Annotated in this window: 60 protein-coding genes (2 of these 60 cut by a window edge); 30 read left to right on the top strand and 30 right to left on the bottom strand. The window is 61.3% G+C overall.

What is annotated here, in order from left to right:
* The 13 genes from SULPSESMR1_RS04885 to SULPSESMR1_RS04825 form a co-directional block, all read left to right on the top strand.
* On the top strand, positions 1 to 818 hold the 3' portion of the coding sequence (locus SULPSESMR1_RS04885) for an ABC transporter substrate-binding protein (RefSeq protein WP_240311259.1). Its footprint begins 55 nt before the window's first position; only the last 818 of its 873 coding nucleotides appear in the window; the start codon falls outside the window, past its left edge; it ends in the stop codon at positions 816 to 818.
* Positions 815 to 1,795, top strand: coding sequence for a FecCD family ABC transporter permease (locus tag SULPSESMR1_RS04880; RefSeq protein ID WP_089419808.1), 981 nt, complete (start codon positions 815 to 817; stop codon positions 1,793 to 1,795). Before SULPSESMR1_RS04885 ends, SULPSESMR1_RS04880 begins: the two co-directional genes overlap by 4 nt.
* Positions 1,792 to 2,538 (top strand): ABC transporter ATP-binding protein, encoded by a 747-nt coding sequence (locus SULPSESMR1_RS04875; RefSeq protein WP_089419807.1) that lies wholly within the window; start codon positions 1,792 to 1,794, stop codon positions 2,536 to 2,538. The genes SULPSESMR1_RS04880 and SULPSESMR1_RS04875 overlap by 4 nt, the downstream gene beginning before the upstream one ends.
* Positions 2,535 to 3,194 (top strand): adenosylcobinamide amidohydrolase, encoded by a 660-nt coding sequence (locus SULPSESMR1_RS04870; protein WP_089419806.1) that lies wholly within the window; start codon positions 2,535 to 2,537, stop codon positions 3,192 to 3,194. Before SULPSESMR1_RS04875 ends, SULPSESMR1_RS04870 begins: the two co-directional genes overlap by 4 nt.
* On the top strand, positions 3,194 to 3,976 hold the full coding sequence (locus SULPSESMR1_RS04865; protein ID WP_089419805.1) for a cobalamin-binding protein: 783 nt from the start codon (positions 3,194 to 3,196) through the stop codon (positions 3,974 to 3,976). Before SULPSESMR1_RS04870 ends, SULPSESMR1_RS04865 begins: the two co-directional genes overlap by 1 nt.
* Positions 3,973 to 4,608, top strand: a complete 636-nt coding sequence (locus SULPSESMR1_RS04860; RefSeq protein WP_089419804.1) for a MotA/TolQ/ExbB proton channel family protein — start codon at positions 3,973 to 3,975, stop codon at positions 4,606 to 4,608. Before SULPSESMR1_RS04865 ends, SULPSESMR1_RS04860 begins: the two co-directional genes overlap by 4 nt.
* Positions 4,608 to 4,979, top strand: a complete 372-nt coding sequence (locus SULPSESMR1_RS04855) for an ExbD/TolR family protein (RefSeq protein ID WP_089419803.1) — start codon at positions 4,608 to 4,610, stop codon at positions 4,977 to 4,979. The genes SULPSESMR1_RS04860 and SULPSESMR1_RS04855 overlap by 1 nt, the downstream gene beginning before the upstream one ends.
* Before the next feature lie 5 nt (positions 4,980 to 4,984).
* A complete protein-coding gene (locus SULPSESMR1_RS04850) occupies positions 4,985 to 5,362 on the top strand; it encodes an ExbD/TolR family protein (RefSeq protein ID WP_089419802.1) in 378 nt (125 codons plus the stop codon).
* Positions 5,362 to 6,351 (top strand): cell envelope integrity protein TolA, encoded by a 990-nt coding sequence (locus SULPSESMR1_RS04845; protein WP_089419801.1) that lies wholly within the window; start codon positions 5,362 to 5,364, stop codon positions 6,349 to 6,351. Before SULPSESMR1_RS04850 ends, SULPSESMR1_RS04845 begins: the two co-directional genes overlap by 1 nt.
* Before the next feature lie 36 nt (positions 6,352 to 6,387).
* On the top strand, positions 6,388 to 6,630 hold the full coding sequence (locus SULPSESMR1_RS04840; RefSeq protein WP_240311260.1) for a hypothetical protein: 243 nt from the start codon (positions 6,388 to 6,390) through the stop codon (positions 6,628 to 6,630).
* Positions 6,631 to 6,756: 126 nt separating this feature from the next.
* Positions 6,757 to 7,185: a YeeE/YedE family protein gene (locus SULPSESMR1_RS04835; RefSeq protein ID WP_089419800.1), complete on the top strand. Its 429-nt coding sequence runs from the start codon at positions 6,757 to 6,759 to the stop codon at positions 7,183 to 7,185.
* Position 7,186: 1 nt separating this feature from the next.
* The gene (locus tag SULPSESMR1_RS04830) at positions 7,187 to 7,618 is read left to right on the top strand and encodes a DUF6691 family protein (RefSeq protein WP_089419799.1); all 432 of its coding nucleotides are present in this window, start codon (positions 7,187 to 7,189) and stop codon (positions 7,616 to 7,618) included.
* Positions 7,619 to 7,627: 9 nt separating this feature from the next.
* Positions 7,628 to 8,053, top strand: a complete 426-nt coding sequence (locus SULPSESMR1_RS04825; RefSeq protein ID WP_089419798.1) for a TIGR01244 family sulfur transferase — start codon at positions 7,628 to 7,630, stop codon at positions 8,051 to 8,053.
* A gap of 75 nt (positions 8,054 to 8,128) precedes the next feature.
* Here the strand turns inward: SULPSESMR1_RS04825 and SULPSESMR1_RS04820 are convergent, their stop codons facing one another.
* The 5 genes from SULPSESMR1_RS04820 to SULPSESMR1_RS04800 all read right to left on the bottom strand — a co-directional run bounded on the left by SULPSESMR1_RS04820 (position 8,129) and on the right by SULPSESMR1_RS04800 (position 14,141).
* The gene (locus SULPSESMR1_RS04820) at positions 8,129 to 9,277 is read right to left on the bottom strand and encodes a FliM/FliN family flagellar motor switch protein (protein WP_089419797.1); all 1,149 of its coding nucleotides are present in this window, start codon (positions 9,275 to 9,277) and stop codon (positions 8,129 to 8,131) included.
* A gap of 100 nt (positions 9,278 to 9,377) precedes the next feature.
* Entirely contained in the window at positions 9,378 to 12,068 is a 2,691-nt protein-coding gene (locus tag SULPSESMR1_RS04815; protein WP_089419796.1) for a sensor histidine kinase, read from the bottom strand.
* A complete protein-coding gene (locus tag SULPSESMR1_RS04810; protein ID WP_089419795.1) occupies positions 12,068 to 12,358 on the bottom strand; it encodes a hypothetical protein in 291 nt (96 codons plus the stop codon). Before SULPSESMR1_RS04810 ends, SULPSESMR1_RS04815 begins: the two co-directional genes overlap by 1 nt.
* Before the next feature lie 4 nt (positions 12,359 to 12,362).
* Positions 12,363 to 12,731, bottom strand: coding sequence for a response regulator transcription factor (locus tag SULPSESMR1_RS04805; protein WP_089419794.1), 369 nt, complete (start codon positions 12,729 to 12,731; stop codon positions 12,363 to 12,365).
* 117 nt (positions 12,732 to 12,848) lie between these two features.
* Entirely contained in the window at positions 12,849 to 14,141 is a 1,293-nt protein-coding gene (locus tag SULPSESMR1_RS04800; RefSeq protein WP_089419793.1) for a helix-turn-helix domain-containing protein, read from the bottom strand.
* 246 nt (positions 14,142 to 14,387) lie between these two features.
* Between SULPSESMR1_RS04800 and SULPSESMR1_RS04795 the strand changes: the two genes are divergently transcribed.
* The 6 genes from SULPSESMR1_RS04795 (at position 14,388) to SULPSESMR1_RS04770 (ending at position 20,002) form a co-directional block, all read left to right on the top strand.
* Complete coding sequence (locus SULPSESMR1_RS04795) at positions 14,388 to 15,752, top strand: substrate-binding protein (protein ID WP_089419792.1); 1,365 nt, start codon at positions 14,388 to 14,390, stop codon at positions 15,750 to 15,752.
* Between the two features lie 93 nt (positions 15,753 to 15,845).
* On the top strand, positions 15,846 to 16,877 hold the full coding sequence (locus SULPSESMR1_RS04790) for a branched-chain amino acid ABC transporter permease (RefSeq protein ID WP_089419791.1): 1,032 nt from the start codon (positions 15,846 to 15,848) through the stop codon (positions 16,875 to 16,877).
* 3 nt (positions 16,878 to 16,880) lie between these two features.
* Positions 16,881 to 18,122 (top strand): branched-chain amino acid ABC transporter permease, encoded by a 1,242-nt coding sequence (locus SULPSESMR1_RS04785; RefSeq protein ID WP_089419790.1) that lies wholly within the window; start codon positions 16,881 to 16,883, stop codon positions 18,120 to 18,122.
* Between the two features lie 12 nt (positions 18,123 to 18,134).
* Complete coding sequence (locus tag SULPSESMR1_RS04780) at positions 18,135 to 18,896, top strand: ABC transporter ATP-binding protein (RefSeq protein ID WP_089419789.1); 762 nt, start codon at positions 18,135 to 18,137, stop codon at positions 18,894 to 18,896.
* An 11-nt stretch (positions 18,897 to 18,907) separates the two neighbouring features.
* Positions 18,908 to 19,663, top strand: a complete 756-nt coding sequence (locus tag SULPSESMR1_RS04775; RefSeq protein WP_089419788.1) for an ABC transporter ATP-binding protein — start codon at positions 18,908 to 18,910, stop codon at positions 19,661 to 19,663.
* Positions 19,664 to 19,819: 156 nt separating this feature from the next.
* A complete protein-coding gene (locus SULPSESMR1_RS04770) occupies positions 19,820 to 20,002 on the top strand; it encodes a hypothetical protein (protein WP_089419787.1) in 183 nt (60 codons plus the stop codon).
* A 24-nt stretch (positions 20,003 to 20,026) separates the two neighbouring features.
* Here SULPSESMR1_RS04770 and SULPSESMR1_RS04765 read toward each other — a convergent pair whose 3' ends face one another.
* A complete protein-coding gene (locus SULPSESMR1_RS04765) occupies positions 20,027 to 21,490 on the bottom strand; it encodes a class I adenylate-forming enzyme family protein (protein WP_089419786.1) in 1,464 nt (487 codons plus the stop codon).
* 157 nt (positions 21,491 to 21,647) lie between these two features.
* On the opposite strand from SULPSESMR1_RS04765, the gene accB reads away from it, so the two are divergent.
* From accB to aat, 3 genes are read left to right on the top strand one after another with little or no spacing between them, the layout of a single operon-like run.
* On the top strand, positions 21,648 to 22,142 hold the full coding sequence (gene accB, locus SULPSESMR1_RS04760; protein ID WP_089419785.1) for an acetyl-CoA carboxylase biotin carboxyl carrier protein: 495 nt from the start codon (positions 21,648 to 21,650) through the stop codon (positions 22,140 to 22,142).
* Positions 22,143 to 22,152: 10 nt separating this feature from the next.
* On the top strand, positions 22,153 to 23,505 hold the full coding sequence (gene accC, locus SULPSESMR1_RS04755; RefSeq protein WP_089419784.1) for an acetyl-CoA carboxylase biotin carboxylase subunit: 1,353 nt from the start codon (positions 22,153 to 22,155) through the stop codon (positions 23,503 to 23,505).
* Positions 23,505 to 24,137 (top strand): leucyl/phenylalanyl-tRNA--protein transferase, encoded by a 633-nt coding sequence (gene aat / locus SULPSESMR1_RS04750; RefSeq protein ID WP_089419783.1) that lies wholly within the window; start codon positions 23,505 to 23,507, stop codon positions 24,135 to 24,137. The genes accC and aat overlap by 1 nt, the downstream gene beginning before the upstream one ends.
* On the opposite strand, the gene SULPSESMR1_RS04745 is transcribed toward aat, so the two are convergent.
* From SULPSESMR1_RS04745 to SULPSESMR1_RS04720, 6 genes are all read right to left on the bottom strand, one after another.
* Complete coding sequence (locus tag SULPSESMR1_RS04745; RefSeq protein WP_240311261.1) at positions 24,101 to 24,460, bottom strand: DUF2155 domain-containing protein; 360 nt, start codon at positions 24,458 to 24,460, stop codon at positions 24,101 to 24,103. The two genes, aat and SULPSESMR1_RS04745, sit on opposite strands and share 37 nt — an antisense overlap.
* A complete protein-coding gene (gene mlaD, locus SULPSESMR1_RS04740) occupies positions 24,457 to 24,915 on the bottom strand; it encodes an outer membrane lipid asymmetry maintenance protein MlaD (RefSeq protein WP_089419782.1) in 459 nt (152 codons plus the stop codon). The genes SULPSESMR1_RS04745 and mlaD overlap by 4 nt, the downstream gene beginning before the upstream one ends.
* Positions 24,916 to 25,299, bottom strand: a complete 384-nt coding sequence (locus SULPSESMR1_RS04735) for an NADH:ubiquinone oxidoreductase subunit NDUFA12 (RefSeq protein ID WP_089422151.1) — start codon at positions 25,297 to 25,299, stop codon at positions 24,916 to 24,918.
* An 88-nt stretch (positions 25,300 to 25,387) separates the two neighbouring features.
* On the bottom strand, positions 25,388 to 25,750 hold the full coding sequence (locus SULPSESMR1_RS04730) for a RidA family protein (RefSeq protein ID WP_089419781.1): 363 nt from the start codon (positions 25,748 to 25,750) through the stop codon (positions 25,388 to 25,390).
* Positions 25,751 to 25,825: 75 nt separating this feature from the next.
* Complete coding sequence (gene clpX, locus SULPSESMR1_RS04725) at positions 25,826 to 27,091, bottom strand: ATP-dependent Clp protease ATP-binding subunit ClpX (RefSeq protein WP_089419780.1); 1,266 nt, start codon at positions 27,089 to 27,091, stop codon at positions 25,826 to 25,828.
* Positions 27,092 to 27,245: 154 nt separating this feature from the next.
* Positions 27,246 to 27,887 carry an ATP-dependent Clp protease proteolytic subunit gene (locus SULPSESMR1_RS04720; RefSeq protein ID WP_089419779.1) on the bottom strand — a complete coding sequence of 214 codons (642 nt, stop codon included), beginning with the start codon at positions 27,885 to 27,887 and terminating at the stop codon, positions 27,246 to 27,248.
* Between the two features lie 257 nt (positions 27,888 to 28,144).
* On the opposite strand from SULPSESMR1_RS04720, the gene SULPSESMR1_RS04715 reads away from it, so the two are divergent.
* Entirely contained in the window at positions 28,145 to 30,169 is a 2,025-nt protein-coding gene (locus SULPSESMR1_RS04715; RefSeq protein ID WP_089419778.1) for a PhoX family protein, read from the top strand.
* Between the two features lie 141 nt (positions 30,170 to 30,310).
* On the opposite strand, the gene SULPSESMR1_RS04710 is transcribed toward SULPSESMR1_RS04715, so the two are convergent.
* Entirely contained in the window at positions 30,311 to 31,315 is a 1,005-nt protein-coding gene (locus SULPSESMR1_RS04710) for a zinc ABC transporter substrate-binding protein (RefSeq protein WP_089419777.1), read from the bottom strand.
* Positions 31,316 to 31,399: 84 nt separating this feature from the next.
* Between SULPSESMR1_RS04710 and SULPSESMR1_RS04705 the strand changes: the two genes are divergently transcribed.
* Genes SULPSESMR1_RS04705 through SULPSESMR1_RS04695 form a run of 3 tightly spaced genes read left to right on the top strand, consistent with a single transcriptional unit; the run spans position 31,400 to position 33,418 of the window.
* On the top strand, positions 31,400 to 31,879 hold the full coding sequence (locus SULPSESMR1_RS04705) for a transcriptional repressor (RefSeq protein WP_089419776.1): 480 nt from the start codon (positions 31,400 to 31,402) through the stop codon (positions 31,877 to 31,879).
* A complete protein-coding gene (locus SULPSESMR1_RS04700; RefSeq protein WP_089419775.1) occupies positions 31,876 to 32,631 on the top strand; it encodes an ATP-binding cassette domain-containing protein in 756 nt (251 codons plus the stop codon). Before SULPSESMR1_RS04705 ends, SULPSESMR1_RS04700 begins: the two co-directional genes overlap by 4 nt.
* Positions 32,621 to 33,418 carry a metal ABC transporter permease gene (locus SULPSESMR1_RS04695; RefSeq protein ID WP_089419774.1) on the top strand — a complete coding sequence of 266 codons (798 nt, stop codon included), beginning with the start codon at positions 32,621 to 32,623 and terminating at the stop codon, positions 33,416 to 33,418. The genes SULPSESMR1_RS04700 and SULPSESMR1_RS04695 overlap by 11 nt, the downstream gene beginning before the upstream one ends.
* Here SULPSESMR1_RS04695 and SULPSESMR1_RS04690 read toward each other — a convergent pair.
* The 14 genes from SULPSESMR1_RS04690 to SULPSESMR1_RS04625 all read right to left on the bottom strand — a co-directional run bounded on the left by SULPSESMR1_RS04690 (position 33,399) and on the right by SULPSESMR1_RS04625 (position 47,531).
* Positions 33,399 to 33,794, bottom strand: a complete 396-nt coding sequence (locus tag SULPSESMR1_RS04690) for a RidA family protein (protein WP_089419773.1) — start codon at positions 33,792 to 33,794, stop codon at positions 33,399 to 33,401. The genes SULPSESMR1_RS04695 and SULPSESMR1_RS04690 overlap by 20 nt on opposite strands.
* A gap of 24 nt (positions 33,795 to 33,818) precedes the next feature.
* Positions 33,819 to 34,508 (bottom strand): ABC transporter ATP-binding protein, encoded by a 690-nt coding sequence (locus SULPSESMR1_RS04685; protein WP_089419772.1) that lies wholly within the window; start codon positions 34,506 to 34,508, stop codon positions 33,819 to 33,821.
* Positions 34,505 to 35,260 (bottom strand): ABC transporter ATP-binding protein, encoded by a 756-nt coding sequence (locus tag SULPSESMR1_RS04680; protein ID WP_089419771.1) that lies wholly within the window; start codon positions 35,258 to 35,260, stop codon positions 34,505 to 34,507. The genes SULPSESMR1_RS04685 and SULPSESMR1_RS04680 overlap by 4 nt, the downstream gene beginning before the upstream one ends.
* A complete protein-coding gene (locus SULPSESMR1_RS04675) occupies positions 35,253 to 36,236 on the bottom strand; it encodes a branched-chain amino acid ABC transporter permease (RefSeq protein WP_089419770.1) in 984 nt (327 codons plus the stop codon). The genes SULPSESMR1_RS04680 and SULPSESMR1_RS04675 overlap by 8 nt, the downstream gene beginning before the upstream one ends.
* Position 36,237: 1 nt before the next feature.
* Positions 36,238 to 37,155 carry a branched-chain amino acid ABC transporter permease gene (locus tag SULPSESMR1_RS04670; RefSeq protein ID WP_089422150.1) on the bottom strand — a complete coding sequence of 306 codons (918 nt, stop codon included), beginning with the start codon at positions 37,153 to 37,155 and terminating at the stop codon, positions 36,238 to 36,240.
* Positions 37,156 to 37,252: 97 nt separating this feature from the next.
* On the bottom strand, positions 37,253 to 38,395 hold the full coding sequence (locus SULPSESMR1_RS04665; RefSeq protein ID WP_089419769.1) for an ABC transporter substrate-binding protein: 1,143 nt from the start codon (positions 38,393 to 38,395) through the stop codon (positions 37,253 to 37,255).
* Positions 38,396 to 38,466: 71 nt separating this feature from the next.
* Positions 38,467 to 39,651 carry a kynureninase gene (gene kynU, locus SULPSESMR1_RS04660; RefSeq protein ID WP_089419768.1) on the bottom strand — a complete coding sequence of 395 codons (1,185 nt, stop codon included), beginning with the start codon at positions 39,649 to 39,651 and terminating at the stop codon, positions 38,467 to 38,469.
* The gene (locus SULPSESMR1_RS04655) at positions 39,651 to 40,466 is read right to left on the bottom strand and encodes a tryptophan 2,3-dioxygenase (RefSeq protein ID WP_089419767.1); all 816 of its coding nucleotides are present in this window, start codon (positions 40,464 to 40,466) and stop codon (positions 39,651 to 39,653) included. The genes kynU and SULPSESMR1_RS04655 overlap by 1 nt, the downstream gene beginning before the upstream one ends.
* The gene (locus SULPSESMR1_RS04650) at positions 40,463 to 42,082 is read right to left on the bottom strand and encodes an AMP-binding protein (RefSeq protein ID WP_089419766.1); all 1,620 of its coding nucleotides are present in this window, start codon (positions 42,080 to 42,082) and stop codon (positions 40,463 to 40,465) included. Before SULPSESMR1_RS04650 ends, SULPSESMR1_RS04655 begins: the two co-directional genes overlap by 4 nt.
* Positions 42,082 to 43,227 carry an acyl-CoA dehydrogenase family protein gene (locus SULPSESMR1_RS04645; protein WP_089419765.1) on the bottom strand — a complete coding sequence of 382 codons (1,146 nt, stop codon included), beginning with the start codon at positions 43,225 to 43,227 and terminating at the stop codon, positions 42,082 to 42,084. Before SULPSESMR1_RS04645 ends, SULPSESMR1_RS04650 begins: the two co-directional genes overlap by 1 nt.
* 54 nt (positions 43,228 to 43,281) lie before the next feature.
* Complete coding sequence (locus SULPSESMR1_RS04640) at positions 43,282 to 44,082, bottom strand: enoyl-CoA hydratase family protein (RefSeq protein WP_089419764.1); 801 nt, start codon at positions 44,080 to 44,082, stop codon at positions 43,282 to 43,284.
* Entirely contained in the window at positions 44,072 to 44,530 is a 459-nt protein-coding gene (locus tag SULPSESMR1_RS04635) for a MarR family winged helix-turn-helix transcriptional regulator (protein WP_089419763.1), read from the bottom strand. Before SULPSESMR1_RS04635 ends, SULPSESMR1_RS04640 begins: the two co-directional genes overlap by 11 nt.
* Positions 44,527 to 45,246 carry an SDR family NAD(P)-dependent oxidoreductase gene (locus SULPSESMR1_RS04630; protein ID WP_089419762.1) on the bottom strand — a complete coding sequence of 240 codons (720 nt, stop codon included), beginning with the start codon at positions 45,244 to 45,246 and terminating at the stop codon, positions 44,527 to 44,529. Before SULPSESMR1_RS04630 ends, SULPSESMR1_RS04635 begins: the two co-directional genes overlap by 4 nt.
* Positions 45,243 to 47,531, bottom strand: coding sequence for a bifunctional salicylyl-CoA 5-hydroxylase/oxidoreductase (locus SULPSESMR1_RS04625; RefSeq protein ID WP_089419761.1), 2,289 nt, complete (start codon positions 47,529 to 47,531; stop codon positions 45,243 to 45,245). Before SULPSESMR1_RS04625 ends, SULPSESMR1_RS04630 begins: the two co-directional genes overlap by 4 nt.
* 269 nt (positions 47,532 to 47,800) lie before the next feature.
* On the opposite strand from SULPSESMR1_RS04625, the gene rsgA reads away from it, so the two are divergent.
* A complete protein-coding gene (gene rsgA, locus SULPSESMR1_RS04620) occupies positions 47,801 to 48,877 on the top strand; it encodes a ribosome small subunit-dependent GTPase A (RefSeq protein ID WP_089419760.1) in 1,077 nt (358 codons plus the stop codon).
* A 54-nt stretch (positions 48,878 to 48,931) separates the two neighbouring features.
* Here rsgA and SULPSESMR1_RS04615 read toward each other — a convergent pair whose 3' ends face one another.
* From SULPSESMR1_RS04615 to SULPSESMR1_RS04605, 3 genes are read right to left on the bottom strand one after another with little or no spacing between them, the layout of a single operon-like run.
* Positions 48,932 to 49,375 carry an acyl-CoA thioesterase gene (locus SULPSESMR1_RS04615; RefSeq protein ID WP_089419759.1) on the bottom strand — a complete coding sequence of 148 codons (444 nt, stop codon included), beginning with the start codon at positions 49,373 to 49,375 and terminating at the stop codon, positions 48,932 to 48,934.
* Entirely contained in the window at positions 49,369 to 50,520 is a 1,152-nt protein-coding gene (locus SULPSESMR1_RS04610; protein WP_089419758.1) for an iron-containing alcohol dehydrogenase, read from the bottom strand. Before SULPSESMR1_RS04610 ends, SULPSESMR1_RS04615 begins: the two co-directional genes overlap by 7 nt.
* Before the next feature lie 4 nt (positions 50,521 to 50,524).
* Positions 50,525 to 51,364, bottom strand: coding sequence for a crotonase/enoyl-CoA hydratase family protein (locus SULPSESMR1_RS04605; protein WP_089419757.1), 840 nt, complete (start codon positions 51,362 to 51,364; stop codon positions 50,525 to 50,527).
* Positions 51,365 to 51,616: 252 nt separating this feature from the next.
* Between SULPSESMR1_RS04605 and SULPSESMR1_RS04600 the strand changes: the two genes are divergently transcribed.
* The 3 genes from SULPSESMR1_RS04600 to SULPSESMR1_RS04590 form a co-directional block, all read left to right on the top strand.
* Positions 51,617 to 52,645 carry a LacI family DNA-binding transcriptional regulator gene (locus tag SULPSESMR1_RS04600; RefSeq protein ID WP_089419756.1) on the top strand — a complete coding sequence of 343 codons (1,029 nt, stop codon included), beginning with the start codon at positions 51,617 to 51,619 and terminating at the stop codon, positions 52,643 to 52,645.
* 112 nt (positions 52,646 to 52,757) lie between these two features.
* Positions 52,758 to 54,077, top strand: a complete 1,320-nt coding sequence (locus SULPSESMR1_RS04595; RefSeq protein WP_089419755.1) for an ABC transporter substrate-binding protein — start codon at positions 52,758 to 52,760, stop codon at positions 54,075 to 54,077.
* A 111-nt stretch (positions 54,078 to 54,188) separates the two neighbouring features.
* A protein-coding gene (locus tag SULPSESMR1_RS04590; protein WP_089419754.1) for a carbohydrate ABC transporter permease crosses the window boundary here: on the top strand, positions 54,189 to 54,198 show its 5' end (the start). It continues 857 nt past the right edge of the window; the window shows 10 of its 867 coding nt (coding positions 1-10); the start codon lies at positions 54,189 to 54,191; the stop codon falls past the right edge of the window.

Here is a 54,198-nt window from a genome sequence, read left to right as displayed (position 1 = left end):
TAACATCGGTTGCGGCGCTGCTGTTCAGCGCCGCAACCGCCTTGGCCGGCACCCCGCAACGGGTGGTGTCGATCAACCTGTGCACCGATCAACTGGCGCTGTTGCTGGCATCCCCCGGACAATTGGTGTCGGTCACGCGGCTGTCGCACGAGGATACAGATTCGGTGATGGGCGAACAGGCCCGCGCCCTGCCCGCCAACGGGTCAGGCGCCGAAGAAGTCTATCTGCTCAAACCCGATCTGGTGCTGGCGGGCACCTTTACCTCGATGGCCACGATTTCCATGCTGCGCAATCTGGGCATCGAAGTGGTGCAATTCGCCCCTGCCCGTGCGCTGTCCGATGTGCCCGAGCGTCTGGCGCAAATGGGCGAGGCCCTGGGCCGCGAAGCCGAGGCCCGCGCGATGATCAACCATTTCAATGCCGAGTTAGCGGCCCTGTCCGTGGCCCCTGCGCACCGCCCACGCGCGGCGCTGACCTATGTGAACAATTACTCCTCGGGCCGCCATTCGCTGGCCGGTGACGTGCTCTATGCCGCCGGTTTCGACAATGTCGCCGAAGAGGCAGGCCTTGGGTCGGTCGGGGTGCTGCCGCTGGAGCAACTGGTGTTGCTGGCCCCCGATGTCATTATTCAGGGCCGCAACTATCCCGGTGCCGCGCGCGCCGAAGACAATCTTGATCACCCCGCCCTGTCATCGCTGAAAGGCACCTATATGGCGGGCGAGTTGACCGACCGCGACTGGGTCTGCGGCACGCCGACCGTGCTGAACGCTGTGCGCACTATGGTGGACCTGCGCAAACAGGTCGAGGCCCGCCAATGAAGCTGACTGCCATCCTGACAACCCTGTGTACGGTGCTGTTCGTGGTCTCGCTGGTCACCGGCACCACGCCGGTGTCGGTCTGGCATTCCTTAGCCAGCCTGTTCGCCACCGACGGCAGCCCGATGAGCGTGGTGATGCAGCAAATCCGCCTGCCCCGCGCCCTGCTGGCGGTGATGATCGGCGCGTCGCTGGGCGTGTCGGGGGCCGCGATGCAGGGTTATCTGCGCAACCCGCTGGCCGAGCCGGGACTGATCGGCGTGTCGGCGGCGGCTGGACTTGGTGCGGTGCTGGCATTGCAAACCGGACTGGCGGCTGCCTTTGCGCTGGCCCTGCCGCTGTCTGCGCTGCTGGCAGCACTGATCGCGGTGGCGATGATCCTGACGCTGGCGGGGCCGCGCGGGGCGGCGCTGACGCTGATCCTTGCTGGTATCGCTATTTCGGCGCTGGCTTCGGCCTTTACCTCGCTGGTGTTGAACCTGTCGCCCAACCCCTTTGCCGCCGCCGAAATCGTGTTCTGGATGCTGGGTTCGCTGGCCGACCGGTCCTTTTCCCACGTATGGCTGGCCCTGCCGTTCATGGTGTTGGGCTGGGTGCTGCTGGGATCGCTTGGGCGCGGGCTAGATGCGCTGACGCTGGGCGAAGATGCCGCCGCCGCGATGGGCGTGCGCCTGTCGCGCTTGCGGCTGGCGCTGGTCATTGGCACTGCGGCTTGCGTCGGGGCAGGCACGGCTGTGGCAGGGTCCATCGGCTTTGTCGGCCTAGTGGTCCCGCATGTGTTGCGCCCCTTCGTGGGCGGACAACCGTCGCGGCTGCTGTGGGCCTCGGCGCTGGGTGGAGCGGCGATGGTGCTGGCGGCAGACATCGCTGTGCGTGTGGCCCTGCCCGACCGCGACCTGAAGCTGGGCGTGCTGATGGCACTGGTCGGCGCGCCGCTGTTCCTGCACCTGATCTATAAAACGCGGGGGACATTGCAATGACGCTGCTGAACCTGCAAAACCTGTCGGTCAAGCGCGGCGCCTGTCCGGTGATCGACACCGTGTCGCTGACCCTGCAGCCGGGCGAATGTGTGGGCCTGCTGGGCCCCAACGGCGCTGGTAAAACCACCCTGATGCGCGCGGCCCTTGGCCTGCTGCCACACCAGGGCACGTCGTCGCTGGCGCAAATGACCAGCATGGAGCGGGCCCGCGCCTGTGCATGGCTGCCGCAAGCCCGCGAAATCGCATGGCCCGTGAGCGTGGAAAAGCTGGTGCTTCTGGGCCGCCTGCCCCATTCCGGCACCAAGACCGAGAACGCCGCCGCCGTTGCGGACGCGCTGGTGCAGATGGGGCTGGAAAACTATGCGCAGCGCACCGCGACGCAACTGTCGGGTGGCGAACAGGCCCGCGTGCTGATCGCCCGCGCACTGGCACAGGATACGCCGCTGATGATGGCGGACGAACCCATTGCAGGCCTTGATCCGGCGGCACAGATTGCCACCATGCGGGTGTTTTCCGCGCTGGCGGCATCGGGGCGCACGGTGCTGACCTCGTTGCACGATCTTGGCCTTGCTGCGCGCCATTGCACCCGCGTGATCCTGTTGCACAATGGCGGCATCGTCGCGGATGGCCCACCCGTCGAGGTGATGACCCCCGCGAACCTCGCGCAGGTCTTCGGCATTCTTGCACACTACGAGATGACCGACCGCGGCCCCGTGTTCCAGACATTGGACACGCTGGAATGACCGCGCCGCTGATTCTCGAGCGTCCTTGGCTGCGCTTTGATCTGGGTGGCCCGCATCAGGTGCTCAGCTGGGCGCTGAACCGTCCCGGCTTTGTCACCGCCGATGCAATCTCGTGGCGCGAGGTGCGCAACGCCGATCTGACACCGGAACTGGATGTGCCGGACTGGCTGACCGACCAGCTGGCCGCGCGCGGCACCCCGCAAGACGTCTGCTTTCTGACCTCGCGCGACATCCGCGCCGTGACCGAACACACCACGACCGCAGGCACCGCCACTGCGCGTGCCGTGGCCACTGTGGGCCTGTCGAACGCCGAACATATCGGCACGCGGGCGGACCGTTCGGGCAAGGATTGGGGCACCATCAACGTCGCAGTGCAGACCGGTCTGGCGCTGGCACAGCCCGCATTGATCGAGATGATGGCAATCGCGGCCCAAGCCCGTACAGTGGCGGTTATGCAGGTCAACCACCAGCTGCCCACGGGGCGCGCCACCGGCACCGGAACCGACTGCATCGCGGTTGCGGCTCCGCGGGGCGATGTCGCCTTTGCAGGCATGCACACCGATCTGGGCGAGGCGGTGGGCCGCGCCGTCTACACCGCCGTGCTGGAGGGCGCTCAAACTTGGATGCAGACCGTGCGCAGAGCGGAGGTGCTGTGATGGCCTTTCCCTACGAACGCATCGTTTGCCTGACCGAAGAAACGGTCGAGACGCTTTATCTGCTGGGCCAATCGGACCGTATTGTTGGCGTCACCGGCTATGCCGTGCGGCCCGAACAGGTGCGCCGCGAAAAGCCGCGCGTGGGGGCGTTTACATCCGCAGATGTGCCCAAGATACTGGAATTGCAGCCCGATCTGGTGCTGACGTTTTCTGACCTGCAAGCCGACATTGCCGCCGATCTGATCCGCGCAGGCATCACGGTACACGGGTTCAACCAGCGTTCGGTCGCGGGCATTCTTGAGATGATTCGCACGCTTGGCGCGCTGACGGGCTGCGCGGCGCAGGCCGATGCACTGGCCGACAGCTATGCCGCCCGTATCGAGACCATCCGCAATACCCCGCGTCCGTCCCGACCGCGCGTCTACTTCGAAGAATGGGACGATCCGCCCATTTCCGGCATCCGCTGGGCATCCGAGCTGATCGAGATTGCGGGCGGTGTGGATGTGTTTGCCCGTCTGCAAGCCGAACAGGGCGCGCGGGCGCGTATTCTGGACCCACAACAGGTGATTGACGCCGCGCCTGATGTTATCATCGCCTCGTGGTGCGGCAAAAAGGTGCGCTCTGAGCGGATCGCAGCCCGCCCCGGCTGGGACAGCGTCCCCGCCGTGGCCCAAGGCCGCATTATCGAAATCAAATCGCCGCTGATCCTGCAACCTGGCCCAGCGGCACTGACCGACGGGCTTGATGCTATTCTGACCGCCCTGTGGGGAGATACACCATGATATTGCCGCCCTCATTGATCGCCTTTCTGGAACGCGGCGGCCCCGTGCTGTGGCTGATTGCGGCGCTGTCGGTGCTGACGATGGCGCTGATTTTGTGGAAACTGTGGCAACTGGCGCGGTTGGGTGCGTGGTCGGGTGCGGCCACAACTGCGGCATTGGAGAACTGGGCACAGGGCGATGTGGATGCGGCGCGCGCCAAGTTGCAAGGCAGGCGATCCATCCGCGCCCGTATGGCGCTGGCCGCGATGACCGCACGTCACGATCCGGCATTGACCGAGGCGCAAGCCCGCGAGGAAACCACAGCCCATGCCCGCATTGACCTGACCCGAACCCGAAGCGGTCTGCGGGCGCTGGAACTGATTGCCACCACCGCGCCGCTGCTGGGGCTGCTGGGCACCGTTGTGGGCATGATCGACGCGTTTCAGGCGCTGCAAGAGGCAGGCAGCCGCGCCGATCCCGCAGCCCTTGCCGGTGGCATCTGGGAGGCGCTGCTGACCACCGCCGCAGGGATGGCCGTAGCGATCCCCGCAGGGGTGGCACTGACATGGTTCGAAAGCATCGCCGCACGGCTTCAGGGTGACATGGAAACCGCCGCCACCCGCGTCTTTACCCGAGGACCAAAGGCACCCTGATGTTCAGCTTTGGCTCCATACGGCCCGCCCGCAGGCCAAGCCTCACGCCGATGATCGACGTGGTGTTTCTGCTGCTGGTGTTCTTTATGCTGGCCGCGCGGTTCGGCACCGACTTTGCCCTGCCGTTGCAGACGGCGGGCAGCGGTGCGGCCTATGCAGGTCCGCCGCGTCTGGTGGACATTGATGCAGGCGGCGTGGCGCTGAACGGCGTGGCAGTCAGCGATCTGGCAGCCGCCCTTGCCCCGTTGATGTCCGGCCCCGACGATGCTGTTTTGCTGCGCGCACGGGGCGCGGCCACGGTGCAGGATCTGGTGCGCATATTGGACGATCTGCGTGCTGCGGGCCTGACACGGCTGATCGTGGTGGAATGAACGCTATGGATTTCTCGCCCGCAACGCCCCCCAGACACACCGCCGAAAACATCGTGCCGATGATCAACGTGGTTTTCCTGCTGCTGATCTTTTTCCTGATGAGCGCCCAGATCGCCCCGCCCGATCCCATCGAGGTGACCGTGCCCGACAGTACCGCAGACGCGGCGCCAATGGACCCGAACGCACTTTATGTCGGGGCGGATGGCACGCTGGCCTATAGCGGCGTGACCGGCGATGCGGCACTGGCAGCGCTGTCCGGTCATGATGGCGTTTTGTCCCTGCGCGCCGATGCCACCCTGCCTGCCGCCAAGCTGACCGCACTGTTGCCACGTCTGGCGGCGGCAGGCGTTGCGGGTGTCGAACTGATTACGGGGGCAAACTGATGCGCCTGATCGAAGCCGCCGTGTTCCTGTCTGTGGCCGCCAGCGCGCATGTGGGCCTTTGGGCTGTTGTGCCTGCGCCCCATGGCGCGTCATCCGCAGGGGATCAAGGCACTGAAGCGGCAACGGTGGCACCGGCATCGGCCGCGATGGCGGCACTGGCGCAGGCGTGGGAAACACCGCCCGAGACTGTCACCGACATTGCCATGCCCCGAGTGGAAACTCCTGTCGAAACCGCCCCGCCCCGCCCGACGGCAGAGGCACCGACCATGACCGCGGCCCTGCCGAACGCCCCGCAGTTCGACATGACTGCGCCCGTCTTGCCCGCAAAACCGGACCCGACGCCACCCGTCCGGCCCCAAACCGAAGTGGCGCAACCAACGCAGCCCGAAGTCGCAGACCAAGACGCACCACACCGGCAAACAGACACGCGCCCCGCGCCAGCAGCGCCGCAGCAACTGGCTGCTGTCACCCCGCCGCCCACCCTGCCGCAGATGGACCAGACCACACCTGACAGCACATCGAAACGCCCCGTGCTGCGCCCGCGTGAACTGGCCCCGGCTGCCAAAGCAAAGCCTGCGCCAAAACCAAAGCCCAAAACCACTGCCTCGGTGCCGCAGGCCAAATCCACCGCCAAAGGCACCGCACACGCATCCGCCACCGCAGGCACCGGCGGCGCTGCGCAGACGCAAAGCGTGTCAGCCGCCCGCGCCAACGCATTGCAGGCCCAATGGGGCGCCGCGATCCAGTCCAAAGTGCGCCGCAACGCCACGTCTCCGCACGGCGCAGGCGCGGGGCGCACCAAACTGGCCCTGTCCATCGCCCCGTCTGGCGTGTTGCAATCGGTGCGCGTGGTGGCATCTTCGGGCAATGCCACACTTGATCAGGCCGCATTGTCAGCCGTCAAACGCGCCCGCCGCTTTGCCCGCGCGCCAAAGGGGCTGACCAAACCGGCCTACACCTTTACCATCGCGCTGGATTTCAACGGCTGACTTGCCCTGCGCGCGGCAATGCAGTAGCGCAGGCGCATGATAGAACAGACCTCATTCCCGATTTTCGACCTGCTCATCTGGGCCGGTGCGGCAATCTCGCTTGTCGGCCTTTTGGGGCTGGTGTGGTGCATCATCCGCGTGACGCGCGCCAAGCGGGCGAAACTGGACGACGAGGCGATGCGCGCCGTGTTGAAAAGCGTAGTGCCGATGAACCTTGGTGCGTTGTTCGTTTCGGCCTTTGGGCTGATGCTGGTGATGCTGGGTATTTTCCTCGGCTGACACCCAACGCTTGAACAACACACCGCGTTGTTCATATGCTTTCCCAATGGCTGACTGCCTTGCTTGCTGCGGGTCTGACGACACTGCTGCTGCATGTCTTCATGGGTTGAATGCAAAGGAACCACTATGGAAGTCTCTTGGCTTTGGGGCCTGTTCGGCGGGCTGATCATCGGCACGGCCGCGTCTATCCTGTTGTTGGGCAACGGGCGGATCATGGGCGCCTCGGGTATTCTGGGCGGATTGCTGGATGGCACCGCAGGACGTGGCTGGATCGAAGCCGTCGTCTTTGTCGCGGCCCTGATCGCAACGCCTGCACTGCTGCACTATCTGGGCACCGGCACCGTCAGGACCAATGCCACCGCATCGCCTGTGCTGCTGATCGCGGGCGGTCTGGCCGTGGGTCTGGGCACGCGACTGGCCAATGGCTGCACGTCGGGGCACGGGGTCTGCGGTATCTCGCGGCTGAGTGTGCGGGGCATCGTTGCCACGCTGTTCTATATCGGTGCGGGTGTGGCCACAGTGGCCTGTCTGCGCCTACTGGCCGGAGGGTTGTGACATGCGGTTGCTGATCGCGATCATCGCGGGTGGTCTGTTTGGAATTGGCCTGCATCTGTCGGGCATGACCGACACCAACCGTGTTCAGGGGTTTCTGGACATCTTCGGCGCGTGGGATCCGACGCTGGCCTTTGTCATGGGCGGCGCCATTTTCCCGATGGCCATCGCTTGGCGGCTGACGATCGGGCGCACACCGGTGGCGGGCAGCCAGTTTCCACCGCGCCCCAATCCCGCGATCACCCGCAGGCTGGTCATCGGATCGGTGCTGTTCGGTATCGGCTGGGGACTGGTCGGCCTGTGTCCGGGCCCCGCGATGGCATCGCTTGGCTATGGCGGTGTGCCGGGCGTAGTGTTTTTTGTGGCGATGCTTGTCGGCATGGCCAGTGCACCGCGCGTCAGCCTAATGCTGGACACGCGCGCGGCGTCGGCCTAAACCGACGCTATGGATATTCGTCAAATCACCCCCGACTACTTCGTGTCGCCCCAGATTGATCCGGCAGACCTGCCCGCAATCGCCGAGGCCGGTTTCACCTGCGTGATCTGCAACCGGCCCGACGGGGAAATCCCACCCAGCCATCACGCCGACGTGATGGCCCAAGCGGCCAAAGAGTCGGGGCTGGAGTTCAAGATTCTGCCGCTGACGCACCAGACCATGACGCCCGACAACGTCGCCGCGCAAATGGGTTTTGTCGCCGATGCACCGGGCAAGGTTCTGGCCTATTGCGCGTCCGGCACCCGCTGCACAGTGATCTGGGCGCTGGGTCAGGCCGGAACACAAAGCGTGGATGACATCCTCGAGACGGCCCGCAAGGGTGGCTATGATCTGGAAGGGCTGCGGCCCACCTTGTCGGCGATGGCTGGAGCCTGAAACCGTCCGGATTTTCTGTTACTGTGAAGGGCGTGGCACAGCGCCTGTCCTGATACAGGCACTTTTTTTTGCGCGCTAGGCCGATTTCAAATCCGGCAGGGCCGCCAGATCGGGCAACTTATCAAGGTCCGGCAAGCTGTTCAGATCGGGCAAGTCGTCCAGTTCCGGCAATTGCAGGTCATCAAAATCGGGAAGTGCCGCCATCGGCAGTTCAGGCGGTATGGAGGCGGGCGAATCCGGATCTCCGGACAGCCCCATGTCAATCGGCGCCACTTGGGGCATCTCGACATCAGGTTGGTCCGACTCTCGGCGCTGCGGTTGTTTGGCATGGGACGGTTCGCGGTCGATCTTGAGCGCACGCTGCCCGTCGACCTGCCCCAAAGTCCCCGTACCCAGACATTTTCCGGATTGTGCAATGATGCGGGTTTTCGGGAACGTGCCCGGCGGCAGCAACAGCGTATCGCCGGCCGAAAGCCGCGTCAGATCGGACAGGTTCATACGCACATGGCACAGTTGCACCATCAATTCCGCCTCAAGATGCATCACGACATCGGTCAGATTGCGTGGCCCGCTGTCGGCAGCACCGGTATGTTCGGCCTCGTCCAGACCGTCACCATCTGGATCGGGCACCGGCACCGACGGAACAAACAGCACCAGATCGCCCTGCCGCGCGCCCTTGGCCATATCCAGTGTCAGACGGATCACGCGGTAATCCCGCTCTTCCAGCGCCATCGCGACAAGGCGGGGCTCGTCCGCGCGCGCACCAAAGGTAAAGCCGCGCAACAGCAGCTTGTCACCCTCATCCTCGACCGCTTGGGCGGCTTTGGCGAACAGCGCGTCCAGCATCGGCGCGCACATGGCGGCGTCGGTGTCGGTCATCGGGCGGGCACTGCCCGGTTCGGGCGTTACACGACCCATAGTCTGTTGCTGGATCAGCCCGCCCACCAGTCCCGCATCAATCATCGCAGCGCCGACGCGCCCTTGCGGCCCGTCCAGCAGAACCAAAAGCGCATCGTCGGCCATCATCTCGACGCAGTCCTCTTGGCTGCGTTCTTCGACCACCAGACCAATCGCCTGCATCGCCATGTCAAAGACATCCAGCGCCACCTTGGCCACGGACAGACGCATCGCCTTGGCGACGGTGACAGACCGCGCCTGATGTTGCTGCTGCCCCGCCACCGTCTTGCGGTGCAACACGGATAAATTTGGATCACTTGCGCTCATGGCACCCCTGCCCTGCGGATGGATTGCATTGGTCCTAGCGCATTAATGGTTACCAACCGCTTTAGACGCGCGGGTTTCACCCCAAGCGTCGGGCGCGCGCCTATTGCGCTGCCAGCGCCGCGTTGCGCGGCATCTGCACCACAAAAAGGTTGCCAGAGGCTTGTGGCACATGGGAAATATCGCCACCCAGACGCGCCATGATCTCGCGGCAGATGGCCAGCCCCAGCCCCGCGCCGGACCCGTCTCCTTCGGCCACGCGGGCGAATTTTTCAAAGATCAGCGTGCGGGCTGAATCGGGAATGGGCGTGCCGTTATCGCGGAATTCAACCGCCAGCGCGTCTGCATCGGCCCGCACCGAAATCTCGAGCAGCGGCGCGTCGGCGCGGCAATATTTCTGGGCGTTGGTGATCAGGTTGATGAACACCTGCCCCAAGCGGTCCAAATCTGTGGTCAGCGACGTGTCTGCCGCAGCCGGATGGCGGAAAATCCGCAACTGCCCGTCGCCGCTGGCTTGCGCCGTGATCACCGCATGGTCCAGCACTGCATCCAGCCGCCCCGTCGCGGTGTTCAGGCTAACCTGACCATTTTCCAGCACGCTGAGGTCCAGCAGATCATCCAGCAGACGGGTCAGACGGATCGCCTCGACGTGAATGATCGAGGCGTATTTGGTCTTTTCCGCCACACTCAGCCCGTCGGCATCGCGCAAAATTTCCGAAAACGCACGGATCGAAGTCATTGGTGTACGCAATTCGTGGCTGATCTGACCCAGAAAGGCATCTTTTTGCACAGAAAGTTGCGTCAGCTTTTCATTGGCTTCGCGCAGCTGGCCGGCGGTGCGGCTCAACTCGTTTGATTTGGCTTCAAGCTGGCTGGAATACTCCAGCATCTGGGCCGATTCGTCGGCCACCGCCAACAGATCCTCGACCGAAACCGAAGCCGCACCAACCATCTGGCTGACCATCGCATGGGCCGTCGCAGTGCCAACCGAAGCGGAAAGTTCACGTTCGAGACGTTCCAGAAACGCAGGGTTCGGTTCAGGCAGGTGGCCGGTCATCCCCTGCGCAAGCGCGGCGGCGCGAAACAGCGCCTGCGCCTCGGTTGCACCCAGAATACGCTGCGCCATGATCATCAGGTCTTCCGAGGCGGCCACGGACGCGTGCCAGCCGCGCGCCTGCCCCGAATGGTCGAACACGTTGACAAATTGCGCACCCTGCAGCCGCTCCAGCGGCTTCGGGAAGCTCACCAACGAGGCGACAACAAAGCAGCCTGTGTTCAACAGCAGCGACCAGAACACCGCATGAACGGTCGGGTCCATGCCTTCGATCCCGAAGAACGCATAGGGCCGCAGCCAACCGATGCCCCAGGGTCCGACCTCGAAGAACGACGCAGGCAGCACCGCGTCCTGACCAAAGCTGGGCAGCAGCGAGGCATAGACCCAGATGGCAAACCCCAGACACAACCCAGACAGCGCGCCCACCCGCGTGGCCCCGCGCCAGAAGATGCCGCCCAGCATCGCGGGCAGGAACTGCGCCACGCCAGCAAAGGAGATCAACCCGATGGCCGCCAGCGCGCCACTGCCGCCCGACAGCACATAATAGAGATAGCCCAGCGCAATGATCAGCAGGATCGATAACCGCCGCGCCAGCAAGATCACGCTGCGCACATCACCCGACATGCTGGCCCCGCCCGGTTTCAGACTGAGATAGATCGGCATGACCACATGGTTCGACACCATCGTCGACAGCGCCAGTGTCGCCACGATCACCATCGACGTGGCCGAGGAAAACCCGCCGAGGAAGGACAACACCGCAAGACCGGTCTGGCCTTGGGCCAGCGGCACGCTGACCACGAACAGGTCGGGGTTTGATCCCGCAGGCAACAGGTTCAACCCGACCACGGCAATGGGCACCACAAACAGGCTCATCAGCATCAGGTAGACGGGAAAGGCCCAGCTTGCGATCTGCACATGGCGTTCGTCGTCGTTTTCGACCACCAGCACCTGAAACATGCGCGGCAGGCACAGGAACGCCGCCGCCGACAGCACGGTCAGCGCGGCCCAGCGGCTGCGGTCCAGTTCCCATGTGCCAAGCGCGCTGGCGTCGATGCGGGCCATCATCGGGCCAATACCACCCGCGACGCCCCACACCACAAAGATTCCCACGGCCATCAACGCCACCAGTTTTACCACCGCCTCGACGGCGATGGCGATGACCACACCATCGTGGCGTTCATTGGCGTTCAGATTGCGGGTGCCGAACAGGACGGTGAAAACGGCCAGACCTGCGGCCACCCAGAACCCTGCAGACAGCGTGTTCAGCCCCGAATTTCCGTTCACATCCGGCGGCCCGGAAAAGGTCGACAAGGCCAGCGTGACCGATTGCAATTGAAGCGCAATATAGGGCGTTACCCCGACCACCGCCATGATCGTCACCACGATCGCCAGTGTGTTCGACTTGCCATATCTGGCCGAGATCAGATCAGCCACCGAAGTGACCCGCTGGCTGCGTCCGATGCGCACCAGTTTGCGCAGCACCCACCACCAGCCGATCATCACCAGAGACGGGCCAAGATAGATGGTGACGTATTCCATCCCCGAACGTGCCGCATAGCCGACCGCGCCGTAGAACGTCCATGCCGTGCAATAGATCGACAGCGACAGCGTATAGACCAGCGGCGTGCGCAACCAGCCGCTGCGCCCGCGCACGGCGGCACGTTCGGCAGCAAAGGCCACGGCGAACAGAAATGCCACATAGACCAGACAGACGCCGACCAGCAGGTTAAGCGACGCCATCAAGGATCACCCGCCGGATCTGATGCCGTGTCTGTCGCGTCGTCCGCGCCATGCTGCACCCCGCTCCACAAAACAAAGCTGAGACCGATCAGCACGCACCACACGCCAAACACATAGCAGATCGCCGCCGACATGCTGACATGCCCCGTCTCGTCCCCCGAAGGCCACAGAACCGGCACCATCCACAGCACCATGCCCAAGACCGGCAACAACCGCTGCGCGTCCTGCATCCGGCGGCGGCGATAGCTGCGCCGTTCCAGAAATACCGGAGAGGACGGGCCGCGCGCCACGGGGCTAGACCCGCACCAGATCGCGCACCGCGTTCAGCACTTCGGTGTTGGAAAACGGTTTGGTCATGAACCGGTTGACCCCCGCCCGCTCGGCCTCTTCGCGGTCGCGCGACTGGCCGCGTGCGGTCAGCATCAGCACCGGAAGCCCCGCGAAATCAGGCAGGGCGCGCAATTCGGTCAAAATCTCGATCCCACTTTTGCCCGGCAGCATGTAATCCAGCACCACCAGATCGGGCCGCGCGTCGCGGATTGCCGACACAGCAGTGGCCCCATCCGAATGGGTGCCCACCTTCCATCCTTCGCGTTTCAGCAAAAAACTCATGGCCTCGATGATATTCACTTCGTCTTCGACCAGCAGCACATGCTTGTCCATTGGTGTCCATTCCTCCCCGAACGGTCCCCGCCGCAACTTTGTACGACGTCCCCGCGCGGCATTTCTGCGCGCGGATCTCCTCTTGATCGCAGACTATTAAGCGAAAAGCTGTGCCTGTCAAAAGCCTGCGCTCAGAATCGACGGCTCGCGGCGGCCAGCACAGGGCGTGCGCGGGCAGACACGGCAGGTTGATCCGACGGGGCGGCCGCTGGTTTGCCCCTGATCGGGGGCGCTGACCGGCAGGATCAGCATGGTCGCATGGACCAGTGGCGGGGCGTTGTATTGTGCAGGCCCCATCGGCTCGGCCACGGCAAAACAGTCGAACGTCGCCACGTTGCGGCCCAGTTGCTGGACACGCTCGCGCAGCACCTGACCGGGATGCGTCAACACCTGAAACAGTGGCCAAAGCGGACAACACGCCCCGAAACGCGGAATCGAGAAGCGCTCGACGGGGCGACGAAACACCAGACTGCCCGCGCGGTCGCAAACCACCAGCCCGCGCGGCGTGCCGGGTTGGGCCGCCAGACGGCGCAGGACGCGGGCGACCGATACGCCGAACTCTTGGGCCAGAGCCACAGGGTCGATCCCTGTGCGCCCCACTGCAGCGGCCAGCGCATCACGGCTGACAGCGCGGGCGTCGGCCTCGATCTGGATCAGAACCTGCCGCGCCAGATGCTGCGCCGCAACCGAAACCAGCTGCGGTGCCTGCGCCAGAACCTCCGCAACGGATTGGGTGCCTGCCTCCAGCCCGTCAAAGCCGTAATCATGCGCATCCAGAAACGCATCCACCTCTTCCTGAGGTGAAGCATGGGCCGTTTCTTCGGGGTTGGCATCCAGATAGGTAACCAATGCCTTGGCACTGTCGGCCAGACGGCGGCTGTCCTGATCAATGTTGGTGTGAAACCGTGCCTGCCAGTCAGGCGAGATGCTGCTGTCATCGGCCAGAATGGACGCCGTGGACCGGATGGCAGCGGCAGTGGAGAGAACTTCGTGCATCGAAGTGGCCAGTTGCGGATCGTGGGTCAGACGGTCGCTGAGTGTTTCGACCGTGCGTTCCAGCGACAACACGCGGCGATGGGCGCCTGCCAGCACCTCGGCCCAGCCGGGAAAGCGGCCTGCAAATTCCTCGACCCGTTCTACCTCGGCCACGCCCAGACCCACATCATTGGCCGCCTCGCGCAGCGACGCAATCAATGCGGCCTCGGCCCCTTCGGTCAGCGCCGAGGGTTCGACTCCCAGCACATGGGCGATGTTCAACAGCAATTTCCCGCCGATTCTGCGCCGGTTGTGTTCGATCAGATTGAGATAGCTGGCCGAGATTCCGATCTGTCGCGCCAGATCTGCCTGCTTAAGCCCCGCAATCACCCGACGTTCACGGATACGGCTGCCGGTTAACGAGTCCTTGATCATTTTCAGCCCCTATCGCTTTGTTGCGCCTTATCAATGGCTTTCTGCGGCGCGACATAAGAAACTTTACAATTACAGCCTGCGTTCTGTTCATTTGTTTACAAAATAGTTGTGAATTTCAAGGGGGTTATTGCGCAATTTTCCAAAAGCAGGCGATAACATATTTGCACTATGCACCAACAGGCGTGGTGCATGCGTTTGTGCGGACGGAGGAGTCGGCAGACGCTTTTCAACAACTGGGAGGATTTCATGTCCAATTCGAACTTCACACGCCGTGGCGTGCTCAAAACCGGCACCATTGCCGGTGCGGGCCTTGCGCTGCCGACGTATCTGAGTGCGGCCAGCCACGCGGGCTTTACCAATGCACCGACCGGCGACACGGTCACGCTGGGCTTTAACGTACCCCAATCCGGCCCCTACGCCGATGAAGGCGCCGACGAGTTGCGCGCCTTTGAACTGGCGGTCGAACACCTGAACGGCCAGGGCGACGGCGGTATGCTGAGCACCTTCTCGTCCAAAGTTCTGGACGGCACAGGTATCTTGGGCAAAAAAGTCGCATTCGTCACCGGCGACACGCAAACCAAATCGGACGCGGCGCGCGCATCGGCCAAGTCGATGATCGAAAAAGACGGCGCCGTCATGATTTCGGGCGGGTCTTCCTCGGGCGTGGCTGTGGCTGTGCAAGGTCTGTGTCAAGAAGCTGGCGTGATCTTCATGGCGGGTCTGACCCACTCGAACGACACCACCGGCAAAGACAAAAAAGCCAACGGTTTCCGCCACTTTTTTAACGCGTATATGTCCGCCGCCGCCCTCGCACCCGTGCTTGAGCAACTGTATGGTTCGGACCGCCGCGCATACCACCTGACCGCCGACTATACATGGGGCTGGACGCAAGAAGAATCGATCGCAGCCGCGACCGAAGCTTTGGGTTGGGAAACCGTCGAGAAGGTCCGCACGCCGCTGGCCTCGACCGACTTCTCGTCTTATATTGCGCCGGTTCTGAACTCGGGTGCCGATGTTCTGGTTCTGAACCACTACGGCGGGAACATGGTCAACTCGCTGACCAACGCCGTGCAGTTCGGCCTGCGTGAAAAGCAAGCCAATGGCAAGAACTTTGAAATCGTTGTGCCGCTCTACTCCGAACTGATGGCAAAAGGTGCGGGCAAAAACATTGCCGGCATCGTTGGTTCGCAAAACTGGGACTGGAAACTCGAAAACGAAAAAGGCGACCGCTATACGGGCACCAACGCTTTCGTCAAATCCTTTGGTGAAAAATACGGCTTCCCGCCCAGCCAGGCCGCTCAGACCTGCTATGCGCAAACGCTGCTGTATGCCGACGCAGTCACACGTGCCGGTTCGTTCAACCCTTGTGCCGTCGTCGAAGCCCTTGAAGGCTTTGAATTCGACGGTCTGGGCAACGGCCCGACCCTGTACCGTGCCGGCGATCACCAGTGCTTTAAGGACGTCGTTGTTGTGCGCGGCAAAGAGAATCCCGAGAACGAATACGATCTCGTGGAAATCGTCGAAGTCACGCCGACCGAACAGGTCACCTACCCCGACGATCACCCGATGTTCTCGGGCGGTGCACTGGGTTCGTGCAACCCCGGCGCCTAAAGCCGTTCTACGTGCGGGGCGGGCAACTGCCTGCCCCGCATCCCCCTGCCGCCTGCACACGCAGCTTTCCTGAAAATTAAAACGAGTGGGACGATGGATCAGATAATCCTTCAATTTCTCAACGGTTTGGACAAAGGCTCCGCTTATGCGTTGATCGCCCTTGGCCTGACCCTGATCTTTGGTACGCTGGGTGTGGTCAACTTTGCCCACGGTGCCCTGTTCATGATCGGCGCCTTTTGTGCTGTCACTGTGCAGCGCATCCTGACCCTGTCGACCGTCGTCGAGGATCCGACGAAAACCGATTTTCTGGGCAATCCCGCAAAAATCAGCACGCCCTATGTCGAAAGCTGGTTCGGCCCCGAAATGGGGGCTGCCCTGATCGACTGGTCGGTGCCGCTGGCGATCCTGTTTGCCATTCCGATCATGATTGCCATCGGTTTCATCATGGAACGCGGCCTGATCAAACATTTTTACAAACGCCCCCACGCCGACCAGATCCTTGTAACGTTCGGCCTGGCAATCGTGTTGCAAGAGGTCATCAAGGCGTTCTACGGTGCCAACCCGATCCCTACCGGCGCGCCCGAAGTGTTCCGCGGATCATTCGATTTCGGCGTGCTGATCGGTTTTGATCCCAATGCGATCATCTATCCCTACTGGCGCATGGTTTACTTTGCCTTTGCCGCCGTGATCATCGGGGCGGTTTTTGCATTCCTGCAATTCACTACCTTCGGCATGGTGGTGCGCGCAGGCATGGCCGACCGTGAAACCGTGGGCCTGCTGGGCATCAACATCGACCGCCGCTTTACCATCATGTTCGGCATCGCCGCCGCTGTGGCAGGGCTGGCAGGTGTGATGTATGCGCCCATCAACTCGCCCAACTATCACATGGGCATGGATTTTCTGGTGCTCAGCTTTGTTGTGGTCGTCGTCGGCGGCATGGGCTCTTTGCCCGGTGCGGTGCTGGCAGGCTTTTTGCTGGGGATTCTCGAAGCCTTTGCCTCCATGAACGAGATCAAGGCGATCTTCCCCGGTATCGACCAGATCATCATCTATGTGGTGGCTATCATTATCATTCTGACCCGTCCCCGTGGCCTGATGGGCCGCAAAGGCGTGATGGAGGAATAAGACATGCTCGGACTGACCAAAAAAGACTTTAACCTGTTCATGGTGGTTCTGGTGATGGTGGCGCTGGCCCCCTTCATTCTGAACCCCTTCCCCCAAGGGTCCAGCCTCGCGCAGATGTTCAACGCAGGCTATCCCGACCTGATGCAACGGTTCGTGATCTTCGGTATTCTGGTGATCGGTTTCAATATCCTGTTCGGCCTGACCGGCTATCTCAGCTTTGGTCACGCGGCCTTCTTGGGTGTCGGATCATACTCGGCCGTCTGGATGTTCAAACTGCTGGGCATGAACGTGATCCCCGGCATCCTGCTGTCGATGGTTGTGGCTGGCATCTTTGCGCTGGCCATCGGCTATGTCAGCCTGCGACGCTCGGGCATCTATTTCTCGATCCTGACGCTGGCTTTTGCGCAGATGTCATACAACCTTGCCTATTCGGTGCTGGGCAACCCGGCGTCGAACTTCAATCTGACCAACGGTGAAACCGGCCTGCAACTGCTGCTGACCGATCCGCGCGTGCTGGGGCAATCGACAACTGTCGACGGATCGCTGCCGGTGACCAACTTCTTTGGCATCGCTATGCGCGACAGCTTCGAGCTGCGTCTTGGTGACTGGCTGTTTACCTTTAATGCGGGTTACTACCTGTGCGGTATCATCATGCTGATCTCGTTCTATATCTCGATCCGCATCTTCCGCTCGCCCTTTGGCATGATGCTGCGGGCGGTGAAATCCAACCAGCAACGGATGAACTATACCGGCCTGAACACCAAGCCGTACACATTGGCCGCCTTTGTCATCTCGGGCATCTATGCCGGACTGGCGGGCGGATTGCTGTCCTCGATGGACCCGCTTGCGGGCGCCGAGCGGATGCACTGGACCGCCTCGGGCGAGATCGTGATCATGGCCATTCTGGGCGGTGTCGGCACCCTGATCGGGCCGATCCTTGGCGCAGGCTTTAACGAGTATTTCAAAAACATCCTGAGCAAGATCAACGACGGCGTGCTGCATCAATGGCTGGGTTTTCTGCCTGACGGTGTGGAAGATTTTCTTGTCACTATCATCCACCCCTTCGTTGGCAAGGGCTGGCATCTGACGCTGGGCCTGCTGTTCATGATCGTCATCATCTTCCTGCCCGGTGGTCTGGTCGAAGGCGGCAAACGTCTGGGCCGCATGATCTTTGGCCGCCCCAAACGCAACACAGCCGAAGCCGAGGCGGACGCCGCCAAACGGCGCAACCCCGCAGCCGAATAGGAGAGAGAGACGATGGGTATTCTCGAAGTTAAGAATGTCGGCAAGCGCTTTGGCGGGTTGCAGGCGCTGGGGGACGTAAATCTGAGCATTGCGGAAAACAGTGTGCACGCGATCATCGGGCCCAACGGAGCTGGGAAGTCGACGCTGCTAAACTGTCTGGTCGGCAAACTGATCCCCGACACCGGATCGGTGCTGTTCGACGGCCAGTCGGTATTGGGGCGCAAACCCTATGAAATCAACCAGATGGGCATCAGCCGCGTGTTCCAGACACCGGAAATATTTGGCGATCTGACGGTGATGGAAAACATGATGATCCCCTGCTTTGCCAAGCGGGACGGATCATTTGGGCTGAACGCGCTGACCAACATGTTGGACGACCGCGACATCGTGGAACGGGCCGAACATATGCTGGAAGAGATGAATATGTCAGACAAACGACATATGCATTCCGCATCGCTGTCGCGCGGTGACAAACGGCGGCTGGAGATCGGCATGTGCCTGTCGCAAGAACCCCGTCTGCTGCTGTTGGACGAACCCACCGCTGGCATGGCGCGGGCCGACACCAACAACACCATCGACCTGCTTAAGCAGATCAAGGATGAGCGCGACATTACAATCGCGATCATCGAGCACGACATGCATGTGGTGTTTTCGCTGGCCGAACGGATCACGGTTCTGGCACAGGGCACACCGCTGGTCGAAGACACACCCGACAAAATCAAGGGTCATCCCAAGGTGCGCGAAGCCTACCTTGGCGAAACCCAAGCAGCATAAGGACGGGCAGAATGAACACCAAACCCGACTTCTCGAAGAACGCCAACCACGCGGCGACCGCCCCCGCCTTTCTTTCGGTCTGGGACATGCACGCGTATTACGGCGAAAGCTATATCGTTCAAGGCGTCAGCTTTAACGTCCACGAGGGCGAAATTCTGGCCCTTCTGGGCCGCAACGGGGCGGGCAAGACATCCACCCTGCGGTCAATCGCGCGCATCGGGGACCCCGAGCTGCGCAAGGGCGAAATCTGGCTGGATCACAAGCCACTGCACAATATGTCCAGCCATGAAGCATCACAAGCCGGTCTTGGTCTGGTCCCCGAAGACCGGCGGATCATTCCTGGCCTGACGGTCGAGGAAAACCTGAAGTTGGCCCAGATCGCGCCCCCTGTAGGCTGGTCGATCCAGCGGCTTTATGACCTGTTCCCGCGTCTGGGCGAGCGGCGTATGCAAGAGGGCGTGACCCTGTCGGGCGGTGAACAACAGATGCTGGCGATAGCCCGCGCGCTGGCCCGCGACATCAAAGTGCTGTTGCTGGACGAACCCTATGAGGGGCTGGCCCCCGTCATCGTCGACGAGATCGAAAAGACACTGCGCATTATCAAGGATCAGGGCATCACCACAGTGATCGTCGAACAGAACGCTGTGCGCGCGCTCGAACTGGCGGATCGCGCAGTGATTCTTGACACTGGGGGCATCGTTTTTGACGGCACCGCCGCCGAAGTTCTCGAAAACAAGGAACTGCGCGAAGAGTATCTGGCGATCTAACCTTGCCTTATACAACTATAAACTGAAACCGGCCAAGTTGGCCGGTTTTGGGTGAACACTATCAGAACAACGCACGCCTGATCCAAGCCGACATGACCTTGGGTGGCAGCAGCGGTCTATAGACAACTATGGCACCCCATCGGTGGGGAAGTGCGCATGGGCGATGACAACGATTTTTACAGCGCTGTGCAGGATGGCACGAACGCCAGCAACTTCAATAACCCAACCGTCTTTGCCTCGAAGGTGCACGGCCACGACGTGTTGAACGGCCACGGTGGCGACGGTGCGTTGACCGGTGACAACTTTGTGGCGCCGGACGATGCGTTGATCACGGCCTAAGCCATTGGAATTGCGGGCTGTGTGTCAGAGCAGCGCCCGCAATTCCGTCTTCAACACCTTGCCGTAGTTGTTCTTGGGCAGGGCATCGACGTGGACATAGACTTTGGGTGCCTTGAACCGCGCGATGCGGTCGCGGCAAAGCGCGTCCAGTTCGGCTTTGGTGGCTGTGCCAACCACAAAGGCCACGACCTCCTCGCCCCAATCCGCATGTGGCCGCCCGACAACCGACACTTCGCGCACATCAGGATGGCTTTGCAGCACTTCTTCAACTTCGCGCGGATAGATGTTGCTTCCACCTGAAATAATCACATCCTTTGATCGGTCCTGAAGCGTCAGATAGCCGTGGGCGTCCAGCATTCCGATGTCGCCGGTCATCAGCCAGCCGTTACGCAGGGCGTCTGCCGTGGCGCGCGGATTGTTCCAATAGCCCAGCATAACGGGCGCGCCACGCACCATAATCTCGCCCGGTTGGCCAGCGGGCAGAAACGCCCCGTGGCTGTCGCAAATCCCCACTTCGACGCAAGACTGCGCCCGCCCCACCGAGGCCACCCGCGCCATATCATCGCCCGCCACATCCGCCCGTGACAGGGCCGTGATCGCCATCGGACATTCGCCCTGCCCATATATCTGCACGAACACATCCCCCAAAGCGGCGCGCGCGGCCAGAATATCAGCCAAATACATCGGCCCACCCGCGTAAACCACCGTGCGCAATCCTTGGCCGGACCGGGCAGATGCAGTCGCATAGGACGTCAAACGGGAGACCATCGTGGGCGCTGCGAACATATGAACGTCGCCAAAATATGCTGCCAGGTCAAGGATTTCCGCCGGATCAAAGCCACCAGAAGCGGGGCAGACATGGCGCGCGCCCACGCGCACGTGCATCAGGTTATACAAACCCGCACCGTGGCTCATTGGTGCCGCATAAAGTGCTGCATCGCTGCCTTTAACCTGATCCACATCGGCAAAGAAGCTGAGCGCCATGGCCATCAGATTGCCATGCGACAGCATAACCCCCTTGGGTTTGCCCGTGGTACCCGAGGTGTAAAACAGCCACGCCAGATCAAATTCAGCGCGGTCCACAGGGCGGATGACCGGTGTGGCTTGGGGCAGATCCTCGACAATTCGGACAGTCACCTTGGCGGCGCGCAAAGCGCCCGCCTGCGCTGTCGTGGCAAAAACCACCTTTGCGCCGGAATCCTCCAGAATGAATGCCGCCTCGCGCCCGTGCAGCTTGGCGTTAACCGGCACAACACAAACGCCCGCGTACCAACAGCCCCACATAACCACAAGGAAATCGGGCACATTCGCCATGAATATGGCCACCCGGTCACCGGGCACCACACCCTGTGCGCCCAACCAACCTGCCAGTTCGCGCGCCAGCCGATCGAATGTGCCATAATCGGCCACCGCTTCGGTGCCCAGATACAACGCCTGCGCACGCGGGTCTGCTGCCGCCGACCGCTCAAGCCATGTTGCCAGATTCATCCCCTGCCCCCCGCACGCCTATTGCCCGCATTATGGCTTGGGCAGGCACCTGCTTCAATCTGCCAAAGCCATGCTTTCCAATGCAGCACTTCTGGCCTATAACCTGACCCCAGAACAGGGGGCGTTCAACGCCCCTGACAAGAGGTCGAGGACGACAATGACAAAGAACAAACACGACGACGACGTGGCCTTTATCAAGGCGCTGGCCGAGCTGCTGCGCGAAAACGATCTGACAGAGCTTCAGGTCAAACGCGACTATGCCGAAGATGACAGTCTGAACGTGCGCGTCACACGCGAACACCCGCCCGTGGCCGGCTATGCCCCCGCCCCGGCCCAGACTTCCGCAGCCCCTGCCGCTGCTGCCCCTTCCGCCGCCGCCGTTGCGGCACCCGCTGCAAACGAAGACCCCGCAGACCATCCCGGTGCAGTGACCTCGCCGATGGTTGGCACCGTTTACATGCAAGCCGAGCCCGGTGCGCCCTCGTTCATCTCGGTCGGGACCACCGTTACCGAAGGCGACACGCTGCTGATCGTCGAAGCGATGAAAACCATGAACCACATTCCAGCCCCGCGTGCTGGCACCGTCAAGCGTATCCTTGTGGATGATGGCGCGGCGGTCGAATTTGGCGCTCCGCTTGTGATCCTGGAATAAGGATCTGACAATGTTTAATAAAATCCTGATTGCCAACCGTGGAGAGATTGCCCTGCGCGTCATCCGCGCGGCCCGCGAAATGGGAATCGGCAGTGTTGCGGTCCATTCGACCGCCGATAGTGATGCAATGCACGTGCGCATGGCAGACGAAAGCGTCTGCATCGGCCCGCCCGCATCCGCACAGTCCTATCTGTCGATCCCATCGATCATCGCAGCCTGCGAAATCACTGGAGCCGAGGCGATTCACCCCGGCTATGGTTTCCTGTCCGAAAATGCCAGCTTTGTGCAGATTATTCAGGATCATGACCTGACCTTTATCGGCCCGACCGCCGACCACATCCGAGTCATGGGCGACAAGATCACTGCCAAGGATACGATGAAAAAGCTGGGCGTGCCCTGTGTGCCCGGATCCGATGGCGGCGTGGACACGCTGGAAGACGCCAAGCGTATTGGCGTCGAAATGGGCTATCCCGTCATCATCAAGGCAACGGCCGGTGGTGGGGGCAAGGGCATGAAAGTCGCCCAATCCGCCGCCGAGATGGAAAAGGCGTTTATGACCGCCCGCGCCGAGGGCAAATCGAACTTCGGCAACGACGAAGTCTATATCGAGAAATATCTAACCACGCCGCGCCACATCGAAATTCAGGTCTTTGGCGACGGCAAGGGCAACGCGGTGCATCTGGGCGAGCGGGACTGTTCGCTGCAACGGCGTCACCAGAAAGTGTTCGAAGAGGCACCCGGCCCCACGATCACCCAAGAAGAACGCGACCGCATTGGCAAAATCTGCGCCGACGCCTGCGCCAACATCAACTATATCGGTGCGGGCACGATCGAATTTCTGTATGAAAACGGCGAGTTCTATTTTATCGAAATGAACACCCGTCTTCAGGTGGAGCACCCTGTAACCGAAGGGGTTTTCGGCGTCGATCTGGTGCGTGAACAAATCCGTGTGGCCGCTGGCCTGCCGATGTCGTTCACGCAGGACGATCTGAAGATCAACGGCCACGCTATCGAAGTCCGCATCAACGCCGAGCGTTTGCCCAATTTTGCGCCCTGCCCCGGCCGGATCACGCAATATCATGCGCCTGGCGGTCTGGGCGTTCGGATGGATTCAGCCCTCTATGACGGCTATTCGATCCCGCCCTATTACGACAGCCTGATCGGCAAGCTGATCGTTCATGGTCGTGACCGGCCCGAAGCACTGGCGCGTCTGCACCGTGCCTTGGGCGAACTGATCGTGGACGGGGTGGACACCACCATCCCGCTGTTTGATGCGCTGCTGCAAGAGCCTGACATCCATTCGGGCAACTACAACATTCACTGGCTGGAACACTGGCTGGAGACGCATCTGCAGCCTGCATAATGGATCTCACGCCAGAGATTCTGCTGCACGGCTACAGCATCGGGATTTTCCCGATGGCAGAACACCGCGACGATCCGGAAATTTTCTGGGTCGATCCGCGCAGGCGCGGGGTCATGCCGCTGGACGGGTTCCACATGTCCCGCAGCCTTGCCCGCGCCATGCGGCGCAGTACTTGGCGGGTGGCGATCAACGCAGACTTCGACGGCACCGTCGAAGCCTGTGCCGACCGCGCCGAAACCTGGATCAATGCCGAGATTCGCAGCCTTTACAATGCCCTGCACAATCTGGGACACGCTCATTCCTTCGAGATTCACGAAGGGCGGGAACTGGTAGGCGGAGTTTACGGGGTGACCTTGGGCACTGCGTTCTTTGGCGAAAGCATGTTTTCACGGCGCACAAATGCATCCAAAATGGCACTGGGGGCCTGTGTTGATCATCTGCGACGTTGCGGTTTTACCCTGTTCGACACGCAGTTTCTGACCGACCATCTGGCATCGCTGGGTGGTATCGAAGTGTCACGCGCGGCCTATCACAAGATGTTGGAGCGTGCGTTAAACGGCAAGGCCAGCTTTACCACGCTGCCCCCCGCCACCCTTCAGGAGGTGGTGCAGCGCAGCACCCAAACGTCGTAGCGCGGGTGTTCCATAGCACTTAGCGCCGGAGACGAGGCGATCATCCAGCCGGAAAAAATCACCCCTTCACGGCCCTGCTGACTAACTTCAATCGAAGCAAATGCATCGCCCGCAGGGTTGCCCGCAGGATAGCGGCATTCGCGCAGCACGATGTTCAGATGTCCGAACTTAAAGCTTTGGCCTGCAGCAATTTCCATATCGGTGACGTGGCCGTTGAACGTGTCCAACCCACGCAAAACCGCGCCGTCCGCAGTTGCGGTTTCTTGCGCGGCCACAGGCACCGCAAGGGCCATCAGCCCCAAAGCCATCAAAAGGCGTTTCACTGTGCCGCCTCTTCACTGCCGCCGCTGACGAATTTCAACAACAGTGAAATCAGGGACACGGCCCCTTGGGTGTCGGCGATCACATCGCCCGGCTCGAAGTAAAAGGGCGATCCACCGGGGAATATCTCGACAAAATTGCCGCCCAGCAACCCTTCGGAGCTGATCACGATGGCGCTGTCGTCAGGAATTTCGATAGATTTGGACACCGCCACAGTGGTATCTGCGCGAAAAGTTTCAGGGTTCAGCGAAACACCAGACACGGTGCCCACCTTGACGCCCGCCAACCGCACATCGGTGCCGACGCTTACACCCTCAAGGCTGCGAAAGCTGGCTTGCAACGGGTAGCTGTCACCGCCTGTTTTCAGACCTGCCACTTGTGCCGCATAGATGCCAAAGGCCACAGCAGCAGCCAGCACAACACCGCCCACCAAAACTTCTGTTGTGTTTTCAGACATTTACTCGGGGCTCCACGCCTCGTAATCGGTGCGGTCCGCAGGCTGCACGCGGCGGATCGAACCCGCAGGCGCATAGGCCGACGGGGTGCCGGTCAGGTTTTCCTGATGCGGTTTTTCCCACGGCTTATGAACCAACGGCTTGTCCGTGGGCGGCTCGTCCCATGTGTGGTGCAGCCAGCCGTGCCAGTTGGGATCAACGCGCGTTGCTTCCGCCTCGCCGTTGAAGATCACCCAGCGTTTACTGTCGTCGGCATTGCGGTAGAAAATATTGCCCTCGGCATCTTCGCCCACTTTGTTGCCCTTGCGCCATGTGAACAGTTGGGTGTTCAGGGTTTGCCCGTTCCACCACGTCACCGCGCGCAACATTGATTTGAGAATACCCATTTCGGCCTCCGAAAGCTTTGTCATGTCTATGCCGCATACCGCGCCCAAGGTCCAGTGGACAGGTGCGCACGGACGGCTATTCGGGCGGTTACGCGCCCGCCAGCGCCGTCACTTCGATCTCGATCAGGTATTTGGGGTCGATCAGACCACATTCGATCATCGTGGCAACGGGCGGGTTGGCGCCAAATGTCTCTTGCAGCTTGGGCCAACAGGCTTCGAAATCGGCCGCGTTGGGCAGCATATAGGTCACGCGCACTGCGTTTTCGAATCCGCTGCCTGCCTCGGTCAGCACCTTGCCAATGATCGCCAGAGCATCGGCACATTGCGCCTCGACGGTGTCGCCCTGCCCCACGGTGCCCGCCACATGGACAAAGCCGCCCGCAACCACGGCGCGGCAATAGCCAATCTTGGCCTCGAATGCGCCGCCTGAGTGTATCCGTTTGATTGTCATGTCGTATTTCCACTGTTGCCACGAAAAAGGCGGCGCTTGCGCACCGCCTTTGTCACATTATCCAAGGCAGCCGCCTTAGCCCGCTGTAGCAGGTGTTTTTTCCGCATCGGCGTGGATCATCAGCGGGGCGGCGTCAGAATTGACCGCCTCTTCGTTGACAACCACTTCGGTTACGCTGTCCAGGCCGGGCAGTTCGAACATGGTGTCCAGAAGAATATCTTCCAGAATCGACCGCAGGCCCCGCGCACCGGTTTTGCGTTGGATCGCGCGTTTTGCAATCGCGGTCAGCGCATCATCGGTAAAGGTCAGCGCCGTATCTTCCAGCTCGAACAGACGCTGATATTGTTTGACCAGCGCGTTCTTGGGCTGGGTCAGGATCGTGACCAGCGCATCTTCATCCAGATCTTCAAGCGTTGCCAGAACCGGCAGACGTCCGACAAATTCAGGAATCAAACCGAATTTCAACAGATCCTCGGGCTCGAGATCGGTAAATATCTCGCCCACGCCGCGTTCGTCATTGTCGCGCACATCGGCACCAAAGCCCATAGCCGACCCTTTGCCGCGCGCTGCGATGATCCGGTCAAGACCCGCAAAAGCCCCGCCGCAGATGAACAGGATGTTCGTGGTATCCACTTGCAGGAATTCCTGCTGCGGATGCTTGCGCCCGCCCTGCGGTGGCACAGATGCCACTGTGCCCTCCATTAGCTTCAACAGCGCCTGCTGCACGCCCTCGCCCGAGACATCGCGGGTGATCGACGGGTTTTCCGACTTGCGGGTGATCTTGTCGACTTCGTCGATATAGACGATGCCGCGTTGCGCACGTTCAACGTTGTATTCGCTGGATTGCAACAGCTTGAGGATGATGTTCTCGACATCCTCGCCCACATAACCGGCTTCGGTCAGCGTGGTGGCATCTGCCATCGTGAACGGCACATCCAGAATTCGCGCCAGCGTTTGCGCAAGCAGCGTCTTGCCGCAGCCGGTGGGGCCGATCAGCAGGATGTTCGATTTCGAAAGTTCGATATCCCCGCCCTTTTGGGCGTGGTTCAACCGTTTATAGTGGTTGTGCACGGCCACCGAAAGCACACGCTTGGCCATCGCCTGACCGATCACATAATCGTCGAGCACGCCGCAGATGTCCTTGGGCGTCGGCACACCGTCGGTCGACTTCAGCCCGCTGGCCTTGGTCTCTTCGCGGATGATGTCCATGCACAGCTCGACGCATTCATCACAGATGAACACCGTGGGCCCTGCAATCAGCTTGCGGACCTCGTGCTGGCTTTTGCCGCAAAAACTGCAATAAAGCGTATTTTTGCTGTCGCCGCCTGAATTGTTCGCCATGTCCACCCTTTCAGGTTTTGCCGTTTATCACTGCCACGCCCGATGCCGCAGCAGCCTGTTTCGCGGATGTCGGGGCCAGTTTAGGCCAGCCCCAGACCGTCCACAATGTCAAAATGCCCGATCGCCCAATGACGTCACACGGACATTGCGCCCTTTACTTGGCGTCGTCTTTGGCCTCTTCGGCCTTGCTGCGGTTCTCGACGATCTCGTCGATCAGGCCCCAGTCCTTGGCCTCGTCGGGCGACATGAAATTATCACGCTCCAGCGCTGCTTCGACTTTTTCCAAAGTCTGGCCGGTGTGACGCACATAAATCTCGTTCAGGCGCGTTTTCAGCTTTTGCGTTTCCTGCGCGTGAATCATGATGTCGGTTGCCTGACCCTGATAACCACCAGAGGGCTGGTGCACCATCACACGGCTGTTGGGCAGCGAGAAACGCATACCTTCTGCGCCCGCCGTCAACAACAACGATCCCATCGAAGCCGCCTGCCCGATGACCAGCGTGCTGACCTTGGGTTTGATGTATTGCATCGTGTCGTAGATCGACAAACCAGATGTCACAACGCCGCCGGGGCTGTTGATATACATGCTGATTTCCTTGCTGGGATTTTCCGCCTCGAGGTGCAGCAACTGTGCCACGATCAGCGATGACATGCCGTCATGCACCGGACCGGAAAGGAAAATGATCCGCTCTTTCAGCAGACGCGAGAAAATATCATAGGCGCGTTCGCCGCGGCTTGTCTGCTCCACAACCATTGGGACCAGTGTGTTCATATATGTGTCGATGGGATCGTGCATGGGTTCCTGCCTCGTCAGCCTCTGCCGGACCATACCTGCAAAGGTGTTACCTGAGTCTTAGTATCGCCATTTCCGACCTGCAACCCCGCGACCGGCCGAAACCTGCACCAATCCACCCCGCTACGGCACCACGGTCCCCTGAAAAATTCGGATACGCTCCCCGAAATTCCATCCAGTGCGTCCTGTCGTCACGTCGTCGTCACACTTTTGCGGCATCCGGTGGGCACTTCGCCATGCCCCTGTGAGGACACACCCAAATGAATCGCCGCAGCATCATCAACGCCCCCGACATCGGTAACAAAGCAGAAGCCTACGAGGCCTTCGACGACATCCCCACCAACCCCAACCTCGGCCGCACCATCGGCGACGTGATCGCTGCGCGCTATTCGCGCCGCGATATCCTGCGCGGCACATTGGGTGTGACCGCGACCACAGCCCTGTTTGGCACCGCCGCCATGATCGCGACGCCGCCCGCCCACGCCACCACCACCTCGCGCTATGCTTTTGACGAACTGTCATGGGGCAACGACACCACCCACCACATCGCCGAAGGCTATGACGCGGACATATTGCTGCGCTGGGGTGACCCGATCACCGCCGAAGCGCCCGAGTTCGACGTGATGAACCAGACCGCCGCCGCCCAGTTGCAGCAATTCGGCTACAACAATGACTATGTCGGCTTTACCCCGCTGGACGGCAATCCCGATCGCGGGCTGCTTTGCATCAACCATGAATACACCAACGAAGAAGTCATGTTTCCCGGCCTTGGCCGTCAGGACGCAGTTGATTTTGCAGGCATGACAGCCGAATTGATCGACATCGAAATGGCCGCCCACGGCGGCACTGTGGTCGAGATCGCCCGCAACGCGGATGGTAAATGGGAACTGGTTCGTGACAGCCCGTACAACCGCCGCATCACGCCGCTGAACACGCAAATGACCTTGGCCGGTCCTGCCGCCGGTCATCCGCGGATGCAAACCAATGCCGATCCCGCAGGGATGACCGTGATGGGCACCGTCAACAACTGCGCTGGCGGTATAACCCCTTGGGGCACCTACCTGATGGCCGAGGAAAACTTCCACGGCTACTTCTGGTCCGACAAGCTGGACGCAGACGGCAACCCCGACATTTCGGCCCATCCCGAACCCAAGCAGATGAAACGCTATGGCGTGCCTGGCCGCTGGTACGCGTGGGGCAAATTCCACGACCATTGGAACATCGACCTCGAACCGCAAGAGCCGAACCGCTGGGGCTGGATTGTCGAAGTTGACCCGCGCAACCCCGATGCGACCCCGATCAAACACACCGCTCTGGGCCGCTTCCGCCACGAGGGTGCGGAAACCTGCGTGTCGGCAGATGGTAAACTGGTGATCTATTCCGGCGACGACAACCGCTTTGATTATCAATACAAATATGTCTCGAACGGCACTGTGACAGGTGATGAAACCTTCGGCTCCTCTCTGTTGACCGATGGCACGCTCTACGTTGCGCGCTTTGACGAAGACGGCACCGTGACATGGCTGCCGCTGGTCTATGGCACCGGCCCGCTGACGGCGGAAAACGGTTTTGCCAGCCAGGCCGACGTGTTGATCGACACCCGCCTTGCCGCCGATGCGGTGGGTGCCACGCCGATGGACCGCCCCGAAGACGCGCAACCGCGCGGCGACGGTACCGCCTACATCATGCTGACCAACAACACCAAACGCAAACCCGACCAGACCGACGCCGCCAACCCGCGCGCCGACAGCAGCTTTGGCCACATCATCGAGATCAAGGAAGACGGCGGCCAGCATTCAGCCACCAAAGGCACGTGGTCTATTCTGGTCAAATGCGGCGATCCCACAGTGACCGAAGTGGGCGCACAGTGGAACCCCGACACCTCGGAGAACGGCTGGTTCGGCTCGCCCGACAACGCCGCCATCGACGCAGATGGCCGTCTGTGGATCTCGACCGACCAAGGCTCGGGCTGGGCGAAAACCGGCAAGTCCGACGGGCTGTATGCGCTGGAAACCGAAGGCGAAGCGCGCGGCACGTCCAAACTGTTCTTTCGTTGCCCCGTCGGCGGCGAACTGTGCGGACCCTATTTCACCGAGCAAATGGACACGCTGTTTCTGGCCGTCCAGCACCCCGGCACCGATGGCACCAAGAACTATCCGGGCTTCGAGCGGAACTCGACTTTTGAAGACCCGGCCACCCGCTGGCCCGATTTCAGCCCGACCATGCCGCCGCGCCCCTCGGTGCTGGTGGTTACCAAAAAAGGCGGCGGTAAAATCGCCACCTGACTGATTTATAACCAGTCTTTTTCAGCATTTTCCAGATCTCGCCCCTTACAGGGCGGGGTCTTTTTCATTTCCGGCTTCATCTTGCCAGATAAACTCCGGGGGAGGCGCGCAGCGCCGGGGGCAGCGCCCCCAGTCCTCGTATCACTCTTGCAGACAGGCCGCCAAAGATGTGGCCAACCCACGCAACACATCCGCATAAAGCGCAGGTCCGGATTCAAAGGACGCGCCCAACGGATCGGCCACGCCGGTATGCGCAGCCCCCACAGCCGCCACCAGTCCCGGATTGAACTGCGGTTCCGACATCACGCAAGTGGCACCCGCAGCACTGATCATATCGCGAATCTCGGCCACCCGTGCAGCCCCTGCAGGCTGTGCGTCCCCGCCGCTGAGCGCGCCGGTCGCGGGCATGGCAAAGCTGTGCTCGAAATACTGGTAAGCATCGTGGTAAACCACAAAGGGACGCCCGCGCACGGGCTCTAGGATGGAATTGATGTCAGCCGTCAGCGCCGCCAGTCCGGCGGCTCCTTCACGCGCATTCGCCTCATAGGTCAGCGCATTGTCTGGATCAAGCGCCCCCAACACCACCGAGATTTCCAACATCCAGAGGGCGGCATTTTCGGGTGCAAGCCATGCGTGCGGATCAAGCGTGTGATCGTCATGCGTCATGTGCTCTGCGTGATCGTCATGCCCCTCATGATCCGCGTGGCCTTCGTGATCCGCGTGATCGTCATGACCCGCATGATCATCGTGCCCCTCGTGATCCCCGTGATCCTCTTCCCCATGATGGTGCCCCAAGAACCCGCCGCCTTCGCGTACTTGCAACTTCAGCACCTGCGGCACGTCCAGCAACACCAGTTGCGATGCATCGCTTGCAAGCGCGTCCAGCGGGCCATCCAGCCAGGGCGTCAGATCGGGGCCGACCCAAACCACCGCATCCGCCTCGGACAGGCTGCGCGATTGCGACGGGCGCATCGCATAGCCGTGCGGCGACGCCCCCGGCGGTACGATCAGTTCGGGCGTGCCCACCCCCTTCATCACCTGCGCCACCAGCGCATGGACGGGCGCGATGTCTACCGCCACGCGCGGGGCCTCGGCCGCCGCAGCGGTTGCGCTGCAGATAAGCGCCAATCCTAGATGTCTGATCATGATATTCTCTCCGGTGTGAATTTCGCGGTCTTGCTAATTGTTATGCTATAACATATCAACCCACAAAACACGGAGAGCTTTCACATGCCTGCCATCGGCTTTCACCGCCATGATCACGCCGCCTGCATCGACGCCTCGATCGCAGCAGCCGAGCGCCATTGCGCCGATCACAAGCTGAAACTGACGCCGGTGCGCCGCCGCGCATTGGAAATCCTGCTGCGCGAACACCGCGCACTCGGGGCCTATGACCTGCTCAGCCTTCTGGCCGACGACGGGCTGGGGTCGCAACCCCCCGTCGCCTACCGTGCGCTTGATTTTCTGACCTCTGCAGGCTTCGCCCACAAGATCGAGCGTCTGAATGCCTATGTCGCCTGCGCCCATCTGGGGTCCGAGCACGCGCCCGCCTTTTTGATCTGTCGCGCCTGCAAGTCCGTGGCCGAGGCAGACACCGAAATGGCACGTGGCCGTCTGGGCGACGCTGCACGCGACACAGGATTCAAGATCGAACGCACCGTCATCGAAGCAGAAGGCCTGTGCCCCAGTTGTCAGGGCAGCACTGTATGAACCCGCTGATCCAGACCAAGGCCATGACGCTGGCGCAGGGCGGCGCCCCGGTGCTACGCGACGTGGACTTTTACATTAACGCAGGCGAGATTGTCACCATTGTCGGCCCCAATGGCTCGGGAAAGTCTACGCTTCTCAAGGGGTTGATCGGCGCCCTGAAACCAGTGTCCGGCAGCATCGCCCGCACGCCCGACCTGTCCATCGGCTATGTCCCGCAAAGCCTGCACATCGACCCGACACTGCCCCTGACGGTGCAGCGGTTCATGAACCTGCCCCGCCGCAGTAAACCGCAGGCCCTGGCAGAGGCGCTGCGCCATGCGGGGCTGCCCGATCTGGGCCGCGCGCAGATGTCCGAGCTGTCGGGCGGCCAGTTCCAGCGCGTGTTGCTGGCCCGCGCATTGTTGATGCGGCCCAATTTGCTGATCCTTGACGAAGCGACCCAAGGTCTCGACCAGCCCGGATCGGCCGCTTTTTACCGCCAGATCGAAGAGGTTCGGGCCGAATTGGGCTGTGCTGTGCTGATGGTCAGCCATGATTTGCATGTGGTTATGGCGGCCTCGGATCGGGTTCTGTGCGTCAACGGCCATATCTGCTGCGAAGGAACCCCCGACGTGGTGCGCGACGCCCCCGAATACCGCGCGCTGTTCGGCTCTGGCACCCAAGGCGCGCTGGCGCTGTACCGGCACGAACATAACCACGATCATGCGCATGATCACGACCACGATCACAAAGGCCACTCCCATGCTCGATGATTTCGCCCTGCGCGCCGCTCTTGCCGGCATCGGTGTCGCACTGGCCGCTGCCCCTTTGGGGTGTTTTGTTGTCTGGCGGCGCATGGCCTATTTCGGCGATGCGACGTCCCATGCCGCCCTGCTGGGCGTGGCGCTGGCGCTGACCTTTCAGGGGCCGGTCTTGCTGGGTGTTCTGGTGGTTGCGCTGCTGATGGCACTGGCTGTCAGCACCCTGTCGGGTCGCGGTCTGGCCGAAGACACGCTGCTGGGTGTGATGGCACATGCAGCACTGGCGCTGGGGCTGGTGGCGGTGTCCCTGTTGCACGGGGTGCGTGTGGACCTGATGGCCTATCTTTTTGGCGATATTCTGGCTGTGACCAAAGGCGATCTGGCACTGATCTGGGGCGGAGCGGCCTTGGTCATCGCCATGCTGGTCTGGCGCTGGACGGCGCTGTTGTCGGCGACGCTGAACCCCGATCTGGCACAGGCCAGCGGCATCAACCCGCGCCGCGAACAGCTGGTTCTGACCCTGACGCTGGCCATCACTGTGGCCTGTGCGATCAAAGTGGTCGGCGCACTGCTGATTGCCGCGCTGCTGATCATTCCGGCGGCCGCATCACGCCCGCTGGCCCGCACACCCGAGGCGATGGCCGCGATCGCCGCTGCCATCGGCGCACTGGCCGCATTGGGTGGTTTGGCCGCGTCGTTCCAATGGGATACCCCCACCGGTCCCAGCATCGTCAGCGTGGCAGCAGGTGCCTTTGTGCTGACATCGGTGCTGCGCAGCCTTACCCGATCTCGGCGGTAGCTTCGATTTCCAACAGGGCTTCGTCCTCGACCAATGCGTCGATCACGACCATTGTCATCGCCGGAAAGTTGCGGCCCAACACGTCGCGATAGGCGGCGCCAACCTCGGCCTGATGCGCCAGATAGTCGGCCTTGTCGGTGACATACCACGTCAGCCGCACGATGTCGGCGCAGGTGCCCCCCGCCGCCTCGACCACAGTGCGGATATTGGACAGAGCCTGACGCATCTGGCCGATAAAATCATGCACTTCGAACACCTGATCGGCAGTCCAGCCGATCTGCCCGCCCACATAAAGCGTGCCGGATTTGGTCAGAACTCCGTTGGCGTAGCCCCTGGCGGGTTTCCAGCCGTCGGGTTGAATAATACGATGGGCCATAAGCCACCTCCTGTTACGGGGACGTCAGACGCCCAAGAATTTATCTGCAATATCGCGATCCAGCGCCGCCATATCGCCACGCCACACCGATGTGCCGCGTTCCAGAATAACGGCGCGGTCCGCGATCTGGCGCAGTTCGGCCAGCGATTTGTCAACCACCAACAGCGCCAGCCCGGTTTCGGATTTCAGCGTGCGCACCGCAGCCCAGATTTCCTGACGCACCACGGGGGCCAGACCTTCGGTGGCCTCGTCCAGCATCAGCAGGCGCGGGTTGGTCATCAGCGCGCGGCCAATGGCCAGCATCTGTTGCTCGCCTCCCGACAGCGACGCCGAAAGCTGCTCTTGCCGCTCTTGTAGCCGCGGGAACAACGCAGTGACCCGCGCCATGTCCCAATGCCCGGACCGCGCTGCCGCAATCAGGTTTTCGCGCACTGTCAGGTTGCGAAAACACCGCCGCCCCTCGGGCACGAGCCCCAGACCAGCCTGCGCCGCTTTGTGCGGTGGCAAACCACCAATGTCGCGTCCGTCCAGTATCACGCTGCCGGATTTATGCTTTAACAGGCGGCTGATCACCTTGATGGTCGACGATTTACCCATACCGTTGCGGCCCATCAGGGCGACCACCTCGCCCTCGGCCACTTCCAGATCAACACCGAACAGCGCCTGCGACGGGCCGTAGGACGCCTGAACCTGTTCCAGTTTCAACAAGCTCATGCCGCGTCCTCCTCGCCCAGATAGGCGGTGCGCACCTGCGGGTCGGCGCGAATTTCGTCGGCTGTGCCGGTGGCGATGATCTTGCCGTAGACCAGCACGCTGATCCGGTCGGCCAGCGCAAAGACCGCGTCCATGTCGTGTTCGACCAGCAGGATCGGTGCCTCGCGGCGCAGCCCGTCAAGGAAGGTGGTCATCCGCTTGGACCCCGACGCGCCAAGGCCCGCCATCGGTTCGTCCATGACAAAGGCGTGCGGTTTCAACGTCAGGGCAACAGCCACCTCAAGCAACCGCCGCTGGCCGTGGCTGAGTTCCGCCGTGCGGGTGCTGGCGTGATCCGTCAGGCCGACCCGCGCCAATGCCGCCTGCGCCTGCTCCACCAGTTCCGCATCGCGCATCACCGGACGCAGGAAGCGCCAGACCGATCCGGCCCGGCCCATCGCGCCTAGTACGGCATTTTGCAGCACCGTCGCCTCCATCGCCAGCGACGATATCTGGAACGTGCGCCCCAGCCCGGCCCGCGCGCGCGCCTGAGTGCTCAGCGCGGTGACATCGCGCCCTTCAAACCACACGCGCCCCGCGTCGGGGGCCAGCCCACCCGCGATCTGTTTGATCAGCGTTGATTTACCGGCCCCGTTCGGCCCGATCAGCGCGTGAATTTCGCCCGCGCGCAGCGTCAGTGACACCCCGTCCGTGGCCTGCAACGCCCCAAAGGCTTTGTGCAGCCCGTCCACATGCAACAGCGGTTCAGTCATGAGCCACCTCCCGTCCGGCCAGTGACCCGATCAGACCGCCGCGTGCGAACAAAACCACCAGCAACAGGATCACACCCACATAGATCAGCCAGAAATCCGACACCGGCGACAGCAGGTGTTCCAGCAGCACAAACAGCATGGCCCCCGCCACCGGCCCGAACAGACGGCCCACACCGCCCAGCACAATAAACACGATAAATTCGCCCGACATCTGCCAGCTGAACATTGTCGGGCTGACAAAGCGGTTAAGGTCGGCAAACAGCGCCCCCGCCAGCCCGGTTACAGCGCCCGAAATCACGAAGGCCACCAGCCGCAACCGGAACGGCCCAAGGCCCACGGTCTCGACCCGCTCGGCGTTCTGGCGGGCCGCACTCAGCGCAAGACCAAAGGGCGCGCGGGCCAGACGGCCCATCCACCACAGCACCGCCGACAGGATCGCAAAAACCAGCGCAAAGAACTGCATCGGGTCCAGCGTGTTCAGCCCCGGAAAATCATTGCGCACATAGATGCTGAGGCCGTCCTCACCGCCATAGGCAGGCCACGAGATCGCGAAGTAATAGAACATCTGCCCGAAGGCGAGCGTGATCATGATGAAATAGACGCCCGAGGTGCGCAGCGACAGCGCCCCGATTGCCAAAGCCGCCAGTGCAGAGCTGACAATCGCCACCAGCCAGATCACCGGCATCGACTTGGTGCCCTCAAGCACGAACCATGTGTCCATGATCGGCGTAAAGGTCTGCGCATGATGCGCAAGAATACCCATCGCATATCCGCCAATACCAAAGAACGCCGCATGTCCAAGGCTGACAAGACCGCCCAAGCCCAAGGCAAGGTTCAACCCCACAGCCGCCAGCGCAAAGATCGCCGCACGGGTGATGAGGGTGATCAGAAACGGCTCGTCCAGCGCAAAGGCCAGACCGGCGGCCACGGGCATCGCCAGATAAAGCAGTGTATTCAGTATCGTTTCGCGCCGCATCTTACGCCCCTCCGTACAGGCCGGTGGGCCGGAACAGCAGAACCAGCGCCATCAGGATATAGATCGACATCGACGCCAGCGCCGACCCGATGGTTGTCGCACTCGACGGGTCCATGAACAGACCAAACAGCAACGGCAACAGCACGCCGCCCAGCGTGTCGGTCATCCCCACCAAAAGGGCGCCGACCAGCGCGCCCTTGATCGAGCCGATGCCACCGATCACGATGACCACGAATGCAAGGATCAACACAGGCTCGCCCATGCCGACCTGCACCGACTGGATCGCGCCCACCAATGCGCCCGCCAGTCCGGCCAGCGCCGCACCCAGCGCGAACACGATGGTATAAAGACGGCTGATGTCCACGCCCAAGGCGCCGATCATCTCGCGGTCACTTTCACCCGCGCGGATCTGGATGCCGATCCGCGTGCGCGCGATCAGCTGGAACAGCCCCACGGCGATCAGCAGCCCGATCACGATGATCAGCAAACGATAGGACGGATAAAGGATGCCACCGGGCAAAGTCACCGGACCGGACAGCGCCGCAGGCACATCCAGATACAGCGGAAATGATCCGAACAGCCACCGCGTGCCTTCGGAAAAGATCAGGATCAGCGCAAAGGTCGCAAGAACCTGATCCAGATGGTCACGGTCATACAGCCTGCGGATCACAACCATTTCGATCACACAGCCCGCCGCGGCCGCCGCAGCCAGCGCCGCCCCCAAGGCCAGCACGAACGATCCGGTCCAGCCCGCCACAGCCGCTGCCGCAAAGGCACCGATCATATAAAGCGAGCCGTGGGCGAGATTGATCAGCCCCATAACCCCGAAAATCAGCGTCAAACCGGCGGCCATCAGGAACAACATAATCCCCGATTGCAGCCCGTTCAGCACCTGTTCGATCAACAACAATGGTGTCATCTGCCAACCCTGCCCTGCGCGACGCAGCGACAAGCCTTTGAAATTTATTATGCTTCAGGAACGGGCTCTGGCAGCGGACCTGCCAGAGCCATTGATCTTACATCTTGCAGTCAGCACCGTAGACATCTGTGTGATCGGTCGCGGCAACGCCGATGATCTTGTTGGTCACGACGTCACCCTCCTTGACCACTTCGCGCATATAGATGTCGTGGATCGGGTGGTGATTTTCCGCAAACGAGAACTTGCCGCGCACCGACTGGAAATCAGCCTCTTCCAGCGCGGCCTGAAACGCCTCGGCGTCGTTCACATCTGCTTTGCCCATTGCCGACATCAGCAAAAGCGCGGTGTCATAGCCTTGAGCCGCATAAAGCGACGGCAGACGACCGTATTCGTCCTGAAACGCCTGCACAAATTCGGCGTTGCCCGGAACATCCAGATCCTTGGACCAATGCGAAGTGTTCTTGACGCCCAATGCGGCCTCGCCAATCGCGCCCAAAATGCCCTGATCAAAACTGAAGGCAGGGCCCATCACGGCCTTGTCCACACCCGAACCCGCCCATTGCTTCATGAACGAGATGCCCATGCCACCCGGCAGGAAAAAATAGACCGTATCGGCGTCAGACGCGCGGATCTGCGCAATTTCGGCAGCGTAATCGGTCTGGCCGAGCTTGGTGTAAACCTCGTTCACGACCTCGCCTTTGAAGGTGCGCTTAAAGCCCGTCATGCCGTCGATGCCCGCCGGATAGTTGGGTGCCATCAGGAACACCTTGCTGATCCCGTTGTCGTTGGCCCAAAGCCCACTCGCCTCGTAGAAGGCGTCGTTCTGCCATGCGACGTTGAAATAGAGCGGGCTACAGCCCTTGCCTGCCAGCGCCGATGGACCGGCATTGGGCGACAGGTAGAATTTGCCCTGCGCCGTCGCCGACGGAACCACGGCCATCGCAAGGTTTGACCAGATGATGCCGGTCAGAACGTCGACATTTTCAGACTGGATCATTTTATCGACCAGTTGCACCGCGATATCGGGCTTTTGCTGGTCGTCTTCGATGATCAGTTCGAGCATGTCGTTGCCCTTGGCCGCCAGCATAAAGCCGTCGCGCACGTCGATGCCCAGTCCGGCACCGCCGCCCGAAAGCGTGGTGATCATGCCAACCTTGACCTTGCCGCCGTGCCCGTCGGCCTGTGCCGCCGTGCCTGCCAGCGCCATGCAGGCTGCTGCTACCAGTGATTTCATCTTCATGTTTGTCTTCTCCCTTGGTGATGGGGTCATTGCGCCCCTTTTATTGTCGTTTGTCGCAGGGTGTCCCATCTTCAGGTCACCCTGCTGCGAGTCCGATATTGCGGATCATCCCACAATTTGTCACGCATCACTGTCTCGATATGTTCCACAGCGGCCATCACGTCGGCCTCGTCGATGTAAAGCGGCGTAAAACCAAAACGCATGATGTCGGGCGCACGGAAATCACCGATCACCCCGCGTGCGATCAGAGCCTGCATCGCGGCATACCCTTGTTCGAACTTGAACGAGACCTGACTGCCACGCTGCGCCGCATCGCGCGGGCTGGCCAGCGTCAGGGCGGGCACGCGCGCCTCGACTTCCCTGATGAAAACCTCTTGCAAGGCGACAGAGGCCTTGCGCACATCGGCCATGTCGACGCCCTCCCAGACCTCCATCGCGGCCTCAAGCGCGGCCAGCTGGATGATCGGCGGCGTGCCCACGCGCATCCGCTCGATCCCGCCAGCGGGGCGGTAATCGGGGTCAAAATCAAACGGCGCATCGTGGCCCAGCCATCCGGCCAGCGCGGGCTGAACATCACCGGCCAGATCGGGCCGCACATAGATGAACGCAGGTGCGCCGGGCCCGCCGTTAAGGTATTTATACGTGCAACCCACCGCCATTTCGCAATTGCTGGCCGCCAGATCGACAGGCACGGCACCGGTGGAATGGGCCAGATCCCAGATCATCACCGCACCGTTGGCATGGGCAATCTCGGTAATCGCCTTCATGTCGTGCTTGCGACCCGTGCGGTAATCCACTTCGGTCAGCATCACGGCGGCAATCTGGTCGTCGATGGCATCCCCCACATCTTCGGGGGCAACGGTTTTCAATTCGAACCCCTGATCCAGCGTGTTGATCAGCCCCTGCACCATATAAAGATCAGTGGGGAAGTTGCCGGTATCACTCAGAATAACCTTGCGGCCGGGCCGCATTTTCAGGGCCGAGGCAACCGCCTGATAGACCTTGATCGACAGCGTGTCGCCCATCACAACCGACCCTTCGGGCGCACCGATCAGGCGGCCAACCTTGTCGCCGATCCGTGCGGGCTGTGCCATCCATCCGGCATCGTTCCAGCCACGGATCAGCATCTGGCCCCATTCGTCGGCAATCATGCCAGACACCCGCGCTTGTGCAGCTTTTGGCAACGGCCCCAACGAGTTACCGTCAAGGTACAAGACACCTTGGGGCAGATCGAACATCTCTTTGCGCAGCACCATTACAACTCTCCTCTGACATGCCAAAGTTCGGGAAACAGCTCGACTTCGAGCATCTTGCGCAGATACGCCACGCCGGAAGTCCCACCCGTGCCGCGTTTGAATCCGATGATACGCTCGACCGTGGTCACATGGTTAAACCGCCAACGGCGAAAGTAATCCTCGAGGTCCACCAGCTTTTCCGCCAGTTCATAGAGTTCCCAATGGGTTGCGGGGTCTTGGTAAACTGTCTTCCACATATCCTGCACCGTCGGATCAGCCGCCCACGCCGCCTGCGAAGGGGCCGCATCGGGCGCTTTGACATCCAGTCGTGCGGCCACCACCGCCAGAGCCACCTGATACAGGCTGGGCTGTGCCAGTTCGGCCTCCAGCGCGGTATGTGCCTCGCTCCGGTGTTCGTGTACCTTTTTCAACGCCACCTGACGATTGCCCAGCAGATATTCAACCATCCGGTATTGATGTGACTGAAACCCCGAGGAATTGCCCAAAGACGGGCGAAACGCGGTGTATTCACTGGGCGTCATCGTGCGCAGCACGTCCCACGCACCGTTCAACTGTTCAAAAATCCGCGCCACGCGGGTCAACATCTTGAAAGCAGGCTGCAATTCTTCTGATGCGATGCGCAGGCGCGCGGTTTGCAATTCGTGAATTGCCAAGCGCATCCACAATTCGGATGTCTGGTGCTGCACGATAAAAAGCATCTCGTCATGGGCATCCGATCGCGGGTGCTGCGCGGTCAGGATCGCGTCCAGCCCCAGGTAATCGCCATAGGACATATCCTTGCTGAAATCGAGTTTTGCGCCGTGGTGGTCTGTCATTCGGTCTCTCTCAATGCAAAGCGTTGGATTTTGCCCGTGGCCGTTTTGGGCAATGCATCCACAAAACGGATGTCGCGGGGGTACTTATAGGGTGCGATGGTCGCTTTCACATGATCCTGCAATGCTTTGATAAGAATTTCATCTTTTGGCACATCACCCGAGACGACGACATGCGCCTGAACGATCTGGCCCCGCGCCTCGTCCGACTTGGCCACAACCGCACATTCCGCAACATCCGGATGCGACAGCAACGCCGCCTCGACCTCGGGGCCTGCAATGTTATAGCCGGCACTAACGATCATATCGTCATTGCGCGCGGCAAAATGCAGATAGCCGTCTTCGTCCATCGTGAAGCTGTCGCCGGTTATGTTCCAGCCATCCTGCACATAATCGGCCTGCCGCGCGTCCGCCAGATAGCGGCAGCCCGTCGGCCCCTGCACCGCCAACCTGCCGACGGTGCCACGCGGCACTTCAACCCCGTCGGCATCCACAACTTTGGCGCGATACCCCGTTACCGGCTTGCCAGTACAGGCGGGCCGGTGATCGTCAAAGCGGTTCGAAATAAAGATATGCAGCATCTCGGTTGCACCAATCCCGTCCAGCATCGGCTTGCCGGTTTTCGCAATCCATTCCTCATAGACCGGTGCAGGCAGCGTTTCACCCGCCGACACGGCGGCCCGCAAGCTGCTCAGATCAGCGCCCTCGTCCATTGCGCGCAACATGGCGCGATAGGCTGTGGGGGCAGTGAAGCACACAGTCGCGCGGTATTTCTCGATGATCTCGATCATGTTCGGCGGCGATGCAGTTTCCAGCAACGTCGCCGCAGCGCCAAACCGCAACGGGAAAATCGCCAGCCCGCCAAGCCCGAAGGTAAAGGCCAGCGGCGGCGAGCCGACAAAGACATCCTCGGGCACCACGCCCAGAACCTCGCGCGCATAACCGTCCGCAATCATCAAAAGGTCGCGGTGAAAATGCATCGTCGCCTTGGGGCTTCCGGTGGTTCCGCTGGTAAACCCCAGCAGCGCCACATCATCGCGCCCCGTTTGCACCGCGTCGAATTTCACCGGCTTTTCCAAAGCCAGCCGGTCCAGCTCTGCCTCGTGGTTGGATGTGCCGTCGAAACCGGTGACGCTGGTCAGATAGTCAGACCCTTCGGCGCAGGCCAGCATCTCGTCCATCAGGCGCGTGTCGCACAGCGCGTGGCTGATCTGCGCCTTGTCCACAATTGCACGCAATTCACCTGCGCGCAGCATCGGCATGGTATTCACCACTACCGCGCCCGCCTTGGTCGCGGCCAGCCAGCACGCCACCATCGCAGGATTATTGGCTGACCGGATAAGGACGCGATTACCAGGCTTTACGCCAAGATCTTCAACCAAAACATGAGCCAATCGGTTGGTCCAATCCGACATCTCTTTGTAGGTCCGTCGCCGCCCGTTGCCAATCAACGCCGTGTGGTCGCCGAAACCTTTGGCCACCATCTCGTCGGTCAGAGCGACACCCACATTCAGCACCTCGGGATAGTCGAACCCTGACATGGCAAACGTGGGCCATTGGTCTTGCGGCGGCAGGTTCCGACGCGAAAACGTATCAATATGTGCTGACGGACCTAACATCATTTGCCTCCTGCGAAATCTGCCAAAGTTTGCCGTGCAATCACAACCTTCTGCACATCCGACGCGCCCTCATAGATGCGTAAAGCGCGGATTTCGCGGTAAAGGCTTTCAACCATCTGCCCGCTGCGCACCCCGTCACCGCCATGCAACTGCACCGCCGCATCAATCACCTTTTGCGCCTGATCCGTTGCAAACAGCTTTGCCATCGCAGCCTCGCGCGTCACCCTTGGTGCGCCGCTGTCCTTGGTCCATGCGGCGCGGTAGACCAACAGCGCAGAGGCATCGATATCAACGGCCATTTCCGCAATATGCCCTTGCACCAACTGCAATTTCGCCAATGCCGATCCCTGCACCTGCCGCGTCGTGACCCGCGTCAATGCTTCGTCCAGCGCGCGACGGGCAAAGCCCAAGGCGGCCGCGGCCACGGTGGACCGGAACACATCCAGCACCGACATCGCGATGCCGAACCCCTTGCCCCGTTCCCCCAGCAGCGCCGAGGCAGGCACCCGGCAATCGTTGAACGTCAGTGTCGCCAGCGGGTGCGGCGCAATCACTTGCAACCGTTCGGTAATCTCTAACCCCGGCGTGTCTGCGGGCACCACAAAGGCCGACAACCCACGCGCGCCTGGCACATCCTCGGACCGTGCAAAAACGGTATATACGTCTGCAATACCGCCGTTGCTGATCCATGTTTTTTGTCCATTCAGAACATATTCATCCCCATCCATCACCGCTGTCATGGTGGAACTTGCCACATCCGAACCAGATTGCGGCTCTGTCAGGGCAAAGGCCGAAATCGCCCGCCCCGTGCGTGTCAGCGGCAGCCAAGCCGCCTTTTGTGCCTCGGTCCCGAACAACGAGATCGCACCCGTGCCCAGCCCTTGCATGGCAAAGGCAAAATCGGCCAAACCGTCATGGCGCGCCAGCGTTTCGCGGATCAGACATAAGGTGCGCACATCCAGATCGCCGCCGGTGTGCTGTAACCAGCCCGCATCGCCCAGTGCGGCCACCAGACTGCGGCAGGCCACGTCGACATCGGAATGATCCACCGGCAGGTTTGCGGCACACCATGTATCAAGATCATCGGCCAAAGCCTTGTGGCGCGCTTCAAAAAACGGCCAGATCAGAAACGATCGGTCAGACATATCAACAGGCCTTTCTTTTCTGGTTCAACACGGTCACGCTGGTGGCTCCCATGCTCAATCTCCTTCGAAAACGGGGCGGTCTTTGGCGACAAAGGCGCGGTAGGCGCGCTCGAAATCAGCCGTCTGCATACAAATCGCCTGCGCCTGCGCTTCGGCCTCGATCGCCTGATCCAGCGACATCGACCATTCCTGCGCCAACATGGTTTTGGTCATCATATGGGCAAAATTCGGCCCCGCCGCGATTTGCACCGCCAGTTCGCGTGCCGACGTCTCCAGCGTGTCAGCAGCGACAAGACGGTTGAAAAATCCCCACTTTTCACCCTCTTCCGCGCTCATCGACCGACCGGTATAAAGCAGTTCCGCCGCGCGGCCCTGACCGATGATGCGGGGCAACATCGCGCAAGCGCCCATGTCGCAGCCCGCCAGCCCAACGCGCGTGAACAGAAAGGCGGTCTTGGCTTCGGGCGTACCGATCCGCAGGTCGGAGGCCATCGCGATGATCGCACCGGCACCGACGCAGATGCCGTCGATGGCCGCGATCACCGGTTTGCCGCAGCCCAGGATTGCCTTGACCAGATCGCCGGTCATCCGCGTGAACCGCAGCAGTTCCTTCATGTTCATTTTGGTTAAAGGGCCAATAATATCATGCACATCCCCGCCAGAGCTGAAGTTGCCACCGTTCGACGCAAACACCACCGCATGCACGTCGTCGACATAGTGCAGATCGCGAAACCAGTCGCGCAATTCGGCGTAGCTGTCAAAGGTCAGCGGGTTCTTCCGGTCGGGACGGCTGAGCCGCACGGTGGCGATGCCATCAGCAATCTCGCATTCAAAATGGGTTACGTCAGAGCGCATGGGTCATCTCCTCTTTGTCTTGGGTTTCGGCCAGACGCATCAGGCGCGTGGCAAGGCTTCGGGCCTCGTCGGCGGTAAAATCGCCCAACATTTCGTCGATCCAACCCTCGTGGGCCTGTGCCTGACGGGCGAATTCGGCCAGCCCGTCTTCGGTCATCCGAACCATCATTGCGCGGCGGTCCCTCGGAACTGGCACGCGCACAGCCAGCCCTTCTTCTTCCAGCCGATCCACGATGCCGGTGACATTGCCGTTGGACACGCGCAGCACGCCGGACAGCGCGCTCATTTTCAGTCCCTCGGGGTGACGTGACAGGGCAGCCATCATGTCAAAGCGGGGCAGCGTGGTTTTGAATTCACGGCGCAGCGCTTCGCGCAGGCGCGCCTCGATGCCGCGCGTGACTTTCAGCAGACGCAACCACAGGCGCAAGCGGTCCTTGGCCGTGGTCATATCTCGCCGCCCGAAACCGACAGCGTGTGGCCATTGACCATCGACGCACCTTCGGAGGCAAGGAAGGTCACTGCCGCCACGACTTCGTCCACAGTGATCATGCGCCGCATCGGGTTGCCCGAGGTGATACGCGCTGTTGCCTCTTCTTCGCTGATTTTGAACCGTGCGGCGACGCCTTGCACAGCCGCTTCGCCCATCGGAGTGTCCACGAAACCGGGGCAGACCGCGTTGCAGGTGATGCCGTCGCGCGCAACTTCGGTGGCCAGCGCCCGCACCAGCCCGATCACCCCGTGTTTCGCCGCCACATAGGCCGAGATATTCGGCCCGCCCTGCAAGCCTGCAGTCGACGCGATGGCGATCAACCGCCCGCCGCGTGTCATGGTCTGCAAGGCCGCGCGAAAGGTCAGGAAAGTGCCTGTCAGGTTCACGTCAACAGTGCCCTTGAAAACATCCAGCGGCATGTCGCGCATTTTCATCGACTTACCCGCACCAGCGTTGGCAACCACTACATCGTAAGGCTTGGAAAACAGCGCCGCCACCGATGCCTCGTCGGTCACGTCGCAGGTCAGGCAGGTCATGCCACGCCCGCCATCCGTCTCTTGCAATGCGTCCATCCGGCGGCCCGCGATGGTCACCGCGTCGCCCGCGTCTGCCATAGCGCGCGCGATCCCGCGCCCGATGCCCGACCCGCCACCCGTGATCAAAACCTGTCTCATACGCGTTCCTCTGTCTCTGCCGCACGGTCCGCCAGCCGCCAAAGCTGGTCGCGGCCCGGGCCATAGGGTTGTGGCCAAATGGCCTGTCTGTCACCGATCCGCGCGGCTTCGCGCAGGGTCCAATAGGGGTCGGCCAGATGCGGCCGCGCAAGACAGACCAGATCGGCACGGCCCGCCATCAGGATCGAATTGACGTGATCGGCCTCGAAGATATTGCCCACCGCCATGGTTTTTACACCTGCATCGTTGCGAATACGGTCGGACATCGGTGTCTGGAACATGCGGCCATAGACGGGGCGCCCTTCGGTGCTGGTCTGGCCTGCGCTGACGTCGATGATATCGGCGCCTGCTGCGGTAAAGGCGCGGGCGATGTCCACGGCTTGCTCGGGCGTCACACCCATGTCGTGCCAGTCGGTGGACGAAATCCGCACAGCCATCGGTTTGTGTGCAGGCCACACCGCACGCATCGCGGTGAAGACTTCCAAAGGATAGCGCAGGCGGTTGTCCAGCGTCCCGCCATAAGCATCGTCGCGGGTGTTCGACAGCGGCGAGATAAAGGACGAGATCAGATATCCGTGCGCTGCGTGCAGTTCGATCATGTCAAAGCCTGCGCGTTCGGCCATTCGGGCCGCTGCAACGAATTGCGCCGTCACAGTGTCCATATCTTCGCGCGTCATTGCGCGGGGCGTTGCATTGCCGTCAGACCACGGTAGCGCGCTGGCCGAAATCAGCGGCCAGTTGCCCGAAGGCAGCGGCGCGTCCATGGTTTCCCACCCCACCTGTGTCGACCCCTTGCGACCCGCGTGCCCAATCTGGCAGCAAATCGCGGCACCGGTTTCGGTGTGGACAAAATCCACCAGCCGCTTCCACGCGGCCTCGTGTTCGGGCGCATAGAGCCCCGGACAGCCCGGTGTGATCCGACCCTGTGCCGATACGCATGTCATTTCGGTATAGACCAGCCCCGCGCCGCCCTTGGCGCGTTCGCCATAGTGGATCAGGTGCCAGTCGGTCGGGCAGCCATCCACGGCCTTGTACTGCGCCATCGGTGAAACCACGATCCGGTTGGCCAGCATCAGGTCGCGCAATTTCAGCGGTGCGAACATCGGCGCGCGGGGCGCGGTCTTTGCAGCCCCCGCCTGTTCCATAAACCAGCCTTCGGCATCGGCCAGCCATTTCGGGTCACGTTCACGCAGGTTTTCGTGGCTGATACGTTGTGACCTTGTCAGCATCGAGTAATTCAACTGCACCGGGTCCATGTCCAGATACCGCTCTACATCCTCGAACCACTCCAATGAGTTGCGGGCCGCCGATTGCAGGCGCAGCACTTCCAGCCGCCGCGCGGCCTCATAGTCGGTGAATGCTTTGCCGAGGTCCGGCTCGTTCACCACCGCTTCGGCCAGTTTCGCGGCGGATTCCAGCGCCAGCTTGGTCCCCGACCCGATCGAGAAATGCGCCGTGGCCGAGGCGTCGCCCAGCAGGACGACATTTTCATGGTGCCATGTCTCGCACAGCACACGCGGGAATTTGATCCAGGCCGAACCACGCACATGATTGGCGTTGGACATCAGCGCATGGCCGTCCAGATGGTCTGCAAATATCCGCTCGCAGGTCGCGATACTCTCCTCTTTGCTCATGCTGTCAAAGCCGAAGGCGTCATAAGTCGCCTGCGAACATTCCACGATGAACGTCGCGGTGTCGGGGTCGAATTGATAGGCGTGCGCCCAGACCCAGCCATGTTCCGTCTTCTCGAAGATGAAGGTGAAGGCGTCGTCGAATTTCTGATGCGTGCCCAGCCAGACAAAGGGGCAACGGCGCACGTCGATGTCGGGTTTGAACGTGTCCTGAAATTCAAGCCGCGTCTTTGAGTTCAGCCCGTCGCAGGCAACCACAAGGTCGTAATCATCCATATAGGCGCTGGCACTGGCCACTTCGGTTTCGAACTGTAGATCGACACCCAGATCGCGGGCGCGCGTCTGCAGCAGGCTGAGCAGCGTCTTGCGTCCGATACCGCAGAAACCGTGGCCAGTGCTGACGATCCGCTGGCCTTTGTGGTGCAGGGCGATGTCGTCCCAATAGGCGAAATGCTGACGGATGGTTTCGGCGCTGACCGGATCATTGGCGGCCAGATTGCCCAGCGTTTCATCTGACAGAACCACGCCCCAGCCAAAGGTGTCATCGGGTTTGTTCCGCTCGATCACAGTAACCTGCGCGTTCGGGTCGCGCAGTTTCAGCGAAATGGCAAAGTACAGTCCGGCAGGACCGCCCCCGAGGCAGATAGCGCGCATAAGTTTCTCCCTGAACCAAGCAAGGATGAGGCTAGGGGTGATTCTATTTTATTTCAAGCAAATATATTTTAGGTATGAAATATATTCTGCAAACCGCCGCGATTGCACAAAAGATACCCGCATCCGATCGCCCGCAGAACCGAAAAAACTTGCTGAAATGCCCGCACCGGCCTATCAATCTGCAACGCTCATGGAGACTTTATGACCTGTTAAAGTGGGGATGCACAGCGCGGGCCATATCCGGTCCAAGACCACGAGAGTTCACCACGATGACACGAGACTATTCCGGCTTCCTGCCCCTTACGGGATCGACCACCCCAACCAAACGCGCACCGACACCTTTGGAGATGCTGGGGTGGAAGCCATTTTTCAGCCAGCAAACCAACATCGAAGACCTTGCCACGACGCCGCCCGTGCGCGTCACCGAAGTGCATCGTTCGGGCCTGCGCGTTCTGGGCGATGGTATTGACACCACAATCCCGCCGGGGCCAGAGGCGACCGTTGGCGACTGGTTCTTGCTGGACCAGACCAACCCCGCAAACAGCACCCTGCTGGACCGCATCAGCCTGTTCGAGCGCCGCGCGGCAGGGCATGATCGCAAACGGCAGATGATTGCGGCCAACGTCGACACGGTTTTTATCGTGACGTCCTGCAACAGGGATTTCAACGTCGCGCGGCTGGAACGCTTTGTGGCACTGGCCTTCGAGGCGCAGGTGACCCCTGTGATTCTGCTGACCAAGACGGACCTTAGCGAGGATACCGCACCATTCCTTGATGCGGCCCGCGCTATTTCCAACCGCGTCGTGGTCGAGGCGCTGAATGCCAAAAGCGAAGAGCCGATTGCAAGGCTTGCAAGCTGGTGCACACCCGGTCAGACCGTCGCCTTTTTGGGATCGTCGGGCGTGGGCAAATCGACGCTGGTCAACGCCCTGTTTCGAAACGCAGTGGCCGACACAGGCGCCGTTCGTGAAGACGACAACAGGGGGCGCCACACCACAACCCATCGCCAGCTGCACTTTACCGCGCACGGGTGTGCCGTACTGGACACGCCGGGGATGCGAGAACTGCAATTGACGGATGTCGAGGACGGTATCGCCGAGGTTTTTGATGATCTGGTAACATTGGCGAGCCAATGCCGTTTCAACGACTGCGCCCACGAGACCGAACCGGGCTGTGCCGTCAGGCAAGCGCTGGAAAATGGCGTGATCGACGCGCCACGGCTTGCACGGTGGCGAAAGCTGGCCGCCGAAGAGCGGTTCAACACCTCCACGCTCGCCCAACGCAAGGCGCAAGACCGATCATTTCACAAAAAAGCCAAATCCGCCCAGCAGAAAAAGAAATGGTAAGGCATTGAGCTAAAAGACCAGACCGGTGCCGCAGGCCCCCCCTGCACACCGCCCTCACTTCGTCGCCATCAACGCCCCCAGCACCGCCCGCGCGTGTTCGGCAATTGGCACCGGCCTGCGGTTGATGCGGTCCACGTTCACATGCACAAAGCGCCCTTCGGCGGCGGGGCTGTCTTCGTCGTTGCGGAACAATCCGATCTCGTAATGCACCGAAGACCCGCCCAGACGCGCCACACGGATACCTGCATGGATCACATCGGGAAAGGCCAGTTCGCCGTGATAGACGCATCCGGTTTCAACCACCAGAAACACGGTTTCGCTGGTTTTCAGGTCCAGCACACCCTGTTCGATCAGGTGGCCGTTTACGGCGGTGTCGAACAGCTGATAGTGCATGGCGTTGTTCATGTGGCCATAGGTGTCATTGTCCAGCCAGCGCGTGGTGATGACAGAAAACGCGGTGTAATCGGCCCGCGTGCCTGGTTTCGGGCGGTTCACCATGCGGCCTCGTAGATGGCTTGGGCGTCTGCCTCGTCCAGCGGGCGCGGATTGTTGACCAGCAGGCGGGTCTGATTCATCGCGTCGCGGGCAAGCATCGGCAGGTCATCCTGCCCGATACCCACGTCACGCAGGCCCTTTTGCAGACCGCAGCGGGTGGACAGGTCTTGCAGCGCATCGGCAAAGGCAGTCGCCGCCGCCTGCCCCTCAAGTCCCGCCAGATCGGGAAAGGTAATGCCCGCCAGCTCGGCATAGAGCGTGGGCGCCGTCACCGCGTTGAAGCGCAGCACATGCGGCAGCACAAGCGCGTTAGACAGCCCGTGCGGCACCTTGAAATGGCCACCGATGGGATAGGCCAGCGCGTGCACCGCCGCCACCGGGCTGTTGGCAAAAGCCTGCCCCGCCAGCAGCGACCCCAGCAGCATGTCGCCACGTGCGGCCATGTCGTGCGGCTCTTTCACCGCGCGCTCCAGCGCCCCGCCCATCAGGCGCAGCGCCTCGACCGCCAGCGCGCGACTGACGGGGTTGTTGTTCGGGGACGCACTGGCATAGCTTTCAATGGCGTGCACCATCGCGTCGATGCCGGTGGCGGCTGTCACATGGGCAGGCAGGTCGCGGGTCAGTTCGGGGTCCAGCAGGGCCACATCGGGGATGATCAGCGGGCTGACGACGCCCATCTTTTCAGAGGCGCCTGTGGTCACGATGCTGATCGGGGTGACTTCCGATCCGGTGCCCGAGGTGGTCGGCACCGCAATCAACGGCAGACGCGGCCCCTTGGCCATGCCGACACCATAGCAATCGGCCAGCGTCTCGCCCGAACAGGCCAGAAGGGCGGCCAGCTTGGCCACGTCGATCGACGATCCACCGCCAAGCCCGATCACACCGTTCATACCCTTGGCTGCCTCGGTGGCCTGCAAAATCACCACCTCGGGCGGGTCGGCTTTGACATCCGCAAACACGGTCACGGTCACGCCAGCCGTCTTTAGCGAGGCCAGTGCGCGATCGACAATGCCAGTGGCCATCATGCCCGGATCGGTGACCAAAAGAACACTTGCCCCACAGGTAGCGCGGGCCATGTCGCCCAGTTGCTCCAGCAGCCCATCGCCCATGCGGATGCTGGGGGTGGTGTTGAATGTGAATGGTGTCATTGGTCTATCCTGCGTCTGCCAGCAGGTCATCGAACAAAGCCTGCTGCTGTTTCATCTTGGCGCCCATTGCGCGGGTCAGATCATCGGGGCGCAACATGCCTGCGTTCCATGTGGCGATCTGGTCCAACCCGTCGGTTACCGAATGGTCGCGAGCATAGGTCACCGCCTGTTTGATACCGGCCACAGCCAACGGCGACCGCGCTGCAATCAGCTGCGCCATGTCCAGTGCGGCAGCAATCACCGCATCACGGTCGGCGTGGATGGCATTGACGATGCCCCAGCCCTTGGCCTCGTCCGCCGAGAACCGCCGTCCGGTGTAGGCCAGTTCGCGCACCACACCGGGGGCCATCAGCTTGGGCATACGTTGCAGCGTGCCCACGTCTGCGGCCATCCCGATGTTGATTTCTTCGATGCCAAAGGACGTATCGCCGGTACACAGACGCACATCGCAAGCGGTGATCAGATCAATACCACCGCCCAAGCATGCCCCGTGGATTGCGGCAATCACCGGGACGCGCATCTCTTCCGGCGCACTCAAAGACGCTTGTAGTTTCAGCACCAGCTTGCGCATTGCATAGGCCGCACGCCCCGGTTCCTGTCCTGTCAGTTCCATGATGCCCTGAAACGCCGCCAGATCCATCCCTGCGGTAAAGTGTTTGCCCCGCCCCGAGATCACCACACAGCGTACGCCCGGATCGGTGTCCAGTGCAGCGGCAATGCGTGGCAGGTCGTCCCAAAAGGCGGGCGTCATGCTGTTGGCCTTGGCCGCGTTGTCCATTTCGATATGGGCCACGCCATCCGCCACCGAGACGGCGAAAAAGGTCGAAGTTAACGGATCGGTCATGCAAAGCTCCTCTTGCCAGCGGGCGCATGGTGCCTTGATCGCGGCGGCAGTGTCCAGACGGGCAAAGGCCCTCAAGGCTGCGTGACGCTGCGATATCTGGCCGCGATCAGGGTAAAATCGGACCACAGGCGCGATGATTTCCCCACCTGCCCTTGCCCTGTGCCCCCGCGCGCGTTTAAGTTTCGTGTAAAGAAATCCGCTTTACGCGCGATAATTTCGGGCAACCGCACCACTGACCCAGGAGCCCAGTGCATGGACAACAGCAAAATCCGCAATATGGAGCAGTTCGCCCGCGTCAGTGGCATTTCACGCCCCACGGTGTCGAAATATTTCAACGATCCGGCCAGCGTGCGCCCCAAGACACGCACCCGCATCGAAAAGGCGCTGGAACAATACGATTATCGACCCAACATTTTCGCGGTAAACCAGAACCGCCGCCTGACCAAGAATATCGGGATCGTGGTGCCCTATCTGGCTGATCCGTTCTTTGCCGAGATTGCGCGCAATATCGAACAGCGGTGCATGCAGGCCGGTTTTTGGCCCACCCTGTTCAGTGCTCACGGTGACAGCGCCCTGGAAGTGGAAATTCTGGACAGCCTGCGTTCGTTGAAACCGGCAGGCGTGTTGCTAGCCCCGCTTGGCCGCGCATCGGACCGCGCCGCGATCGAAAAGTTTTGCGACGACGTGCCAACGGTTCTGTTCGACAGCAACATCGACGGTGTGGGCGATGCCTTTATCGGGTCGGACAACCTGCAATTCGTCAAGCTGAGCGTGGAATACCTTTGCCGCACCGGCGATGCCCCGTGTTTTTTCGAAATGCCGCCGGTGAACCCGAACGCCAACAAACGGCGCAACGGCTATATTCAGGCAATGGAGGCAAACGGCTTTGCGCCGCAAGTGATCCGCGTCGACGGCGAGGGCTGGGGCTTTGAACAGGTCGGTTATCGCGGCGGGCTGGATGTGATCGACCGCGGGTTGCTGACATCCGACACCGTATTGTGCAGCAACGACCGTCTGGCTATCGGCTTTCTGGCCGCCTGCTATGAACGCGGCCTGCGCGTAGGCCGAACCAAGGATTGCGTCCTACGGGTGGCGGGCCACGACGACCATCCGTTCTCGCGATTCGGCTGTCCGCCGCTGACCACCATCGCACAGGATTACGAAAAAATATCCGAGCGAAGCGTCGAGGCATTGTTCCATTTGATCGAGGGCGGACGCACCACAGAGCCTCGAATTGAAAGCCTTTTTGAGGGGAAACTGGTCATGCGCGCCTCGGCGTGATGCGCTTGGGCATCTCTCAATTTTGTTTACGCGCGTAAAGTTTTTATTGACTCCGCGCGCAGTTGTTTGCTTCACTCTGCGGCAAGCATCCAAACACCAGGGAGGAAACCGGATGACCATCAAAACCGCATTTTGTGCGGCGAGCGCGCTTGCGCTGGCCACGGCAGGCGGCGCATTTGCCGACAGCCACACCACAACCCTTACCATTGCAACAGTGAACAACGGCGACATGGTCCGCATGCAAGGCCTGACCGAAGATTTCACTGCAAAAAACCCCGACATTGCTCTTGAATGGGTCACACTGGAAGAAAACGTGCTGCGCCAGCGCGTGACCCAGGACATCGCCGCCAACGGGGGCCAGTTCGACGTGATGACCATCGGCACCTACGAGGTTCCGATCTGGGGCGCGCAAGACTGGCTGGTGTCCCTGAACGACCTGCCCGCCGAATGGGACGCAGATGACATTCTGCCCGCCATGCGCGGCGGTCTGACCGTCGACGGCGAATTGTACGCCGCACCCTTCTATGGCGAAAGCTCGATGGTGATGTACCGCAAAGACCTGATGGAAGCCGCGGGCATGGAAATGCCCGACGCGCCCACATGGGACGACATCAAAGCCGCAGCCGAAGCGATGACCGACAAGGATGCCGAAGTCTATGGCATCTGCCTGCGCGGCAAAGCCGGCTGGGGCGAGAACATGGCGTTCCTGAGTGCTATGGCCAACTCCTACGGCGCGCGCTGGTTCGATGAAGAGTGGAAACCCCAATTTGACACCGACGCATGGAACGCGACGCTGACCGATTATCTGGAGTTGATGAACAACTACGGCCCTCCGGGTGCGTCCACCAACGGGTTCAACGAAAACCTGTCGCTGTTCCAACAGGGCAAATGCGGCATGTGGATCGACGCCACTGTGGCGGCGTCCTTTGTGACCAACCCCCAAGATTCGACCGTGGCCGATCAGGTCGGTTTCGCGCTGGCACCTGACAACGGTTTGGGCAAACGCGGCAACTGGCTTTGGGCATGGTCGCTGGCGATCCCCGCAGGATCGGATTCGGTTGATGCGGCCAAAAAGTTCGTCGCTTGGGCCACCAGCAAGGAATACACCGCACTGGTTGCCGAAAACGAAGGCTGGGCAAACGTCCCTCCGGGCACGCGCACCTCGCTGTACGAGAACGAAGCCTATACCTCTGCCGCACCTTTTGCCGAAATGACGCTGAATTCGATCAACTCGGCTGACCCGAAAAATCCTGCCGTGGACCCCGTGCCCTATACAGGTGTCCAGTTCGTTGCGATTCCCGAATTTGCAGGCATCGCCACACAAGTGGGTCAGGAATTCTCGGCCGCTCTGGCGGGTCAGCAAACCGCCGAAGAAGCGCTGGAAAAAGCGCAGGCACTGACCACGGACGAAATGGAAGCCGCAGGCTACTAAACGTCCCTTCCAAGACCTCGGGGGACGGTCTGGACCGTCCCCCGAACCTTCGCCCCCACCCTCTGACCGTATTGCCACTCCCTCATGGCACACACTGGCAAGGAGAACCCGATGGCCACCA

Origin of the sequence: Pseudosulfitobacter pseudonitzschiae, assembly GCF_002222635.1 — a bacterium.
GTDB classification, from domain to species: Bacteria; Pseudomonadota; Alphaproteobacteria; order Rhodobacterales; family Rhodobacteraceae; genus Pseudosulfitobacter; species Pseudosulfitobacter pseudonitzschiae_A.
Note: the sequence above shows the minus strand (reverse complement) of the source record. Positions and strands in the feature narration are given on the sequence as shown.

Coding starts and splice junctions, on each gene's coding strand:
- SULPSESMR1_RS04650 (WP_089419766.1), bottom strand. CDS start 42,082: ATGTTAGGTCCGTCAGCACATATTGATACGTTTTCGCGTCGGAACCTG.
- SULPSESMR1_RS04850 (WP_089419802.1), top strand. CDS start 4,985: ATGGATTTCTCGCCCGCAACGCCCCCCAGACACACCGCCGAAAACATC.
- SULPSESMR1_RS04735 (WP_089422151.1), bottom strand. CDS start 25,299: ATGGGTATTCTCAAATCAATGTTGCGCGCGGTGACGTGGTGGAACGGG.
- SULPSESMR1_RS04665 (WP_089419769.1), bottom strand. CDS start 38,395: ATGAAGATGAAATCACTGGTAGCAGCAGCCTGCATGGCGCTGGCAGGC.
- SULPSESMR1_RS04800 (WP_089419793.1), bottom strand. CDS start 14,141: ATGATCAAGGACTCGTTAACCGGCAGCCGTATCCGTGAACGTCGGGTG.
- SULPSESMR1_RS04655 (WP_089419767.1), bottom strand. CDS start 40,466: ATGACAGACCACCACGGCGCAAAACTCGATTTCAGCAAGGATATGTCC.
- SULPSESMR1_RS04775 (WP_089419788.1), top strand. CDS start 18,908: ATGAACACCAAACCCGACTTCTCGAAGAACGCCAACCACGCGGCGACC.
- SULPSESMR1_RS04855 (WP_089419803.1), top strand. CDS start 4,608: ATGTTCAGCTTTGGCTCCATACGGCCCGCCCGCAGGCCAAGCCTCACG.
- SULPSESMR1_RS04685 (WP_089419772.1), bottom strand. CDS start 34,508: ATGAGCTTGTTGAAACTGGAACAGGTTCAGGCGTCCTACGGCCCGTCG.
- SULPSESMR1_RS04880 (WP_089419808.1), top strand. CDS start 815: ATGAAGCTGACTGCCATCCTGACAACCCTGTGTACGGTGCTGTTCGTG.
- SULPSESMR1_RS04610 (WP_089419758.1), bottom strand. CDS start 50,520: ATGACACCATTCACATTCAACACCACCCCCAGCATCCGCATGGGCGAT.
- SULPSESMR1_RS04795 (WP_089419792.1), top strand. CDS start 14,388: ATGTCCAATTCGAACTTCACACGCCGTGGCGTGCTCAAAACCGGCACC.
- SULPSESMR1_RS04600 (WP_089419756.1), top strand. CDS start 51,617: ATGGACAACAGCAAAATCCGCAATATGGAGCAGTTCGCCCGCGTCAGT.
- SULPSESMR1_RS04630 (WP_089419762.1), bottom strand. CDS start 45,246: ATGAGACAGGTTTTGATCACGGGTGGCGGGTCGGGCATCGGGCGCGGG.
- SULPSESMR1_RS04690 (WP_089419773.1), bottom strand. CDS start 33,794: ATGGCCCATCGTATTATTCAACCCGACGGCTGGAAACCCGCCAGGGGC.
- SULPSESMR1_RS04635 (WP_089419763.1), bottom strand. CDS start 44,530: ATGACCACGGCCAAGGACCGCTTGCGCCTGTGGTTGCGTCTGCTGAAA.
- SULPSESMR1_RS04815 (WP_089419796.1), bottom strand. CDS start 12,068: ATGGCGTCGCTTAACCTGCTGGTCGGCGTCTGTCTGGTCTATGTGGCA.
- SULPSESMR1_RS04680 (WP_089419771.1), bottom strand. CDS start 35,260: ATGACTGAACCGCTGTTGCATGTGGACGGGCTGCACAAAGCCTTTGGG.
- SULPSESMR1_RS04720 (WP_089419779.1), bottom strand. CDS start 27,887: ATGCACGATCCCATCGACACATATATGAACACACTGGTCCCAATGGTT.
- rsgA (WP_089419760.1), top strand. CDS start 47,801: ATGACACGAGACTATTCCGGCTTCCTGCCCCTTACGGGATCGACCACC.
- SULPSESMR1_RS04675 (WP_089419770.1), bottom strand. CDS start 36,236: ATGCGGCGCGAAACGATACTGAATACACTGCTTTATCTGGCGATGCCC.
- SULPSESMR1_RS04765 (WP_089419786.1), bottom strand. CDS start 21,490: ATGAATCTGGCAACATGGCTTGAGCGGTCGGCGGCAGCAGACCCGCGT.
- SULPSESMR1_RS04840 (WP_240311260.1), top strand. CDS start 6,388: ATGATAGAACAGACCTCATTCCCGATTTTCGACCTGCTCATCTGGGCC.
- SULPSESMR1_RS04875 (WP_089419807.1), top strand. CDS start 1,792: ATGACGCTGCTGAACCTGCAAAACCTGTCGGTCAAGCGCGGCGCCTGT.
- clpX (WP_089419780.1), bottom strand. CDS start 27,091: ATGGCGAACAATTCAGGCGGCGACAGCAAAAATACGCTTTATTGCAGT.
- SULPSESMR1_RS04700 (WP_089419775.1), top strand. CDS start 31,876: ATGAACCCGCTGATCCAGACCAAGGCCATGACGCTGGCGCAGGGCGGC.
- SULPSESMR1_RS04785 (WP_089419790.1), top strand. CDS start 16,881: ATGCTCGGACTGACCAAAAAAGACTTTAACCTGTTCATGGTGGTTCTG.
- SULPSESMR1_RS04790 (WP_089419791.1), top strand. CDS start 15,846: ATGGATCAGATAATCCTTCAATTTCTCAACGGTTTGGACAAAGGCTCC.
- SULPSESMR1_RS04710 (WP_089419777.1), bottom strand. CDS start 31,315: ATGATCAGACATCTAGGATTGGCGCTTATCTGCAGCGCAACCGCTGCG.
- SULPSESMR1_RS04830 (WP_089419799.1), top strand. CDS start 7,187: ATGCGGTTGCTGATCGCGATCATCGCGGGTGGTCTGTTTGGAATTGGC.
- SULPSESMR1_RS04805 (WP_089419794.1), bottom strand. CDS start 12,731: ATGGACAAGCATGTGCTGCTGGTCGAAGACGAAGTGAATATCATCGAG.
- kynU (WP_089419768.1), bottom strand. CDS start 39,651: ATGGTGCTGCGCAAAGAGATGTTCGATCTGCCCCAAGGTGTCTTGTAC.
- SULPSESMR1_RS04705 (WP_089419776.1), top strand. CDS start 31,400: ATGCCTGCCATCGGCTTTCACCGCCATGATCACGCCGCCTGCATCGAC.
- SULPSESMR1_RS04645 (WP_089419765.1), bottom strand. CDS start 43,227: ATGTCTGACCGATCGTTTCTGATCTGGCCGTTTTTTGAAGCGCGCCAC.
- SULPSESMR1_RS04640 (WP_089419764.1), bottom strand. CDS start 44,082: ATGCGCTCTGACGTAACCCATTTTGAATGCGAGATTGCTGATGGCATC.
- SULPSESMR1_RS04860 (WP_089419804.1), top strand. CDS start 3,973: ATGATATTGCCGCCCTCATTGATCGCCTTTCTGGAACGCGGCGGCCCC.
- mlaD (WP_089419782.1), bottom strand. CDS start 24,915: ATGTCTGAAAACACAACAGAAGTTTTGGTGGGCGGTGTTGTGCTGGCT.
- SULPSESMR1_RS04835 (WP_089419800.1), top strand. CDS start 6,757: ATGGAAGTCTCTTGGCTTTGGGGCCTGTTCGGCGGGCTGATCATCGGC.
- SULPSESMR1_RS04820 (WP_089419797.1), bottom strand. CDS start 9,277: ATGAGCGCAAGTGATCCAAATTTATCCGTGTTGCACCGCAAGACGGTG.
- SULPSESMR1_RS04595 (WP_089419755.1), top strand. CDS start 52,758: ATGACCATCAAAACCGCATTTTGTGCGGCGAGCGCGCTTGCGCTGGCC.
- SULPSESMR1_RS04845 (WP_089419801.1), top strand. CDS start 5,362: ATGCGCCTGATCGAAGCCGCCGTGTTCCTGTCTGTGGCCGCCAGCGCG.
- SULPSESMR1_RS04825 (WP_089419798.1), top strand. CDS start 7,628: ATGGATATTCGTCAAATCACCCCCGACTACTTCGTGTCGCCCCAGATT.
- SULPSESMR1_RS04780 (WP_089419789.1), top strand. CDS start 18,135: ATGGGTATTCTCGAAGTTAAGAATGTCGGCAAGCGCTTTGGCGGGTTG.
- SULPSESMR1_RS04865 (WP_089419805.1), top strand. CDS start 3,194: ATGGCCTTTCCCTACGAACGCATCGTTTGCCTGACCGAAGAAACGGTC.
- SULPSESMR1_RS04730 (WP_089419781.1), bottom strand. CDS start 25,750: ATGACAATCAAACGGATACACTCAGGCGGCGCATTCGAGGCCAAGATT.
- SULPSESMR1_RS04605 (WP_089419757.1), bottom strand. CDS start 51,364: ATGACCGATCCGTTAACTTCGACCTTTTTCGCCGTCTCGGTGGCGGAT.
- SULPSESMR1_RS04695 (WP_089419774.1), top strand. CDS start 32,621: ATGCTCGATGATTTCGCCCTGCGCGCCGCTCTTGCCGGCATCGGTGTC.
- accB (WP_089419785.1), top strand. CDS start 21,648: ATGACAAAGAACAAACACGACGACGACGTGGCCTTTATCAAGGCGCTG.
- SULPSESMR1_RS04870 (WP_089419806.1), top strand. CDS start 2,535: ATGACCGCGCCGCTGATTCTCGAGCGTCCTTGGCTGCGCTTTGATCTG.
- aat (WP_089419783.1), top strand. CDS start 23,505: ATGGATCTCACGCCAGAGATTCTGCTGCACGGCTACAGCATCGGGATT.
- accC (WP_089419784.1), top strand. CDS start 22,153: ATGTTTAATAAAATCCTGATTGCCAACCGTGGAGAGATTGCCCTGCGC.
- SULPSESMR1_RS04615 (WP_089419759.1), bottom strand. CDS start 49,375: ATGGTGAACCGCCCGAAACCAGGCACGCGGGCCGATTACACCGCGTTT.
- SULPSESMR1_RS04625 (WP_089419761.1), bottom strand. CDS start 47,531: ATGCGCGCTATCTGCCTCGGGGGCGGTCCTGCCGGACTGTACTTTGCC.
- SULPSESMR1_RS04670 (WP_089422150.1), bottom strand. CDS start 37,155: ATGACACCATTGTTGTTGATCGAACAGGTGCTGAACGGGCTGCAATCG.
- SULPSESMR1_RS04770 (WP_089419787.1), top strand. CDS start 19,820: ATGGGCGATGACAACGATTTTTACAGCGCTGTGCAGGATGGCACGAAC.
- SULPSESMR1_RS04715 (WP_089419778.1), top strand. CDS start 28,145: ATGAATCGCCGCAGCATCATCAACGCCCCCGACATCGGTAACAAAGCA.